We start from the raw sequence: 57,671 nt of genomic DNA, 5'->3' as shown, positions 1-57,671 counted from the left end.
CGGAGTATGGACTGGTTTGGGGTAACATTGATTGCCTGTGTCACGGCACTGGGGGGCGGTTCGGTTCGTGATGTGCTACTTGGGCACTATCCACTGACGTGGGTTAAGCATCCTGAATATCTAATGCTGACCTGCTTTGCTGCATTTGTCACCATCCTGATTGCAAAGTGGATGCGTCATCTTCGTAATATCTTCTTGGTTCTCGATGCCCTTGGTCTCATTGGTTTTACCATTATTGGCTGTCAAATCGCTTTAGAAATGGGACATGGTTTTGTCGTTTCTGCGGTAGCAGGGGTGTTAACTGGGGTCTCTGGCGGTATTTTACGAGACATTCTATGTAACGATGTCCCGCTGGTGTTCCGTCGTGAACTTTATGCCAGTATTTCTTTTGTGTCCGTGATTTGTTATTGGCTCTGTATTGAGATTGGCTTATCGCTAGAATTAACCGTCATTGCGACGCTCATTTTCGGTTTCACCTTACGTCTGATCGCCATTTACTTTGGCTTAGAAATGCCTAAATTTATTTATAAAGATGATGATGATCAGTCAGTATCTTCAAAAGATTTGTCGTAGCCGCGTTGCTATAACATCACATTAAAATGCTAAAAAGACGGATCAATGGTCGGTCTTTTGCATGGATCTATACTAAAAAACGCAAAATCATACATCCTGTTGGGAAAGCAGTGTTCATCCTTCCACCAGTTCAGAGATCTTGTTATGGACTTAGTCTCACGTATACAACGCTTACCCATCGGTAAGTTTCACTACACTTTACTTTGGGTTATTGGCCTTGGCTGGATGTTTGATGCCATGGATACGGGGCTCATTTCCTTTATCTTAGCGAAAATGGCTGAAGATTGGGCTATGACGCCAAATGATAAAAGTTGGGTGGTCTCGATTGGTTTTGTTGGGATGGCGATTGGCGCGGTGTTTTCTGGAGGACTGGCAGATCGCTTCGGCCGAAAAACAGTGTTTGCATGGACATTGGTGATTTATAGCTTAGCCACCGCTGCATGTGCGTTTGCACCTAATCTAACTTGGTTATTGGTATTTCGTTTTATTGTCGGCTTAGGTTTAGGGGGGCAACTCCCTGTCGCGGTGACTTTGGTCAGTGAATATATTCCGGCGCAAGTGCGTGGCCGTTTTATTGTCTTACTAGAAAGTTTTTGGGGACTAGGCTGGTTGGTTGCTGCATTGGTCTCACGCTTTATTATTCCTGATTTTGGTTGGCATGCAGCGTTTCTAATTGGCGGTATTCCTGCATTATATGCAATCGTGATTTGGAAAATGGTGCCCGAATCGGTGCCTTATTTAATCAACCGTGGACGTTTTGATGAAGCACACGCATTGGTGAAAAAGATTGAAGCCAAATGTGGTGTGCAAGTTGTTGAAATTTTTGAGGTCAAACCGGTTGCAGAAAAGCACAACATCAGTTTTTCACAGCTTTGGTCAGGCATTTTTGCACGTCGTACTTTAATGCTTTGGCTCATTTGGTTCGGTATCGTTTTTTCTTACTACGGTATTTTTACGTGGTTACCAAGTTTATTGGTCAAAGAAGGCTACACCATTGTTCAATCCTTTGAATATGTCTTGGTCATGATTTTGGCACAATTGCCAGGTTATATTGCAGCGGCATGGTTGGTCGAAAAATTGGGTCGTAAAGCTACTTTGGCTGGCTTCATTGGGATGTGTGCCATTTCGGCATATTTCTTCGGTCAGTCTGGCAGTGTGACAGAGATTGTGATTTGGGGCTGTTTAATGTCTTTCTTTAATCTCGGTGCTTGGGGCGTACTTTATACCTATACACCAGAACAATATCCGGCCAATATTCGTGCCTTTGGTTCGGGCTGGGCGGGTGCCATTGGTCGGATCGGGGGCATTGCAGCACCTTTTGCCGTGACACATATGATGGATATGGATCATGGTTTTAGCTATGTCTTTATGATGTTTACTGCAGTCTTAATTGCAGTTGCCGTGGTGATTTTGGTTTTAGGTGAAGAAACCAAGGGCAAAACTTTAGAATCCATCGGTCTATAAAGACTGTTGAATTTTTAGTTGATCATGGTGAATAAAATGGATATTTTTACGCCATAAGACACAATTTGTCGCAGAGTGTTAGATCATCCCCTTGTATAGGGGACACCTGCGACATAGCATAAGAACCCAATAAAGAACGAACAATTTAGGATTACAGGTTGTTATGACAAGCCTTGCGCATCATGCGACAGAAAACCGTTCCGTAGCAGAATTTACCGAACAAGCATATCTCAACTACGCCATGTACGTGATTATGGATCGTGCATTGCCACATATCAGTGATGGTTTAAAACCCGTTCAGCGTCGTATTGTCTATGCGATGAGCGAACTCGGGCTAAAGCCAACGGGTAAGCCAAAAAAATCTGCACGTACGGTTGGTGATGTACTGGGTAAATACCATCCTCACGGTGACTTTGCTTGTTATGAAGCCATGGTGCTTATGGCGCAGCCGTTTAGTTATCGCTATCCATTTATTGAAGGTCAGGGAAACTGGGGTTCACCAGATGATCCGAAATCCTTCGCTGCTATGCGTTATACCGAAGCGAAACTGTCTGCGTATAGTGATTTATTGCTGTCAGAATTAGGACAAGGGACTTGTGATTGGCAGGATAACTTTGATGGTTCGATGAAAGAGCCCGTGAATTTACCTGCACGTGTTCCGAATATTTTACTCAACGGCACAACGGGTATTGCTGTGGGTATGGCAACCGATATTCCACCGCATAATTTACGTGAAGTGGTGAAGGGTACCATCGCCTTAATTCGCAATCCAAACTTAACCGATGAGAAAGTCGCAGAATATATTCCTGCACCTGATTTGCCGACACGTGCGGAAATTATTACCTCTCCAGAAGAATTACTCAAAATACAAACCACGGGTCGCGGTAGTTATCGAACTCGTGCGGTGTACAGCATTGAGAAAAATGAAATCGTGATTACGGAGCTGCCGTATCAGGTTTCAGGTTCAAAAGTGATCACGCAGATTGCAGATCAAATGCAGGCGAAGAAGTTGCCATTGGTCACGGATTTACGTGATGAGTCAGATCATAAAAACCCAACACGTTTAGTGATTGTCCTGCGCTCGAATCGTATTGATGCTGAATCGGTGATGAGTCATCTATTTGCAACCACTGACTTAGAGTCGAGCTATCGTGTCAATATGAACATGATTGGCGCTGACGGTCGTCCGCAAGTGAAATCGATCCGCCGTATTTTGTTGGAATGGATCGAAATCCGTAAGAATACCGTGACACGTCGTTTGACTTATCATCTGAATAAAATTGAAAAACGGTTACATATACTTGCAGGCTTGATCATTGCCTATCTGAATATTGATGAAGTAATTCGTATTATTCGTGAAGAAGATCAGCCTAAACCGGTGTTAATGACGCATTTTAATATCGATGAAATTCAAGCCGAAGCGATTTTAGAACTCAAGTTACGTCATTTGGCAAAACTTGAAGAAATGGAAATGCGCCGTGAACAAGAAGAATTGGAAGCCAAAGCTGCCATTATTCGTGAACAATTGGCGAATCCTGAATCATTAAAAGCCTTGATCATTAATGAACTTAAAGAAGATGCGAAGAAATTTGGTGATGACCGCCGTTCTCCAATTGTGAAACGTGCAGAAGCCCATGCGATTAATGAACAAGATATGCTTCCTGCAGATCCTGTGACTGTGGTGTTGTCTGAAGCGGGTTGGATTCGCTCGGCGAAAGGTCATGAAGTCGATGCTGAGAACTTAAATTTCCGTGCAGGTGACCAATATCTCAGCCATGCGCAAGGTAAATCGAATCAACGTGTTTATGTATTAGATGATGCCGGTCGTAGCTATGCTTTGGGCATCAATACCTTGCCATCTGCGCGTGGTTTAGGTGAGCCTCTGAGTTCTAAGCTTGCACCTGCAAGTGGTGTTGGCTTTAAACAAGTGTTTATTGCTGAAGATGAAACAGAAGTCTTGGCAATGAGCAGTAAAGGCTATGGCTTTAAAATCCAAGCGAAAAATCTCGATACCAATGCCAAAGCGGGTAAAGCCTTCCTTAGCTTGTCTGAAGGGGCGGCGGTTATGAATTTAACGGCAATTGAGAATGCAACACATCTTGCACTCCTCAGTTCTGCGGGGCGTTTGCTGTTGGTTGAGCTTGATGAATTACCAGTCCTGAATAAGGGTAAAGGTAATAAATTGATACAACTTGAGGCAAAAGATCAAATTGTATCCATGACAACTTTGAATTTAGATGAAATAATTCAAGTGCTTGCAGGTAATCAACAATTAAAGCTTAAAGGCGACGATCTGCAAAAATATGTGGGCAAACGCGCATCGAAAGGCGTGTTGTTACCACGTGGATATCAAAAAGCAAATAAACTGTTCATTCAAAGATAATACTAGCATCCATGGAACGAAATACGTTATATATGCTGTTATTCGTGAAATGGATGCAATATTAAGCACAAACAAGTTAAATAATGACCGCTTAATATTGAAAAAAAACAGTTGGATTATTAAGGATTACGACAGGAGAATTGGGCGTTATGGAAAAGATTTGGTTCGCTGAATACCAAAAGACAGGGATTCCAGAAACTGTAGAATTACCCGCAGAAAATACCTCATTGGTCGATATTTTTGAGCGTAATTTCCAGAAGTTTGGCTCAAGAGATGCCTTTATCTTTATGGATAAAGTCTTAACTTTTAAAGAACTTGATGAAGCTAGCCGTAAATTTGCAACTTATTTGCAAAGCTTAGGTTTGGCTAAAGGTTCACGCGTTGCAGTCATGATGCCGAACGTTCTTCAATATCCTGTTGTCGCATTGGGTGTATTCCGTGCTGGCTTGGTATTGGTCAACGTGAATCCACTGTATACCTCTCGTGAACTTGAGCATCAATTGAATGACTCTGGAACAGAAGCTCTTGTCATCATTGAAAACTTTGCATCTGTTTACCAAGCGATTATTGGTAAAACCCCAGTAAAACACGTGATCGTGGCATCTGTGGGTGACATGCTTGGTACGCTGAAAGGTACATTGGTTAACTTTGTATTACGTTCAGTACGTAAACAAATTCCAGCTTGGAACATTCCAGGTCATATTCGCTTTAATGCAGCAATGTCTAAAGTGAGTGCCAACAATTACAAACGTCCAAACTTAACTTTAAGTGATACTGCAGTACTTCAGTATACCGGTGGTACAACTGGCGTATCTAAAGGCGCAGAGTTGACCCATCGTAACCTTGTGTCAAACATGTTGCAGTGTGATGGTATTTTCCAAAGTAAATTTGGTCAGCAAGATGGTCAGCCAGATGATCGTATCTTCTGTGCGTTACCGCTGTATCACATCTTTGCATTTATGGTGTGTGCACTTTACGGTATGTACAAAGGTCAGGCGAACGTATTGATTCCTAACCCGCGTGATCTACCTGCGGTAATGAAAGAATTACGTAAATACCAACCTTCATTCTTCCCAGCAGTGAACACATTGTTCAATGCTTTGGTGAACAATGAAGAGTTCAAGCAACTTGACCACAGCAAGCTAAAAATGGCGATGGGTGGTGGTATGGCAGTACTTCCTTCGACTGCAGAAGCGTGGAAGAAAGTTACAGGTACCAATATTATCGAAGGTTATGGTTTATCAGAAACTTCACCTGTTGCAACCGCAAACCCTCCAGCATCAATGGAATTCAGCGGTACGATTGGTATTCCATTGCCACTGACTGAAGTTGCTATTTTAGATGATGATGGCAATGAAGTTGCTCAAGGTGAGCAAGGTGAAATTTCGATTCGTGGTCCTCAAGTCATGAAAGGCTATTGGAACCGTCCAGATGAAACTGCCAAAGTAATGACGGCGGACGGCTTCTTCCGTACAGGTGACATTGGTGTCATGGATCCACGCGGTTATGTGAAGATTGTAGACCGTAAAAAAGACATGATTTTGGTGTCTGGCTTCAACGTTTATCCTTCTGAAATTGAAGAAGTTGTTGCAAAACATCCAAAAGTACTAGAAGTTGCTGCGATTGGTGTTCCTGATGAAAAATCAGGTGAAGTACCTAAATTATTCGTTGTGAAAAAAGATCCATCTTTAACGACTGAAGAAGTTTTGGCATTCGCAAAAGAAAACTTAACTGGCTATAAACGCCCACGTTATGTTGAATTTATGGATGAATTACCAAAATCGAATGTTGGTAAGATTCTACGTAAAGATTTGCGTAAAACTGCATAATACGATGCATAAAAAAAGCGCCTTCGGGCGCTTTTTATTATCGCTTTAAATTTAGATCATTAAAGCTTACCTTTATTCATCGACCAGCGATCAAAGTAGCGACGTCCTACACCAAAGACACCTAAGAAAATAAACATCGCGCCGAACTGACGACTAAAGCCGGATTGGTTATAGTTGCCATAGGTCAGGATATTGTCGACTAAACAATATAGGGCAATGACAATGACCCAATGCCAAAGGGGAAGTTGCTTGATGGAAACTGCATAGAATGCAATCCACATGATGACAAAGCTGAAAACAGTCGACCAGACATTTAAGTTGGCGCAGATCACAGCAAGTAAAAATGCAGTCACAGGAATGACGATTTTTAAGGCACGATCGACGCGAAGCTGATGGCGTTTTTGCTCTTCAAGAACTTCAAATAATTGATCTTGATCAGAAGTACTCATAGAGGATCCTTTCATCTGCCGATTATAAAAACACTATATTTAACAAAAATTATTCACGAAATGCCATGGTATTATAGCAGCCATAAAATTTTCCTGAGAAAAAACACATGCACAGCATCAGTGGGATCATCTATCTCATTTTGGCCGCTTGTTTACTGCCATATGTATTTACATTTATTGCGAAGCGAGCTGCAGGTTTTAAGTCGAGTGATAATCAAAATCCACGTGAAGTTTTAGCGCGCTCTACAGGATTGGCGAGCCGCGCACATGCAGTGCAGCAAAATAGTTTTGAAAGTTTACCTTTATTTATTGCGGCTATTCTAATGGCTGAATACATGGTGATTCATCAACAATACATCATGACCTTTGGGATTGCCTATCTTGTTTTACGCGTCATTTATGGGCTATGTTATTTAGCCAATTGGGCAACTTTACGTTCAATCATTTGGACCTTGTCGATGTTATGCCCGATTTGCCTGATGTTATTGGTCATTAAATTAAGCTAAATGTTCTGCTTGATGATTAAATTATCAGCATGATCGCTAAAATCACAAAAAAAGCGATAAAACCGTTATAATTGTGCCGGATTAAAAGATTTAACTTGTTTAAAGAGTGATGCTATGAGCTACAGCAATATCCCAGCGGGTAAAGATGCACCAAACGACATCTATGTCATTATTGAAATTCCTGCAAATGCAGCACCAATCAAATACGAAATCGATAAAGATTCTGATGCGTTATTTGTAGACCGTTTCATGGGTACTGCAATGTTCTACCCAGCAAACTATGGTTATGTTCCAAATACATTATCTTTGGATGGTGACCCACTAGACGTACTTGTGGTAACTCCACATCCAGTAGAGCCAGGTTCTGTAATTCGTTGCCGTCCTGTTGGTAAATTGAACATGGAAGATGACGGTGGTGTTGACGCAAAACTCATTGCTGTTCCACACGACAAATTGACTCCGCTTTATAAAGATGTTCAAGAATATACCGATCTTCCTGCATTATTGATCAATCAAATTGAACATTTCTTCCAACACTACAAAGACTTAGAACCTGGTAAATGGGTTAAGTTAAGTGGTTGGGAAGGTGCTGATGTTGCGAAACAAGAAGTACTTAGCTCAATTGAAGCTTACAAAGCTGCGAACAAATAATATTTATTGTTTTAAGCTGAGCATCGTTTTTATATGAAATCGATGCTCATAAAAAAAACCTGCACAGTGTGCAGGTTTTTTTTCGCTATCTTAGAGTAGCTGCGAAATTAAAATAATTTCACAGGGATGTCTAACCAAATACGCCATTCATTGGTATCACCAATATAGTTGTTTTGGTAGTTATTACTAGCGCGGTAGTAAGAATGACGAAGGCGTAAGCTTGCATCTTTGGCAAAACCAGATTGAACGGTATATTTCACTTGGTTAAAGAATTCGCGTTCTTCTTCATTGTCGCTAATCATTGTGCCAGCATTATTAGTGGCTTTAATATCCCAACCGTAAACAAATGCTGAAGTCCAAGATAGGCCTGGAACATTTAATGCGCCAAAGTCATAGGTATATTGAAGTTGTACAGACTTTTCATCATTACCAATAAAGTCAGATAGATACGAGTTTGGCATGTAAATAGATTGTTTACCATCACCAACGTTTGTACCTAAGCCATAGTCGTAACCGGTATTACCAAAGTTTTGTTGGTAAGCAACCATGACATTGTGTGGACCACGATTATATGTTGTAGAAAGGGCAGCGATTGAGTTATCGAATGAGTCGTTGCTTTCACCAATTTGAGAATATAAGTATTGATTAGCATCTTTATCCCATTTTGTGTGATAAGCGCTTAAATCATAAGTCAATGAGCTTTTATCAACTAAACCTTGAGTAAAATTGGCATTGATATAATGACGATCTAAACGATCTTTAATATCTGTACCATAGTAAGCAAGATTTAATTGATCATTTGCTTTATATTTTGCACCCCAAACAATTGCGCGGTCTAACTTAGCACCATCAGAATTAATTTGATTTGATAATTGATTTTCAGTGAATTTACCAGCGATCAGGTTAAGATTATTAATCTCATTACTTTCAACCAAAACACCTGTGTAGTATTCAGGTACTAGTCGTGCAGTATTACTTGCTAAAACAGGGATGTCGAGAAGTTGTGTACCGTAAGTTGCAGTCGTATTTGAAATACGTGCTTTTACATATGCACCGCCACGCGCCCAGTGATCATAAGCATCAACTTTACCATTCGCATCTTTGCTACCATGCGTTGGAATCATATCGTTATCGGTATGAGCATTTTCACCAAGTTTGATTGATGCATCGCCTATGATACCCGCTGCAAAACCAACAGTGCCTTTGGTAAAACCTGAATCAAGATTTACGATAGCAGTTTGCGCAAAAGAGCTAGTATCATCTACGCCATTTTTTTTATCACGATGTAAATAACCTGTACGGAACAATACAGAGCCTTCGGCATCTTCCACAAAGCCTTTAGATTCGCTTTGTTCGCTAGCAAAAGCAGTAGAAATAAGAGCAGCGTTTACTAATACTGCAAGTGTTAGTTGTTGAGCTTTAAGCATTGGGAGAGAGCCTCATACAAATTTGGTTAATATGTAGTGCGATTGTATATTTTTTCTTAAAAAAATCACTATTTTTAATGCGCTTATTACACTAAAGTTAGAAAACATTCAGATCATCGGTCAATCTGTAATAAGCAAATGTTTCGTATGTTATTGTTGTTTAACAAATAGTTTATTTAAATTGAATATATATTAAGCTAAAGAGAAGTTTCTTCATTGCTTATCATAAAAAAATATAAAAAACGGTAAAAACTTTCATTTAACTTGCTGATTTATCATTACTCTTCGCGACAATTTGTGCTGAATTTAAATTGGTATTTTGATCAAAAAGTATAAAAACTGCTGAGGTGCATGGCATCAATGTTCAGGCTAAGTAAGCACTGTTGGCGTGTTTTTTTGTAAATAGAGAATGACTTTTAGCGAAGTCGTCAGAAATGTTTTCCTTAAAATCTAGCTCAATAAAAGATGATAATAATCGTGATAAATACATATAAATTAAAACATTAAATCATTGTTAAAGACTAGAACAAGATAAAAGATATTTTATGAATCAAAAGCTTAGTTTTTACTGTTTTATATAATCTTACCTTTGTTTTTAAATGATTTAATTGATCAAAATAAGAAAAAAGGGGCTATACAGTGCCGTAAAATCGATTAAAATCGGCGCTAAATTTTACTCAACCCAATCCACGATCGATCCGATGTGGGGACTAAACATGATTCAATTTTATAAAAAAGCAATTTTAAGTATTTTAGTGACCCTAGGTACAGTCCCTGCATTTGCAGAACAAACTGAACAAGCCACAACTGCACAAGGGAATTGGTCTGGAAGTTTGGGCGTGGTAAACAAATATGTGTACCGTGCGAGTGAAGAAAATGATCAAGCGGCATTACAAGCCGGACTTGAATATGCACACAACAGTGGGCTGTTCGCGGGCTATTGGGGTTCTACACTCAACTATGACCCTACGGACGACAGTCAGTCACATGGTTTTGAACATGATTTCTATGTTGGATATGGACGTGAACTGAATGAAGATTGGAGCTATAAGTCACAAGTGATGGCCTATGTCTATCAAGGTGGCGGTTCAGTTTATAACGACGACCGATCTGAAAAGCGTCGCACAACGGGCGTCGAATTTATTCAGGACATAAGTTATAAAGATTTAACTGCAAGCATGGCTGTATTGTTGTCTGATGTTAATTATGGCAACGCAGGTGATGTATATCTGAATGCTACTTATAGCTATGCATTACCTTATGATGTTTCATTAAATTCATCGCTTGGTGTTTCTGTTTTTAATGACAGTCGTGATGACAGCCTATTAACAACTACAGAAGATGTGGTGTTCACTGAAGCACGTTTAGGCTTGAGTAAACCGATTGTAGATACTGGGTTTGAAATTGCTGCTGATTATGTATGGGGCGGTAAAGATCGAGAAGGTGAGCAATTAGACGATAACGTTGTGGTTGGATTGACCTATTCTTTCTAACATTAACGAGTTGATCGTATTCGGTCATATTCTTGAAAGTGCATAATGGTGATTGTGCACTTTTTTTATGCATTTTGAGATCGGTGTTGAAAAAATATACTCAAAAAAGCGCATTTTTAAAATCCTGTTACATCTATCAACCCGAAGATTTAAATAATCTAAATAGATGAAAATCTGCATTCTAAAATAAATTAAAGAGAAAAAAGGTCAAATAGGATAATTAAAAAATAATAAATAAAAACAGTAATATATTGGTTTTTGATAAACCAAAATGGTGACTTTTATAAAAAAAATATGCGCTTATTTTTAAACATGGCACAGCGCTTGCTAATACCTCATTGAGTTCAACGAAATAACCAAAAAATACGTCGTCGCACGATGTGGGGGAACAAACCATGAAATTTGCACTTAAAGCTTTATCAATCGCTGTACTTGGAGCAGCATCGACGTTTACATTTGCTGAAGCACCTGCTTCAGAGCATTCTGTATCTGGAAATATCGGCGTACTGTCTAGCTATAATTTACGTGGTATTACCAATGTGCCTGAAAATAAAGATGCGACAATCCAAGGTGGTTTGGATTATAGCCATGCATCAGGCTTCTATGCAGGTTGGTGGGGTTCAACATTAAACTATGGTGATGACCTACCGAATGGTTTTGAAAATGATTTTTATGCGGGCTATAACGGTTCAATTAATGATGATCTTGGTTACACAGCAGGTCTAACTTACTACTATTACTATGATATTGATACAAGTGATGCAAACGGTTTAGAAACAATGCTTGGGCTAAGCTATAAAGATTTTGGCTTAACAGCGCAAACTTTGCTTGAAGATGTTTCATGGGGTAATGCAGGTGATACTTATATCAAAGCATCATATAGCTATGCACTTCCTAAAGACTTCAGTCTAGATACCGCGCTTGGTTTATATGCATATCAAGATTCAGGTGATTTTGAAGAAAATTTAGGAACAACAGAAAGCTTTGGTTTCCGTCACTTTGATATTGGTCTAAGCAAGCCTTTAGCAGATACAGGTGTTACCGCAAGCATGAATTACACAGTTGGTGGTTATGACCGTGCGGATGTAAAACAAAAGAATAAAGTGGTATTTGGCTTGAAATACGAATTCTAATTTTAAAAAGAATTAAAAATGGCGACCTTAGGTCGCCATTTTTTTAAGCATTGAGTTGGCTTCGATAGGACAGTGCTTCAGAAACGTGTTGAGCTTGAATGTGTTCACTTTGAGCCAAGTCGGCAATGGTTCTGGCAACACGTAACACCCGATGATAGGCACGCGCAGATAAATTCATTCTCTGCTGGGCTAACTGTAAAATATTCTGTGCAGTAGCATCCAAAACTGCTTGTTGTTCCAATTGCGTCGGCGTCAGTGCCATATTGGATTTTTGCTGGCGATCTATTTGTAACTCATAAGCTTGAATGACACGATGCCTAACTGTACTTGAGCTTTCAACCTCTTGCAAACTTTGTAATTCATGTGCTGCTAGTGGCGGGACATCTATATGTAAATCAATACGATCTAATAATGGACCTGAAATACGGTTTTGATAGCGTTTAATACTTTCAGCACTACATTGACAGCGGCTGTCTTGGTTGAAGGCATAGCCACATGGGCAAGGATTCATTGCTGCGATCAATTGAAAATTTGCAGGGAAAGTGATTTGACGAGAAGCCCGTGAAATCACAATTTCTTTGGATTCGAGTGGTTGCCGTAATACCTCCAACACCTTTCGATCAAATTCAGGCAGCTCATCTAAAAATAAAACTCCTAAATGTGCCAAGGTGATTTCACCCGGTTTAGGATTTGATTCTCCACCGACGAGGGCGATTGCAGACGCAGTATGGTGCGGCGCACGAAATGGACGCTGCCCAAAATGATGATTTGCACCTGCAATGGAATAAATACTGGCGACTTGCAAATTTTCTTGCATATCTAAGGGGGGCAGAATGCTGGCTAAACGCGAGGCGAGTAGAGTTTTGCCTGTGCCCGGAGGGCCACGAAATAGTAGGGAGTGACCGCCTGCAGCCGCAATTTCTAAAGCACGACGTGGTCTGAGTTGACCTTTCACATCAGATAAATCAAAGGGATAACTGTGTTGATTGGCTGACGATGTCGAGGGATGGCTACTGATTAAGGCTGAACGACTTAAATGTTCACACACATCCTTAAGATGCTGTGCAGGAAAGACTTGGAACTCCGGCAGTTGTGCCGCTTCATCGGCATTGAGTGCCGGTAGAATCAGATGATGCCCGATATGCTGACAGGCAATGGCTATGCTTAAGATGCCACTGACAGGTCGTAAATAACCATCAAGTGCCAATTCTCCAATAAATTCAAAACCATCTGCTGCATTTTCAGGAAGTTGTCCCGACGCGATCAGAATCCCTAAAGCAATGGCGAGATCTAAACGTGAACCATCTTTGGGTAAATCTGCGGGTGCAAGATTAATGGTCAGACGTTTGGTCGGAAATTGAAAGCCGCTATTAATAATCGCAGAGCGGACACGGTCTTTACTTTCACGGACGGCGGCCTCAGGTAGGCCCACAATGGTCAATGAAGGTAGGCCTTGCTGACATGAACTTCAACTTCAATTTGGGGTGCATTTAAGCCGAGCAAACCACGAGTATAGATTTTGGCAAAAGACATATTATTGTTCCGTTATGGTGCATTATTTTTAATCGTTATGCGTCTTTTGTTGCACTAAAAAGATGCTTATTTTTTGTTCTGAATTTTTTGTTCGAGTTCTTCGACGTGTTTTAGTAATTCATTTAAACGTAAATTGGCATTATTCAGTGCAGTACGTTGGCGTTCGATTTCTTCTTTCGACACGAGATCCATTTTGCTCACAGCTTCATTGAGTAAGCTACGCAGGTTATGTTCGACGTCTTTTTTCGGCTGATCGATTTGTTCTAATATCGCTTGTAATAAGGTTTCAATCATTGTTGTGACCATCCTCAGTGAATTGGTGGCAGCAGTTTAACATCGCCACATTCATGTCCATAGTGCTTTCATTTAAATATGCGTTTAATCGATCAGTAAAATCGTAATTCTTCTAGTAAAAACGTCTATTTTTATAAGCATACGCAAGATTATCCGTATAAAATAGGTTATAAAGAAATCTCATGCTGGGCTGACTATTTTCCCCCGACTGTAGTCATATTGGCATGAAAATTGAACATAAAACCTTACAGGTGAAATAAGCCGAAGGAAAACAAAACATGAAGCTCGTAACTGCAATTGTAAAACCTTTTAAATTAGATGACGTGCGTGAAGCACTCTCTGAAAATGGTGTTCAAGGGATCACTGTCACTGAAGTTAAAGGCTTCGGTCGCCAGAAAGGTCACACTGAACTTTATCGTGGTGCTGAATATGTGGTTGATTTCTTACCAAAAGTAAAAATCGAAATCGCAATCAGTGATGAAATGGTCGATACCGTAATTGAATCAATTACTCGTGTTGCAAGCACAGGAAAAATTGGCGACGGTAAAATTTTTGTAAGCAATCTGGAACAAGTCATCCGTATCCGTACTGGTGAAACAGGTGAAGATGCCGTTTAAAAAATTGGCATGAAGTTTGCTGAGTAGCTAATAACTCAGAAAATTCAGAAAATCAGGTCGGGGGATACGAATGAAAAAGATGCTAATTGCACTCGGCTTGTCCAGTGCACTTTTAGGTGGTTCTGTTGCGTGGGCTGAAGAAAGCGCAACAGCACCTACAGAAGAAGTCACAGTAGTTGATACTGTAAATACAACAACGCTAAATACAACAGAAGCTGCAGTTCCAGTTGAAGCAGCGCCAGCACCTGCAGAAGAAGAGCCTAAGCTCGATACAGGTGATACAGCATGGATTTTAGTGTCCACTGCACTTGTTTTACTCATGACAATTCCCGGTTTAGCATTATTTTACGGCGGTATGGTCCGTAAGAAAAATGTACTCAGCACCATGGCACACAGTTTCGTTGCGGCAGGTGTCGTGAGCTTAACGTGGGTGATTGTGGGTTATACCTTAGCATTTGGTGAAGGTAATGCCTTTATCGGTAGCTTAGACAAATTTATGTTGTCGGGTATCACCACAGAAGCGTTGACGGGTACGATTCCAGAGATTCTTTTTGTTATTTTCCAAATGACATTTGCCATCATTACCGTTGCCATTATTAGCGGTTCGATTGCAGAACGTATGAAATTCGGTGCTTTCGTTGCGTTCATCGCAATTTGGAGTGTCGTGGTTTATGCACCAATTACCCACTGGGTATGGGGCGGTGGTTGGTTAGGTAACGACGGTGCGCTTGATTTTGCGGGTGGTACGGTTGTTCACATCAACTCAGGTGTTGCGGGTCTCGTTGCAGCGTACATGCTTGGTAAACGTATGGGGCTTGGCCGTGAATCTATGGCACCACATAATCTAACGCTAACTGTCATCGGTGCAAGCCTTGTATGGGTAGGTTGGTTCGGTTTCAACGGTGGTTCTGCACTAGGTGCAAATGGTTCCGCTGGTTATGCATTGGTGGTAACACAAGTTGCAGCAGCAGCAGCAGCAGTGGCATGGTTAATTACTGAAAAAGTGGTTCGTGGTAAAGCGTCTGTCTTGGGCGGTGCTTCTGGTGCAGTAGCAGGTCTTGTGGTGATTACACCTGCGGCAGGTTTCGTAACAGTTGGCGGCGCTTTAGCGATGGGTCTGATTGGTGGTGTGGTTTGCTTCTGGGGTATTACTGCGCTGAAACGTGCCTTGAAAGCGGATGACTCTTTGGATGCGTTTGGTCTACATGGTGTCGGTGGTATCGTGGGTGCGATCCTTACAGCATTCTTTGCCAGCGAATTCATCATGGGTGACAATGCACCGAGTAACTTAATGCATCAATTATGGGTTCAAGTCGAAGGTGTACTAGCGACTATTGCTTACTCAGCAGTGATGACATTCATTATCTTGAAAGTGATTGATCTGGTGATTGGCATCCGTGTTGAAGCTGATGACGAACGTATGGGTCTAGACTTAAGTCAACATGGCGAACGTGTAGAATAATAAGATCACAGTAAATCAATATATTGTGTAAAACAGCCCGAAAGGGCTGTTTTTTTTCCATATCTAGCGTAAAGCTCTACAAATTTCAAAATTTTTGCTACACTCTAAATCCATTCGGATTTGTTCAATTTAACCGCTATGCATTGTCCATTTTGCAACGCTGAAGACAGTAAAGTGATTGACTCACGTCTTGCTGCTGAAGGCTGTCAGATACGCCGCCGCCGTGAATGTATTAGTTGCGGTGAACGTTTTACAACTTTTGAAAGCTATGAAGTGGTGATGCCGCGTGTCATCAAGTCTGACTCAAAGAGCGAACCTTTTGATGAAGCCAAGCTCCGCCGCTCGCTCATGCATGCCTTGCAAAAGCGTCCAGTAACGCAAGAGCAAATTGAAACGGTACTCAGTGATATTCAATTGCAAATTCGCCGTTTGGGTGAACGTGATGTGAAATCACGCACCATTGGTGAAATTGTCATGCAGTCATTGTTCGCTTTAGATCATGTGGCTTATGTACGTTTTGCTTCTGTGTATCAAGACTTCCAAGATGTAGAAGCTTTTCGTCGTCAAATTGAACAAATGCAGCAGCGTGAGCACTAATGCACATCTGCTTCCATTTTTATCATGAGTGATTACATGTCTGAGTTAGATCAAGTGACTTTGCAGCAGCATCAACAGTGGATGCGGCGTGCAATTGCATTGGCACAGCAGGGGCAATACAGCACTCGTCCCAATCCCAATGTGGGCTGTGTGATTGTCAAAGATGGTCAATTGGTTGGTGAAGGCTTTCATCCCAAAGCGGGTCAGCCGCATGCAGAAGTCTTTGCAATGCGTGATGCAGGTGAGTCCGCACGTGGCGCAACCGCTTATGTGACTTTGGAGCCTTGCGCACACTATGGACGTACGCCACCTTGTGCCAAAGGCTTGGTGGAAGCAGGTGTTGCTCAAGTCGTTGTGGCCTGTCCCGATCCGAATCCATTGGTTGCGGGTAAAGGTGTACAAATCCTACGTGATGCTGGCATTGAAGTGATTACGGGTATTTGTGAAGCAGAAGCGCATCAATTGAACTTGGGCTTTTTAAAAGCCATGGCGACGGGCATGCCTTATGTCCGCCTCAAAGTCGCATCGAGCCTTGATGGACGCACAGCGATGGCCTCGGGTGAGTCTAAATGGATTACCGGTGCAATGGCGCGACAAGATGTACAACATTGGCGTGCGATATCAGGTGCTGTGATTACTGGGATTGAAACAGTATTAGCCGATGATTGCTTACTCAACGTACGTCAGCTCGATGACGATGTTGACATGCATAACGTGGTTCAGCCGAAACGCATCGTGCTAGATCGCCAAGGCCGCTTGCCATTAACTGCAAAAATATTGCAGCAACCTGAAACCGTGATGGTCATGGGGCCATATCGTCAGGAACTTGCTGACTTGGGCGTGGTACAATTTGAAATTCAGCCTTTGGTCGATCTGTTAGCAGCATGCGTTCAACAGTTTCAAATTTATGATGTCCTTGTGGAAGCCGGTGCCACACTTTCGACCGCTTTCTTACAAGAACATTTGATCGATGAAATGATCAGTTATGTTGCACCGACCTTGTTGGGTCAGTCAGCACGTGCAATGTTTAATGCGGAATTTGACCGCATGGCAGAGCAGCTTCGATTTAAGCTGAAAGATGTCACTCAATTGGGTGATGACATTCGCTTAAGGTTAATCCCTTCTCAAGAGACGCTATGAATTCAGAGTCTACGGTTTATCACAAACGTCGTCATGCGGCTCGTACCACAGACGAATATCTTTTCCATCAGTTGGTTCCTTATTTAGGAAACAAACGCCGTCTATTACATCTGATTTTAGAAGCACTTGAGCAAACGGGAACCTTAAAACGCGAAGATGGTCGTGCGCCGATATTTGCTGACTTTTTTGCAGGTTCGGGTGTGGTGTCACGGTTGGCACGTCAAAACGGCTATCGTGTTATTGCCAATGACTGGGAACCCTACAGCCATGCCTTGAACAGCGCGATTCTCTCTTGCGTTGAAGCACCTGCGTTTAAAGAGTTGGGTGGCTATCAGAAAGCGATTGATTATCTGAACCGTTTGCCAGAAGTTAAAGGTTGGGTGACCCATAACTTGTGTCCACGTAATGATGAAATCTACGATCCTGCACGTGACCGTTTATTCTTTAAACGTCGTAACGGCATGCGCATCGATGCGATTCGTCAGCAAATTGCAACTTGGCAAGCTCAAGGCGCAATTGATGATGTGGAAATGAGTGCTTTATTAGCGCCGTTATTGTATTCAGCAAGTTTTGTCAGCAATACCAGCGGTGTATTTAAAAGTTTCCATCATGGTTGGGGCGGTAAAACCCAAGCAGCCTTGGATCGTATCGGTTCTTTGTTATGGCTCACCCCAAGTCGTTTTTGTGAAATTGGTGATCCGAAAAAACCCGCCGCTGAAATGTGGTGTGTCGACGCACAGCATTTGGCCAATCAAATGAGTGGCTTTGAAGTGGATGTGGCTTATCTCGATCCACCGTATAACCAGCACGCTTACAGCAGTAACTACCATGTGTTGAATGCCTTAACGTTATGGGATCAGGTGGATTTACCAACACCAGACACCAAAGGTTTTAAGAGCGGAATCGACCGTGCATGGCGTAAAGAACGTCCAAGTCCATATAATTCTTCGAAGCATGCGAAAGAAGCTTATGAAAAATTATTAGAAACCATTAACGCACGTTACATCCTGACGAGCTATTCAACCGATGGTAATATCAGCGCCACAGATTTGTTACAAGCCAATTTAAAACGTGGCCGAGTAAGCTTATTGACGCAAGATGTACCACGTTACCGCGTGAGTAAGCAGCGTCAGTCTGAACGTGCACGCGTACTAGAGTTTATTGTCATCACGGATACGCATGCCAAATCAGGTCCACCGATCCGTCAGTTGTTGAGTCAATTGCACCATTTTGCAGAGTTAGGTGGTGTCGATACCTCTGGCGTGAGCACGCAACTTGATTTGTGGTAAAAATCATCGGCCCATATTTTTCAGGGATTGAACATGTTTACAGGCATTATTGAAAGTCTAGGTAAAGTTGAAAGCATTCAAAACGTGGGTGGCGATGTCCGCTTGCGTATCCAGACAGATTTAGACATGTCGGATGTGCATTTGGGGGATTCTATTGCCACCAATGGCATTTGCTTAACTGTGATCGACTTTGGCAGCAATTGGTATGCAGCCGATGTTTCACGTGAAAGTTTAAATCGGACCACTTTGGAACACTGGAAAGCAGGGCAGGCGGTGAATGTGGAAAAAGCCATGTTGCCGACTACGCGTTTTGGTGGACATATTGTCAGTGGTCATGTCGACGCAGTGGGTGAAATCACTCAAGTTCGTTCAGATGCGCGTTCTATTTATTTTGAAGTGACTGCACCGAAAGAAATTGCACGTTATTTAGCGGAAAAAGGTTCTGTGACCGTAGACGGTATTAGCCTGACGATTAACCATTTACGTGGCAATGTGCTGAGCTTAAATTTAATTCCGCATACGGCTGAACGAACCAATATTGGCACGTGGAAAGCTGGGGCTAAGGTGAACTTAGAAGTGGATGTTTTAGCACGTTATATTGAGCGTTTATTGCTTGGTGATAAAGCCGCTGAGACTACAGCGCAATCTAAAATTAGCTTAGATTTTCTCGCTGAAAATGGCTTCTTGAAATAAGTTGATACCGAAGAAAACCAAACAGTCTGATTGAAAAATTAGACTGTTTTTTTATTTTTGGTGATAATGCGTCGCGGAATGACATATATGATGAATAATCAGACAGGTGATAATGATTGATTTCTTACTGAATCTGGAACAGTGGTTACCCATGTTATTGGAAAATTATGGTGTGTGGATTTATGCCATTTTATTTCTGGTGATATTTTCAGAAACGGGTTCAGTATTTATGTTCTTCCTGCCGGGAGACAGCCTGTTGCTTGCCATCGGCGCATTATGCTCAACGACGGAAGTGGTGCATTTACACACCATGGGACTGATGTTATTTGTCGCATCGGTCTTGGGTTACTGCATCAATTACTACACGGGAAGCGTGTTAGGCATTAAGTACTTTAATAAGCACACACGTTACTTTAAGCCCGAATATATGGTCAAAACCAATAAATATTTTATGAAGCATGGCGGTAAAACGATTTTAGTCGCTCGCTTTGTACCTTTTGTACGTTCTTTTGCGCCTTTTGCCGCTGGGTCTGCGCGCATGAGCCTCGGTACATTTATGTTTTATAACGTGCTAGGTGGTTTCATCTGGATTGGATTACTACTCGGTATCGGTTATTTCCTAGGACATACTGTTTCTGCAGTTGCAGATTTGGTCTAAGCTAAACTTAGACATAAAAAAAGCCCACAGTTGTGGGCTTTTTTTATGGAGTAGATGACCACTTAGTGTTTTGTAACGGTCACCACATCAAGGGTTTGAAAAATCGAGCTGTGGGGCGGTTGCTGAATGCTAAAACCACCTTTTTCTGATTCTCGGCTGAGATACACCGAAATACTGTGAAAGTCTGAATGACTCAGCCAAAGATCTTTGGCACGAATGTCCCATTGTTCTCCAGCAGATAGAGAGGATATTTTCTGGGTAATCTGGTGAATGATGTCCATATTGAATTCCCATCTGGATGCATGATTATATTTTTAGGATGGCTGAAGCATTGTGTTTTGAGGGACAATGCTTCAGCCATATGAACATCATGTTGCAAATACATGTCAGTTTAATGACAGTGACCAGATTTCGATGGACGGCTTAAGATGCTTGGGACGATGTAGATTCTGTCGAAAAATTGGAGTTTTCTAAGATATAGTCAATTTCTTCTTGTGCGGCAGCTTTCAATTTTGCACGGAAATCACTGACTGCCATTTCGATTTGCGTTTCTGCCTCAAGTTCCAAACGCACGCGTACACTTTCAAGTTCTGACAACATTTGTCCTTCGCTGACCGATAAGCTTTGGCTTAATCCTGCTAAACCCGTTTCAGGGTTTTTATGATAGCGAGCGGCATAGTGTTGTACTTCACGATCAAGATTATGCTGCATCATGGTGAGTGCTTGCGTTTGTGCGGCAAAGCGTAACTCTTCATCACGTTTCAGTTGTTCTGCATAGGCTTGTTCAGCTTCACGTTTTTCTTCTAAGGCTTTTTCTAAAGCCAATTGTTTGCGAATACGAGCATCTTCAATCAGCTGTGCTTTCAAATCTGCATAGGCAGACTCAATTTTGTCAAAAGACACTTGCTGTTGCTGTTGGTCATTGACTAGCCATTGTTGAATGTCTGTACTGGGATTGAGTACATCGCAAACGCGACCAAGGTCATCAATAAAGGTCTGACGAATAGCTTCAGGTACTTTTAACCAGCGCTGTTTAAAGTCTGGACCGACATTCAATGCCATGGTGCATCTCCTTGCAAATAGGGTAAAACCAATATCACGTTAAAGTTTGTGGGTCTGTGGTTGAACGCCCAAACGTCGATATTGTTTATATTTTTCACGCCCGATAATTTTAGCGGGTTCGTTATTTTCAATAATTTCGATAATGTGACTAAAACTTGCGAACTGTTCAAGTGCTTGATCGTTAAAATTAAACACAATCCAGTCGGCTTGCTCAGGCAATTGGGCAGAAATACAGACCGTTGCCTCGGCTTGATCGATACCATGGGGAATGAAACCTGTGTGATCGAAACTCCACAGGCGTTCATCAAGTTGTTGCTGTAAGTCTGGGTCAGCACAATGTAGCCAAATACGTACAGGCTGACGCAGAATCTTACGGCATAAACGACAAGTGCTTTCGACTTGTCGTTCAGGACTTTTTTCAAATAAATAAAAGCTAACTTTAGCCATTCGATTGAGCACGATTCGCTAAGAATTGCATTAATAATGGTACAGGACGACCTGTTGCGCCTTTATTTGCACCTGAGTTCCATGCAGTCCCAGCAATGTCTAAATGCGCCCAACGGTATTCACGCGTAAAGCGTTGAAGGAAACATGCAGCGGTCACAGAACCTGCTTTTGGACCACCAATGTTGGCAATATCTGCAAATGGAGAATCAAGTTGTTCTTGATAATCTTCAATCACTGGCATACGCCATACGCGGTCAAAGCTGTGTTGACCCGCAGCAGTCAATTCAGCCGCAAGTTCATCATCAGGAGTGAACATACCGGTAAGTACTGAACCCAGTGCTACGACACATGCACCAGTGAGAGTTGCAATATCAATCACCAGTGCAGGGTTAAAGCGTTTTACATAGGTCAATGTATCGCACAGCACCAAACGACCTTCGGCATCGGTATTTAGAATTTCAACGGTTTGACCGCTCATGGTTGTCACGATGTCACCCGGGCGAGTGGCATGACCAGACGGCATGTTTTCTGCAGCAGCAATTGCGCCCACAACATGAATTGGTAATTTCGCTTCACACAGCGCACGGATGATACCCAAAACTGATGCAGAACCGCACATGTCGAATTTCATTTCGTCCATGCCTGCACCCGGTTTAAGTGAGATACCACCCGTATCAAAAGTCACACCTTTACCTACAAGCACCACAGGGGCTTCTTCACGGTTTGAAAGGTATTCGATGGTAATAATACGGCCTGGACGGTCAGAACCTTTGCTCACAGCAAGGAAAGCCCCCATACCGAGATCAGCCATTTGCTGTTCATCTAGTACAGTCACTTTGAGTTGATCAGGGAATTCAGCTGCAAGCGCTTGAGCTTGTTCGGCCAAATATTCAGGGAAACAGATATTGCCCGGACGGTTACCTAGGTCACGAGTAAAACTTTGACCTGATTGCACTGCAGAAATTAATTCAAGCTGTGCAGTGGTTAATGGACTTTCAGCAGCGATTAAATGGATCTGCTCCAAAACAAATTCATTTTTCTTAGACTTGTATTCATCAAATGCATAAGCCGCTTGGGTCAGGCTAAGTGCAAATAAATAATGTTGTTCTTGTGGTAGGGCAGAGATATCGACACTGATCTGTTTGAATTTTTTTTGTGACGCTTTAATAATGGTTTGTGCAATTTTTGCAAATTTATTGACCTGTAATTCAGCAACTTTGCCGAGGCCTAAAAGAGCGCTATTGCGACAAGCGGCAATGTTCGCCACCAAAGGCAGGCTTTCATTAAGTGCTGCTTTAAATTGAGTTGCTTCAATTAAATTATCTAAATCATTGATTTGATATGAAGTAGCTGCATTTGTAACGTGCTCAGAATCTACTAATATCAATAAATATTGGCTGGACGCATTCGCTTGGAATGACGTATTAATAGAAAGTTTCATGTGCGGTATTTATGCCTTTTTAAATTTATAAACCATTAAACCATTGAAACATTTATATGAATAGAGTTTCAATGAGCAACAAGGGTATAGGTTTTATATTTTCTACATTCGGGTAAACTAACGCTAGTTTTTATTGGCCCTATTTTTGGAAGAATTAATTTGATTATTCGGCGTTATCTGATCAAGCAAGTGGTGTCGACATCACTGGTTGTGATTGCCTTATTGACCTTGATCATGATGGGCGGTCGTTTGATCAAGTACTTTGGTGTGGCTGCGCAGGGTCGTTTAGATGCAAGTATTTTATTTAGCATCATTGGCTACCGTTTGCCTGAGTTTTTAACCTTAATTCTTCCGCTCGGTTTCTTTATTGGTCTGATGTTGGTCTTTGGTCGTCTGTATGTCGATCATGAAATGGCTGTACTCAATGGTAGTGGTGTCAGTCGCAATCAATTGTCACGTTTATTGGTGCCAATGACCGTGGTCTTTATGGCTGTTCAAGCATTTTTGATGCTGTGGGCGTCGCCTTGGGGCATCCGTCAGTTTGAAGCATTAACGACTTCACAAGCAGTACGAACAGGCTTTGACTTGGTTCGCCCGAAAGAGTTTATTTCCTCTGGGCCCTATACCATTTATGCAGGGGACTTGTCAGAAGACCGTAAAAACTTAAAAGATATTTTCTTCTATCAGCGCGCAGAAAAAGACGGTAAACCCGATGTCATTATTTTGGCAAAAGAAGCGACCCGCGTCGAAGTGCCAGATGACAATGCCAATGTCGTTGATTTAGTTGAAGGTCGCCGTTACGAAATCTATCCGGGACAACCGCGCTATTCTCAAGCTGAATTCCAAAACTATCGTTTACGTTTAGAAAATGATAAAGAAGCAAAATTTGAAAGTACCGAAGTAGAAGCTTTGCCAACCTCGAAGTTATGGGATAACCGTCATGATCCTGTGGTTGCCAGTGAACTCGGTTGGCGAATTTTTGTGCCGTTCGCTATTTTGGTGGCGTTATTGCTTGCCACCGCTTTGTCTGAGGTCAGTCCTCGTCAAGGGCGTTACCTAAAACTGTTCCCAGCCTTACTTATTTTTGCCAGTTTAATCGTGGCTTTAATGGCGATCAAAACGCGGATCAGTAAAGAAGAAATGGGCATCTGGGCTTATCCACTTGTTTTGGTAATTTACGGCATTGCAGCGGCATTGTTCTCGCGTAAACAAAAATTAGCGCCCAAAATTAAGAAACAAATTCAGCGAGTGAGGTCTTAAAATGTTGGCACGTCGTATAGTTGCAAAACATGTGACCAAAACTACTGCTTTAGCCATGCTTGGTGCGACCGCGGTATTGGCTGGCTTACAAGTGCTTTTTACTTATTTAGGTGAATTGGGCTCGCTGAAAGAAGGCTATAACGCATGGAATGCTTTGCAGTATGTGTTATGGAGTTCACCGAATTATTTATATGAAATTTTGCCGATTTCAGCCTTGATTGGTGCAGTACTGGGTTTAGGGACTCTAGCTTCAAACAGTGAATTGATTGTGATGCGTTCGGTCGGCATCAGCCTATGGCGGATTGTGGGCTGGGTGATTCGTTCGGCACTCATTTTGGTGGTTTTATCCTTTGCATTAAGCGAATGGGTCATTCCCTATACCAATGAACAAGCCAAAAGCGTCAAAAGTCACCGCACTGCGGCTGAACTGGGCGAAGTCAAAGGCTATTGGTCACGTGAAGGCCAGCGCTTTATTTATATTGACTATGCTAATTCGCAAGGTCAAATTAAAGATGTTCAGGTTGTTGATTTTGATGAAAAATATCGTTTGCGAGGCACTTTGGATGCGGAGCAAGGGAATTTTGTCAAAAATGGCTCTTGGACACTGCAAAATTCAACCCAAGTCGACCTATTAGCGACGGGTGATGCTGTAGCTAAGCAAAATGCTGAACAGCCGCTTTCATTGGCATTGCAACCTAAATATGTGCATATGGTTACCATTGACCCTGAAGATTTATCACCAAGTCAATTGGTGAGCTTTATGAGCTATATGCATGAATATAGCCAAGTCCCGAAGACCTACCAATTGGCATTTTGGCAAAAGTTTGGTTCGCCCTTTGCTTTAATTGCCTTGGTGGTGATTGCGTGTTCATTTATTTTTGGACCTTTACGTCAACAGTCGATGGGTTTTCGCTTGGTGATTGCCTTATTTGCTGGACTGGGCTTTTACTACTTACAAGATTTTTTGGGTTATGCAAGTTTGGTGTACGCACCTTCGCCTGCATGGTTCGTCTTTATACCGATTATTTTGATGTTTGTAGCGGGTGGCTATCTGCTGCACCGCGCACGTTAAGTGCATGCAAGATTGAGTAAAACAATGTTGATGACCTAGATAAACCATGGTTGTCACATAGAGTCTTCACCGAAAATTCGGTAAGATAGTATGATTAATTTATAAACGAAAGAGTGTTCATTATGACGGATGCAACTGCTGGCAAAATCCCACACGTATTAGTAATTATGGATGGTGTGGGTCATCGCGAAGCGGTCGAGGACAATGCCTTTTTAGCAGCAAAACGACCTAACTTGACTGCAATGCAGGAAAAGCATCCGCATGGATTGATTTCAGGCTCTGGCGAAGACGTTGGTTTACCTGATGGTCAAATGGGTAACTCTGAAGTGGGCCACATGAACCTTGGTGCAGGACGTGTGCTGTATCAAGACTTTACTCGTATTACCAAAGATATTCGTACCGGTGCGTTCTTTGAACATGACGTTTTAGTCGATGCGGTTGAAAAAGCCAAAGCTGCAAATCGTGCTGTACATATCATGGGCTTGTTGTCTGAAGGTGGTGTGCATTCACATGAAGATCACATTGTGGCGATGGCTGAATTGGCATTAAAACGCGGTGCAAAAGTGTATCTTCATGCATTCCTTGATGGTCGTGATACGCCACCAAAAAGCGCACAACCTTCGCTTGAAAAATTAGATGCGCTGTTTGCTCAGTATCCGGGTCAAGGTCGTATTGCCACCATGATTGGTCGCTACTTTGCAATGGATCGTGACAACCGTTGGGATCGTGTTGAGCAAGCTTATCGTCTTTTAACTGAAGGTGAAGCTGTGCGTACAGCAGCGACTGCTGTTGAAGGTCTAGAGCAGGCTTACGCTGCTGAAGAATCAGATGAATTTGTAAAAGCGACGCGTATTGGTGATTTAGCACCGATTCAAGATGGTGATAGCGTTGTCTTCATGAACTTCCGTGCTGACCGTGCGCGTGAAATTACCAAAGCTTTTGTGGAAAAAGATTTTGCAAGTTTTGAACGTAAAGTGGTTCCCGCTTTATCAAAATTTGTCATGTTGACACGTTACCAAGCAACAATTGATGCACCTGTGGCTTATATGCCAGAAGCATTGCATAACTCGATTGGTGAATACCTGTCTAATTTGGGTAAAACACAACTTCGTATTGCTGAAACTGAAAAATATGCACACGTGACCTTCTTCTTCAGTGGTGGTCGTGAAGATGAATATCCGGGTGAAAAACGTATTTTGATTCCATCACCAAACGTCGCGACTTATGACTTAAAACCAGAAATGAGTGCTTATGAAGTCACTGATGAATTGGTTGCCGCAATTAATTCAGGTGAGTACGACTTACTGGTTGTGAACTATGCCAATGGTGATATGGTTGGTCATACTGGTGTATTTGATGCAGCAGTCAAAGCGGTTGAAGCCGTAGACACGTGCCTAGGTCGTGTGTATGAAGCTGTGATGGCAAATAAAGGTCACATGCTAGTGACAGCCGATCATGGTAACGTAGAGCAAATGCAGGATTATCAAAGTGGTCAGGTGCATACTCAACATACCACTGAACTTGTGCCGTTTATCTATGTTGGTCCGACCAATGCAACAATTGCAGAAGGTGGTGTTTTGGCTGACGTAGCGCCGACACTTTTAACGCTTATGCACATTCCTGTACCAACAGAAATGCAAGGTCGTAACTTGATTACTCTTGAAGCTTAAAATGTAAGGAAGCATGAATGACTAAAGCACACTGGATGTCAGTTGTAAGCCTTACAGCCTTGCTGCTGTGTTCTAGTCATTCGACATGGGGAGCCGACAAAGCAAAGTCGGCTTTCGATGAATTTGATGGCAGCTATGAACAAAGTTATGCCGAAGTACCTGTCGAATCAATCCAACAATTTGTTCAGATCTATGGCATTGTCAAAGAAAATTATGTCGTTGAAAAAAATGACGATGCATTATTCCAACAAGCCATCAAAGGCATGGTCAGTGGTTTAGACCGCTATTCACGATATCTTTCACCTGAAGACTATAAGCAGCTTTTGCAATACACTGAAGGGGATATTGCGAGTGTCGATTTCAATTTGCGCTTTGATGTAGGTTTACAGCAATGGGTCATCACCAATTTAAAGCCTGATGCCGATTCAGCAAAGCTAGGTCTGAAAAATGGCGCGGCGGTGTTTAAAATTGATGATCAAGAACTCAAAAAACTTAATCAAGATCAAGTGCGACACCTGCTCACAGGCAGTATCGGATCGACGCTGAATCTACAGTTGATAACTGCAAGTCAACCGGTTAATTTGGTCAGAAACACTAAAGTTGAAACAGATATAGAATCTAAATTATTAAATAATCAGGTTTTAGTTTTACACGTAAAAGTTTTTCAACAAGATACAGCCAATGAAATTAAGCGTTTAATTGAAAGTCACGGTTCACGTGTCAAAGCTGTATTGTTTGATTTAAGAAATAACCCCGGTGGGTTATTGTCCGCAGCAGTGGAGTCTGCCGATTTATTTTTGAATCAGGGCATTATTGTGTCGACTCGAAGTCGATCTGAGGGTGACCAACAGTTTCAGGCTTTACCGAGTTTTGAATTTCAAAATATGAAAGTTGGTATTTTAATCAACAATCGTTCTGCTTCTGCCGCAGAGGTCTTTACCGCAGCATTAAAAGAGCATAAACGTGCATGGGTAGCGGGTGAGAAAAGTTATGGTAAAGGTGTGGTTCAAAAACTATTTCCATTGAGTAATGGTGCGGCTTTACAAATGACTGTGTCGCAATATCTGACACCGAATGGCAAAATGATTGAAGGAATTGGAGTGCAGCCAGACTATAACTATCCGCTGCAACATGATGCACGTGAAGATCACTATGTCGATCATGTTGCAGAGTTATTGCTGAATCAAAAATAAACAGCAATACGCTGGAAAACTTTTACTCTTCGTCTTCGGTATCTAAACCGAATTTTTTCAAACGATAGCGCAATGAACGGAATGACATGCCTAATTTTTTTGCAGCAAGGGTTCGGTTCCAGTGGGTGATGTTCAACGCATTCATGAGCACTTCTTTTTCGATATTTTCTAAAAAGAGCTCTAAGCCTTCTTCAGGTAGTTTGCGAGGGACCACACTCTGTTCGTTGCTGTTTGCACCTAGCTGAGCGGATTCATTCGTTGTTGGAGCGGAATTGAACTGAGCACTTGGTTGTCTTAATGGCGCACTTTGCAGATGTTGAAGATCAATCTGATCATCATCGCAGAGGGTCATAGCGCGTTCGATAATATTGCGGAGTTCACGCACATTACCTGGATAATATTGGCTGAGCAGGAAACTCTTCGCACGTTCAGTTAGAGGCTTAGTAGCAATTTCCCATTCATGGCTAATTTTTTGAATAAAATGTTGAGCCAATAAGAGGATATCGTCGCCACGTTCACGTAAGGCAGGCAACACTAAATCCATCACATGGATGCGGAAGAATAAATCTTGGCGGAAGCGACCTTGTTGGACGAGTGCTTCTAAGTCCTGATGGCTGGCGCTGATCACACGGAAATCAACGTCAATTTCACAGTCTGAACCTACAGGACGAATACGTTTTTCCTGTACTGCGCGTAGCAATTTAACTTGCATGGCTAAAGGTAGTTCGGCAATTTCATCCAGAAATAAGCTACCGCCATGTGCAGATTGAATCAGACCTTGTTTGTCTTGGGTGGCACCACTAAAGCTGCCTTTTTTATGGCCAAAAAGTTCACTTTCCATTAACTCTGTGGGAATTGCCCCACAGTTAATGGCAATAAAGGGCCCTTCATTACGGTTGCTTAAACGGTGAACCAGATTGGCTACGACCTCTTTACCCGTACCAGATTCACCCGTAATAAAAACAGGTGCTTGTGAACGTGCAATTTTCTTTAAGGTTCGACGCAATTGCTGGATTGGAAGCGATTCACCAATCAACATTTTATGTTCTAAAGCATCTTGCGAAGTAATGTCTTCAGCCAATGGCTTATTCAGGGCTTTTTGTAGCAGTTGTTCAAGATGTTTGGGATTGATCGGTTTGCTGACAAAATCGAATGCTCCCGCCTTTAATGCGGCAATGGCAATGTCCATGTTGCCATAGGCTGTTAGCACAGCAACAGGAAGTGTAGGACAGTGTTCATTCATCCAATCTAAGAGCTGTAGACCATTACCATCGGGTAAGTTGAGATCGGTTAGGCAGGCATCGTAGCTATAGGTAGACAAGGCTTTTTTAGCTTCGTCGAGGCGATGTGCAACATGCGTTTTAACCCCCATCCTTGATAAAGACATCTGCATCAGCATACATAAGTCTTCTTCGTCATCAACTAACAATACCAGTGGTTGTGAATCCACAGTTTTCCCCTAAAAACAATTAAATAACAGCTTGTAAGCACTCAATCCTAAAGCAAGCTCCCTGTTTTTTTTCTACATAGGAAAGCTGTGCTTGATTCGCTTCACAGAAGCTATGAGCAAGATATAATCCTAAACCAGTTCCAGTAATTTCGGTACTAAAAAATGGTTGAAATAACTGTGCGCGGTTTTGTAAAGCAACCCCATGACCGAAATCTCGGACATCGATCTGGACTTTTTTCTGATCCGTACGCGCCACCACTTCGATATACGACATGTCCGGATTGTTATGGCGAATCGCATTACGAATTAGGTTGATTAAAATTTGTCTGAACTGTGCCTCATCAAAATCGATTAAAGTCTTGGCTTGTACATTGAGCCGAATGTTCTGTTGAATGTCTGCCAGATCTTCTTGCAGGAACAACGGTAAAAATTTTTCTAGATTCAGACGAGTCGGATGGGTTTCCTTATTGCGCACCATATTTAGGGTGTCTTGAATAATTCGGTCAATCCGCACCGCTTGACGTGAAATCATATGATTCAACATGTGCTGTTGTTCGGTATCACTTTGCGGATATAAATCATTGGCATGCACAATCGCCGCTAAAGGATTACGAATTTCATGTGCAATACTGGCGGAGAGTTGCCCTAAAGCGGCTAATTTTAGTTGTTGCACTTGCTGATTGAGTTTTTGTGCATCTTGTAAAATCAGCAAGGTCAGCATTTGATGCGGCACAACGAGTTTTTGTACGAGTACCTGAATATGGTATTGGCTTTGTTGCGATTCAAATTGAAATTTTTCCCCGCTTTTTAAATCTTCAAATTTGAGTAATTCAAATAAATCGGGCTGCGTGGTATACAGTGGATATTGATCATGATGATAAAAATTTGGCATGCCGAGTAAATGGCAAGCAGCAGGATTACTCAGCACCACATGACAGTTTTCACCCAACACCAAATAGCCCGTATCAATCTGCTCCAAGATATAGCGGTTAATGTTTTGTAGTCGATGGAGCTCTAAGGATTGCGAAAAATTCAGATTTTCTAGTAATTGGAAACGTTTCACGGCAATTTGCGCACTGCCATACACCACACAAAATAAAAAAGCCAAAATCGCACTGTTGGTTAAATTTTTGAGTGAGGTAAATTCAAGAATTGAACCTAAAAACAGTTGATACACCACGCAAATCACAGCGATGAGGGTGATGACCAAAGCTTTTTGGGCATCTAATAACAGGGATGCTGCAAAAATCGTAATCACAAACAGCAAACTCAAATGTAAATTGGGTCCATCGATGGCTAAGGTCAGTAAGCTCAGCGAAATGACATCTACAATGAATAACAGTAGTAACTGGTTTGGGATCCGGACTTTGAAACGTCCAAGTGACATGAATTGAATGCTGGTAAACAGCAAATAAATCGTCAATACATATAGGTATAAACGTGGGTATTCATAATCTGAACTGAATTGAGTGTAGGTCAGTAAAAAGACCAGTAACAGACAGGCACTGATGATAAAGCGATAAGCACTGTACCAAAGGCCCAAATGATACTGGTTCAATTCACTATGAATTGAACGCTGTGTCATAAGTAACAGGATGTACGTTGTGTTAAGGTTTGATTAACCCGTAGCGAATCGCCAAGTGAGTTAGTTTGACATCACTATCAATATTCAGTTTTTCAAAAATGCGGTAACGGTAGGTATTCACCGTTTTAACGCTAACAAATAATTTATCGGAAATTTCTTGTGCGCTAATACAATTGACCACCATCATGGCAACTTGCATTTCACGCTCAGACAGGGCGTCAAAAGGTGATTGTTGTGTATCAGACAAATATGAGCTAGCCAGTTGTTCCGCAATGTCTGCACTGAAATATTTGCCACCTTGCATCACTTTATTAATCGCACGGACCATTTCAGTAACTGGTGCACCTTTGGTGATATAGCCTTTGGCACCTGCTTTTAACAATAAAGACGGGTAGGGTTCTTCAGCAAGTCCACTGACTGCGAGGACTTTTGTATCTGGCGCTGTTTGAAGTAGGCGACGTGTGGTTTCTACACCTCCGATCCCCGGCATATTGACATCTAATAGAACGACATTTGGATGGTGTTGGCGAACAAGTGTAATCGCATCTTCACCCGATTCGGCTTGTCCAATGACTTGGACATCTGCATGGTCTTCGAGCATACGGCAAATACCAGTACGGACTAATTCATGGTCATCTACCACCAAAACTGTGATCACCTACACTCTCCCTCAAATCAAAATCTGTTTTTTTTGTTACATAAAGCAAAATAAGCTTGCAATGAAACGACAAAATTAGCAATCCTATTCTTATATGAAATGAAAAACTTCATACACAATGTGTGAGCAAAAAATGTTCGTAGTTGTGACCAATGTACGGCATATTGCTGGTCTTGCGCAAATGTTTAGTATCCTGAGTTGAGTGAGCAATGGTGAAAAAATTAAATAAATCCTTCATGCACGTTTTGGGCATGTCAATTTTATTCAGTATGAGCAGTTTCAGTTCTGCTGAAATTGTGATGAATAGTGCTGCAAATCAGCAGTCAAATATTAGCTGGTCATCTGAAGATGCAAACCAGTTACTCAACGGTGACGTGTCTTATAGCGCTGAAGAGCCATCTCCTCAAGGGTCAACTAAAGTGACTACTTCTGTACGTAGTACAGGCGGTGTGGTACAGACAGCACCATCGAAAACGGTCCGTATTATTGATACCAATCAATACGCAGGTCAGCCTTCTGTAAATGCGCGTGCAGCACTGGTTATGGATGGTCAAACTGGTGAAGTGCTATATAGCAAAAATAGCAATACCGCTTTACCGATTGCATCAATTACCAAACTCATGACAGCAGTAGTGATTTCAGATGCCCGATTAAACATGTCTGAAAAGATTACCTTACAACAGTCTGATTTCTCATGTTCAGGTTGTAAAAGCTCAAGTTCAACACTTCGTGCTGGCGACAGTATGAACCGCGCAGAAGCTTTGCTGTTTGCTTTAATGAAGTCTGAAAATCCAGCGGCTTCGGCATTAGCACGTACTTATCCAGGTGGTCGTTCTGCATTTATTTCAGCGATGAATGCGAAAGCACGCTCATTGGGGATGAACTCGACTCATTATATGGAATCGACAGGCTTGCACCCTGGTAATGTCGCTTCGGCACGTGACTTGGGGATTTTGGTGAATACCGCTTCGCAGTATGGTTTGATTCGCCAATTTTCAACCACACCAAGTTATGACTTTAATTTGGGCTACCGCGTGTTGAAATCAAACAATACCAATGCCTTAGTACGTAATGGCGGTTGGAATATTAATATTTCAAAAACTGGATTTATTAATGAAGCAGGGCGCTGTGTTGTGATGCATACCACACTGAATAACCGTCCAGCGGTGGTGGTGTTATTGGGTGCAGATTCTTCAGTTGCACGAACCAATGATGCGACACGTCTAATGAATTGGGCGAGCCAGTTACCAAAACGTATTTAATAAGATTTCAGATTTTTCATTCTTTCAGTATTTGGATTTACTCAACGTTTAAATGCTGAAGTGAATGTAAGATATAAAAAGCCCTGCAAGAGCAGGGCTTTTTTTAAGTTATTATTTTTTTAAAATCTCTATAGATGTTCTTTCCTGCTCGACCATCACTTGGAGTTTTAGCAAAAGTTTGTGGATATCTAGTGTCTAACTTAAAGTTAGCTTTTACATGTTTACCTTCTTCACTTAATTCAATATTGAAGTTAATTAATATTTTACGTAACCTAGGGGTGACTCCTTTAAAATCTGATAAACAAGTTTTAAGCTGTTCAAGATGTTCCAAATAGCCTTTATAGGCTTCATGATTTTTTATATTTTCTCTCAAATTTTCAATAATTTCCTTATTTCTTTCGTTTAGTCCAAGTTGTTCTAAATTGAGATCTAGAATCAAATTATAGACTTTGTACTCAATTTCATTTTTGAAATATTCAGCTGTATTAAAAGGTATTTGTATGAAAGTTTTGTCTTCATCAGGATTGTTGGCAATACGAAATTCTTGATAGTCATATTGAACAGAAGCATTTTCTAATTCTGTAATTTTTCTATTTTTAGCATCTATCTCTTCTTCATATAATTTAATTAACTCTTCATAATCTTTAGGGTCTTTAAGCTCTTTTTGTTTTAAAAAATCAATTTGTGCACGAAATTTTTTCTCAAGAATAAAGTGTCGAGTCAAATTTTTAGGGAATTTTTGCATTAGCAAGGAACTTCGTACTAACTTTTTTAATTCCTCGATTAATTCTTCGTTATTTTGATTAGGCTTCAAGAAAAGTTTTCTACTAATTCCTTGTTTCCAGTAAATACCTATAGAGCTCTGATATGCATTTTTGCTTAAAGAAGCTTGACGTAATTGATTAGAAAAAAATTCATAGTTTTCTTTGGGCTCAATAAAGATATGGGCCAGACCAAATAATTCTTTTTGTAAGTCTACAATTTGTTCTTCATTAAAACTAAGAGGCTGGCTAAGATATACGCACGGAAGGTGTCCATTGAATTCACCAAGCATAAATTTAGCAACAGTTTCAATCCAATATGATGAGTGGTCTAACCAATTAATTTGATCGATTAGAAATTCACCATCAAATGCGGCACCTAGATCATCAATTAATCTACTGATAATTAGCGGTTTTTTTATTGTCTTATTGTTGGGCTTTGGATTTGTGCTAATGGTTTTTAGCTTTATTCCTATTTTAAAATTAGTACCTGTTTTTTCAACAGAAATAATAGTTATCCAATGATCAGCTTTTTGTAAATCTTTTTGATATTCAAAGTAAAAACTTTCTGTATTGTCATAAGCTACATAATTAGTAATGATTTTCTCAGATTGATTGTTAGATAACAAATTAAAGTCATCATACGCAGAAAATTGTAGATCATGGATTTTTATTTTAGAATTTTTACTTTGATGAATCCAGTCGCAGCATATATTTTTTAAGTCATCTAAAGTTTTGCTTTGCGAATCAACATTAAAAATTGTTTGGTATAAAAGCATAATTTCCCCCTAATATTTATATAAAAATTTCTTAAATTTAAAAAAAGCCCTGCAAGAGCAGGGCTTTTTTATTTAGTCAGCATATGAATTACATATTTGACAGAATTGAATCGCGAACTTGATCCATAGTTGCATCAATCGACAACATTACGGCATCTTGGCATTGCTTGATGGCAGTGTCAGGATCTTTTAAACCGTTACCTGTCACAGTACATACGATCACAGAACCTTCAGCAATTTTACCTGCTTTGATGTCACGAATCGCGCCACCGATAGACGCTGCAGAAGCAGGTTCTACGAATACACCTTCGTACATAGACAGTAGACGCTGTGCTTCTAAGATTTCAGCATCTTGAAGTTCGTCAAACCAACCTTCTGAATCGCGGACTACTGCTTTAGCATGGTTCCAGCTTTGTGGGTTACCGATACGGATTGCAGTTGCTACTGTTTCAGGGTTTTCTACAGGTGCGCCGCGTAGGAATGGTGCCGCGCCAGCAGCTTGGTAACCCACCATTGTTGGTAGACCCGCAGGTTTTGGACCTGTGAATTGATCAGTTTCAGGATCATAAACTACTTGTACAAATTCTTCTTTAGGCTGATTCGCCACAGCTTCGGTATAACCCATCCAATGTGCTGTGATGTTACCCGCATTACCTACAGGTAGGCAGTGGTAGTCTGGTGCACGACCTAATTCGTCAACGATTTCGTAAGCAATGGTTTTTTGACCTTGCAGACGGTATGGGTTGATTGAGTTTACAATCGTAACTGGTGCTTGATCCGCAACTTCTTTTACAAGACGCATACCGTCATCGAAGTTACCGTGGATTTGCATCGTTACCGCGCCATACATCATCGCTTGTGCCATTTTACCCATGGCAATTTTGCCTTCTGGGATTAACACGAATGCTTTAATACCTGCACGTGCAGCATAAGCCGCTGCGGCAGCAGATGTGTTACCTGTAGAGGCACAGATAATCGCTTTTGAGCCTGCTTCCACTGCTTTTGTTACGGCCATGGTCATACCACGGTCTTTAAATGAACCAGTCGGGTTTAAGCCCTCGTACTTCACATAAATTTCAACATTTTTGCCAATAATGCGTGGAATATTCTCAAGCTTAATCAGTGGCGTATTACCTTCGCCCAAAGAAATTGCGCGAGTAGTTGCAGATACGGGTAAACGGTCGCGATAGCGGTCAACTAAACCAGTATAACGATTGGCATTAGACATGATGATGTTCCAATTGTGTGTAGAGCTTGGCGAGAGGAACTGAAAATATTCCCCTCGACCCGATTAATTATCAAGCGATTCTAAACGAATTCGTACAATTTCGCCATGAATGACAGGCAATGCTTGAATTTGTTGAAGGGCTTCATCCATTTTAGATTCTTTAACTGGATCAGTCAGAATCACGATAGGAATAAGGTCTTTTAAGCGCGGCTGTTGCATGATCGCATCGATGCTGATTCCTGCACGGCTTAAAATCGTAGTGACATCAGCAAGAACGCCAGTTTGATCTTCGGCATTAATACGGATGTAGTATCCTGTGGTCATTTCTTCACGTGGAAGAATTGGTAAATCGGTCAGTGCTTCAAAAGCAAGCTGTGGAATTGTACCAGCGCCATCTTCGGTATATGAGATGTCACGGACAATATCAACAACGTCAGCAACCACGGCTGATGCTGTCGGGTCTGCACCTGCGCCTGCGCCATAGTAAAGCGTTGGACCAACGGCATTGGCTTGAACCAATACAGCATTTTTAACGCCATTTACATTGGCAATCAGTTGGTCTTCAGGGATCAGCGTTGGATGAACACGAAGCTCAATACCCGTTGCAGCACGACGTGCAATACCTAAATGTTTAATACGGAAACCAAGGTCTTCTGCATATTTGACATCTTGCGCAGTGACTTTGCTGATGCCTTCAGTGAAGACTTTGTCAAACTGGAGTGGGATACCAAAAGCAATAGAAGCCAGCAATGTTAACTTGTGCGCTGCATCGATTCCTTCGACGTCGAAAGTTGGATCTGCTTCGGCATAACCGAGTTCTTGCGCTTCTTTGAGAACGTCTGCAAAGGCACGACCTTTTTCACGCATTTCAGTCAGGATAAAGTTACCTGTACCGTTAATAATACCTGCAAGCCAGTCAATTTTATTGGCTGCCAAACCTTCACGGAGGACTTTAATAATTGGGATACCGCCTGCGACAGCTGCTTCATAAGCAATCTGAACGTGATGATCATCGGCCAATTTAAATAATTCATTGCCGTGTTCAGCTAATAAAGCTTTGTTGGCTGTAACCACTTGTTTGCCATGAACGATTGCTTCACGAATTACTTCATACGCAGGGTGAATGCCGCCCATAACTTCAACCACAACGTCTACATCGGGTTGACGGACGATATCTAATAAATCAGCACTTTGCTTCACTGAAGCAGGTAGTTCTAAATCAGGACGAGGGCGACGCGTACCCACATGGGTAATTTCAATTTCACGACCGGTGCGACGTTTAATCTCAGCAGCATTTTCTTTTAGTAGTTTAAGGGCACCACCACCCACAGTACCAAGACCGAGGATTGCCAGACGAACTGGTTTCACGTCACACTCCATTTATTTCATCATTGCTTTAAGTGAGTTTAGATCATAGCTAAAAAAACGTTCGGACTCTAGGGTAGAAATCACTTTATTCCCACCCATAAAAAACATTCATTTAGCCTATAAAAATTAGTTATTTAAGCGCACTTTCAAGTTCGGAAGCCGACATGTAAGCACCGATGTGTTTGCCTTCTGCGTTATAGATCGCTGGCGTACCATTCACACCAATATTTAGACCCATTTCATACATGCTGCGCACTGGGTTTTTACATGATGCTGGCTCGATTTGCTCACCGGCAATGGCTTTATCAAATGCGGCACGACGGTCTTTGCTACACCAGATAGTTTCCATCATTGGCATGTGTTGTTCACCACGTGGCCAAGCGATGTAACGGACTTCAATGCCACGGGCATTAATATCATCCATTTGTTCATGTAACTTATGGCAATAAGGACAGCTGACATCGGTAAACACATAAACCACGTGTTTGGTTTTACCTTTGGCTTTATAGATTAGTAAGTCTTCGGTTTTTAATTGATCAAATAGTTTTTTGTTGGCGTCTGCTTGTAGCGTATCGCCTACATTAAAGAGTTGTTTTTCACCCAAACGAACCACGTCGCCTTGGAAAATGTATTTACCATCAGCTGTAGCATACACTGCATGCATGCCTTCAAAACTCACCCAAAACAAATTAGGAACTTCAGTCGCTTTCACCCCAGTGACTTTGGCATTGATATTGGCTTTTTGCAAATTGGATTGCAAAGTATCAATTAAACGCTGCTGAGCATTACGTTCAGATAAATTCGAAGCTTCACCAGTTGCAGGTGTACTTGCCGTTAATGTCGCGTCTTTCTTTTCGTCATTATTTGAATTAGAACAAGCCACTAACGCCATACTGGCAACAAGTGTCGATGCGAGAAAAATTTTTGAACGGGTAAATAACATAAACAACCCTTTTCTTTTAGCTTTATCAAACAGGTGAGTAAGCATAGCAAAAAATATCGGGCACGATAGAACTTCTTGGTCTGATATTTCCTGCCGTTAAGCTCTTGGATGATAGTCTGCATGTAATTTTTGCATACGAACTTGCGCGACATGGGTATAAATTTGCGTGGTAGACAAGTCACTGTGGCCGAGCAGCATCTGCACGACACGTAAGTCGGCACCGTGGTTGAGTAAATGCGTGGCAAAGGCATGACGCAAGGTATGTGGTGATAATTCGGCTTGAATACCTGCAATGAGCGCATAGCGTTTAATCGCGTACCAAAAGTTTTGGCGACTCATCATTCCACCGAGTTGAGTGAGAAATAAAGCATCGGTTGCGCTTTTGTATAAGACGGGACGTGCTTCAGCTAAATATTTCTCGATCCATTCCACCGCCATTTGTCCTAATGGGACTAAGCGCTCTTTATTGCCTTTACCGGTAATCCGTAAATAGCCTTGTTTCAGATTGATCAGTTCTAATCTTAAATTTAATAACTCAGAGACCCGTAAACCACAGGCATACAGCACTTCGAGCATGGCACGATCACGTAGACCCAAAGCGGTGCTAAGGTCTGGGGCATTAATCAGTGCTTCGACATCTGCTTCAGATAAATCCTTTGGTAGGGCACGACCCAATTTGGGTGTTTTATGAATTGCAACAGGATTGTCGCTGCGTATTTTTTGTTCGCGCAAGAACTTGAAAAATGAACGCAGTGCAGAAAGTGAGCGGGCGATCGAGCGAGGGCTTTTTCCTTGTTTAGTCAGGCTGAGCAAGACATCTGAAATGTCGTCACTACTCCAATCTGTCATGATATGCGTATGACACTCACTGCATTGAATTAAATCAGATAAATATGCATTTCGAGTGTGTGGACTGACGGTTTGAGCAATTAAATCATCACGATATCCGTGTAAAAAACTGAGTGTTTCTGGAATTTGGACTGGGGTCGGGATTCGTGGTTTTTTATTTAACATGTGCCGCTCATTTTTGAAATTAAACCAAGAAATCACAATGGTTTAATGCAATGTAATTTAAAAAAATAGTCGTGTCGATGCTAGATTGCTAAATGAGAATTGAAATCGAATCCGATTTGTTAATTATTCTCATTTGTTTGTATAATGTTCAAAATTTTTTAGGGTTAGTTGCGTGCGATTATCTGATTTGAAAGTGAAACAAAGCGCAGTCATTCATAAGGTACATCGTAACCAGAATGGCAACAATGCTCCGGCTGATTTAGTCGCTAGCCGTTTAGAGACTTTGGGTTTTGTTCCCGGAACAAAAGTACAGGTGATTACCAAAGGTATTTTTGGTGGTGACCCGATTTTAATTCAAGTTGGGTTTACTCGTTTCGCACTGCGAAAAGTAGAAGCTGAAAAAGTGGAAATAGCAATGGAAGGGGCATCAGCATGAGTGATGCGTTATGTATTGCCCTCGTTGGTAATCCAAACTGTGGTAAAACTTCATTATTCAATCATTTAACGGGCACACGTCAGAAAGTTGCGAACTATGCTGGGGTAACGGTTGAGCGTAAAGTTGGTCAATTTACTTTGCCATCGGGTAAATCTGTTCGAGTTTTGGATTTGCCGGGGACATATAGCTTAGAAGCGACGAGTCCTGATGAAGCTATTACGCGTGATGTCGTGCAAGGTAAAATTGCAGAAGAAGGCCATCAAGATGTCTTTTTATGTGTAGTTGATGCGACAAACTTGAAATTGCACCTCGGTTTGGTCATGGAAATGATCGATTTGGGTCGTCCAATTTTACTTGTCCTCAACATGATGGATGAAGCACGCCGTCGTGGCATGCAAATCAATACCCAAAAGCTGTCTCAGCGTTTGGGTGTGCCTGTTGTAGAAACCGTTGCTGTACGTAATGCGGGTATTGAAAACTTAATGGGTGCTTTGGATGCTGAAGGTTTCAGAAAACCAGATGCGTCATTAAGTGATACCAATCTTTCTGGGACTAACCACGAAAAAATTGAACAAATTTTAAAAGACGTGGTGGTGTTTGTTGATCATGAAGATAAACGCTCAGACTTTCTCGATAAAATTTTTCTACATCCAGTCTTTGGTTTAATTACCTTAGCGGTGATGATGTTTATTATTTTCCAAGCGGTGTTTGCGTGGGCTGCGCCGTTTATGGATGGTATTGAAACCTTCTTCGGTTGGTTCGGTGAATTGGTCGGTGAACATATTTCACATCCACTACTGAACAGCTTGGTGGTTGATGGGATCATTGCGGGTGCAGGCGGCGTGGTGGTGTTCTTGCCGCAGATTTTAATTTTATTCTTCTTTATTTTGGTTTTAGAAGAATCAGGTTATTTACCACGTGCAGCGTTCTTACTTGATAAGCTGATGTTTAAAGCGGGTCTGAGTGGTCGCGCTTTTATTCCTTTGCTATCGAGCTTTGCCTGTGCTGTACCAGGCATTATGGCAACTCGGAGTATTCAAGATCCTCGAGATCGTCTGGTAACGATTTTAGTTGCACCGTTGATGACGTGTTCGGCACGTTTACCGGTTTATGCTTTACTGATCTCGGCATTTATTCCAGAGCAAATGGTCTGGGGCGTCTTTAACTTACAAGGCTTGGTGTTATTTGCATTATATGCAGCCGGGATTGTGAGTGCCTTAATTGTGGCAACAGTACTGAAATTCTTCCAAAAAGATAAATCGCAGCATGCCTTATTGATGGAACTTCCAAGCTACCGTTTCCCAGATATTAAGAGTGTTTGGATTGGTTTACTGGACCGTGCCAAGATCTTCTTGAAACGTGTTGGTGGCATCATCTTCGCTTTATCGATTTTGTTATGGTTCTTGTGTACCTTCCCGCAACCGCCAGAAGGCGCAACCTTGCCGGATATTGATTATTCATTGGCAGGTATGCTTGGGCATGTCCTACAACCGATTTTTGCACCATTAGGTTTTAACTGGCAGATCTGTATTGCCTTAATTCCAGCGATGGCGGCACGTGAAGTCGTTGTGGCAGCATTGGGTACGGTGTATGCCTTGTCTGCAACAGATGACGATGCCATGTCTCAAGGTCTGGCAAATTTAATTAGTAGTGATGGGTCATTGGGTTGGTCATTGGCAACCGGTTTATCATTATTGGTGTGGTTTATTTATGCGCCACATTGCTTGGCGACATTGGCGACAGTTAAACGTGAAACTGGCTCCTTGAAAACGGTGAGTTTCATGACCATCTATTTATTTGGTTTGGCTTATTTAATGGCATTCATCACTTATCAAATTGCAACGCGCTATTTTGGATCGTGAATTGTGAATGGCAAAAGCTGAACAAAGGAGAGAGACATGCTTGAATCAATAATTATTGCAGTATTGGTGATTTGGAGTGCTGTCGTGGTGTTTAAGAAGGTATTTCCAAAAACATCGAACTCAGTCTTCACAACTTTATCTGCGCATTGTGAAAACCGTGGTTGGAACAGTCTAGCCAAATGGTTAAAACCAAAAATGGCAGCAGGCTGTGCAGGTGGTTGTGGATGTTCAGCTTCGGATAATCCATCTGCAAAAAAAGCTGAAGTACAAGCGGTGAAATGGAAATAAGCTCGCCGTCAGTTGCTTGAAGAAACCGCCTGAAATGGGCGGTTTTTTTACGAGCGGACACAAAAAAACTGCGAGAAAGTGAAAACATAAAAAGCATTCAAAACAGCAAAGTGCTAACATTTTGTCAGATTTAAAAACCGACCAAAAAATGGGGCGAAAATGTTAATACAGCGTGGTGGATTGAAGGTTGTTGCCGGATTAGGGATTTCTGGTGTTTCCGCAGTGAATTTCTTACATAGCCATGGCTACCGCGTTGCAGTCACCGATTCACGAGCAGTCCCACCGGGTCATGATCAAATTCCAAGTGATGTACAAACCAGTTTTGGTCAGTTGGATCAAGATTTATTACTCCAAGCAGAAGAAATTATTATCAGCCCGGGGCTAGATCCAAAATTATCGCAAATTCAGGCGGCCATTGCAGCCAACATTCCAGTGGTTTCAGAAATTCAAATTTTACGTCGTGCGACGGATAAGCCAATTGTCGCGATTACAGGTTCGAATGCGAAAAGTACTGTAACGACTTTATTTGGTCTTATGGCAGCAGATGCAGGCAAAAAAGTGGCAGTGGGTGGCAACTTAGGTCGTCCAGCTTTGGATCTCACCAAAGATGATCCTGAGCTTTATGTTTTAGAGCTTTCAAGTTTTCAATTAGAAACCACGTCGAACTTGGCAGCAGAAGTGGCAGTGGTGTTGAACATGAGTGAAGACCATTTGGACCGTCATGGCGATATGATGGGCTATCACACGGCGAAGCATCGTATTTTCCAAGCGGTGAAAAAAGTGGTGTATAACCGTGATGACTCATTAACACGTCCATTGGTTCCAGATGTCACCCCAATACAAAGCTTTGGCCTAAATGCACCAGATATGAATCAGTTCGGTATTTTACGCGATACTGATGGCACAATTTGGTTGGCACGTGGTCGTGAGCGTTTACTGAAAAGTGCAGACATGTATATTCAAGGCACCCATAATGTGGCAAATGCCTTGGCATGTTTGGCTTTGGGTGAAGCGATTGGTTTGCCACTCGAAGGCATGTTGAAAACCTTGAAAACCTTTAAAGGCTTAGAGCACCGCTGTGAATTTGTCAAAGAAGTGCATGGTGTTCGTTATTATAACGATTCTAAAGGTACCAATATTGGTGCGACTTTAGCTGCGATTGATGGTCTAGGTGCCGCGATTGAAGCCAAAGGCGGTAAAGTGGCGATTATTTTAGGTGGTCAAGGCAAAGGGCAGGACTTTACTGCGCTGCGTGATTCACTTTCAAAATATGCCAAAGTTGCGGTGTTGATTGGTGAAGATCGTCCAATTATTGAAAAAGCGATTGAAGGGACAACCACGCTGATTCATGCTGAAAGTTTGAAACAAGCGGTTGAGCTGTGCCAACAAAATGCGGTAGCCAATGATGTGGTGTTATTGTCTCCAGCGTGCGCAAGTTTTGATATGTTTAAAGGCTACAGTGAGCGTGGACACCAATTTGTTGATTGTGTGAATGCACTCGTTTAAAAGAACGATAAGGAAAGTTGTATGGCTGGGTTAGCTCAGACGACCATAAATAGAATAAATGAAGTTGTAGAGCGTTGGATTCCTCGGTTACCTGCTGAGGTCAACGTACGCAATGTTTTAATGTTCTGTGTTTTGGCATTGTTGTGTATTGGTTCGATCATGGTGGCATCTGCGTCGATGCCTTATGCAGAGCGTATGCATGAAAATGCCTTCCATTACATTTCACGACACGGGATTTCGATTGCCGCTGCCGCCATGGCTGCGTATATCGCCTATAAAGTGCCGTTAAATGTCTGGTTTAACAACACCTTCTTTTTATGGATTGTGACCATTGTCCTGTTAGCTGCCGTATTGGCGGTGGGTACTGAAGTCAATGGTTCTAAGCGTTGGATTCGGATCGCAGGTTTCACCTTACAGGCTTCGGAAGTCGCCAAAGTCATGATGGCGATATTTACCGCAGACTATGTGGTACGGCGTGCCGAAGAAGTCCGTAATAACATCAAAGGCTTGGTGCGATTGGCAGTGATTATGGCTGCAACTGTCGGTTTGGTCATGGCTGAGCCCGATTTAGGGGCGACGGTGGTGATTGCCTTAACCATGCTAGGGGTATTCTTCCTCGCAGGAGCACCGTTGATTCAGTTCGCAATTGCCTTTGGTGCGATCATCATGGCTTTTGTGTTCTTGATTTTATTTGAACCCTACCGTTTAGAACGTTTGATGTCGTTCTCAAATCCATGGAATGATCCATTAGGCGCAGGCTACCAATTGTCGAATGCATTAATGGCTTTTGGTCGCGGTGAATGGTTTGGTGTCGGCTTAGGTCATAGTATTCAAAAAATGTCTTATCTACCTGAGGCACATACCGACTTCATGTTGGCGGTATTGGGTGAAGAATTTGGCTTCTTTGGGATTTTGACCGTATTGACGCTTTCATTTGTGATGTTGGTCTGCTGTATTCGCATTGGTCATCGTGCTTTACGTCATCAATACTTACGTGCAGGCTACTTGGCTTATGGCATCAGTATTATCTTCTTATTGCAAATTTTGGTGAATGCCGGCATGAACATGGGCATGCTTCCAACCAAGGGTTTGACCTTACCGTTTATTAGTTATGGGGGATCTTCTCTGATTATCTGTGCGGTTATGGTGAGTCTGATCTTAAAGATCGATGCGACGACCAAAGAAGTGAACCCAAGTAAAGAAGAATCAAGCTTCTAAATTCGTATCTCGTTGCGGATCGGGAGATGCATGGTGGAGTACACTGGCCGGCATCTCCGTTCCACAATGGAGACATTTGACAAAGCTCGCCTTGGCTTTAGATAGTGGAATCAATGGAATAAAAAATAAAGAAAAATAATTACGTTGCTGTTTCAACTCAAACTGAGTTCTGCTGCGGCAGACAGGGCAAGTAAATTGGCTCTTTTCAATGACTTTGGTTTTCGGACCAACTCCAAAAATAAAAAACATTAGGCTCTCCAACGGTCGATTGATCACTTTATTAAAGCATAATTCAATTGAATATCGAGTGATTGACTCAGATCAACATTTGGGTTTATTGATAGATTTGAGGCAATGCTGTGCCATGGGGAATATATTGAATATTCCACTGCGCAATCGCCTGTTGCAGCATAATACGTGGCGTGTCTAAGTCGACTGCCGGTTGGTGTAGGGCGTGCAATGCTTGTTGTAATAACGGTGCCGCTTGGCTTAAATCAAGAGTTTGAGCCATATTCTGTTTTGACAGTTTTTGTCCTTGATTATTCATTGCTAATGGCAAGTGCATGTATTCAAGGCGTGGATAACCCAAAACCTGTCCGAGCCAAATTTGACGTTCAGTATTGTCCAAAAGATCAGCCCCACGTACAACATGGGTCATCCCTTGTAGGTAGTCATCCACCACGACAGCAAGTTGATAATTGATAATGCCATCACGGCGTTTTAAGACAAAGTCACCTAAATCTTGCTGCAGATTGGAGCAATGCGTTCCTTGTAAGCGGTCGGTAAAACAAATGTTCTGTGCATCGACTTTGATTCGAATGGCCTGATCCTGAAGGGGAAGGCCCAGATTGCGACATGTACCTTGATAGATATGATTTGAACCGAGCATTTTTCGGGTGCATTGACAAGCATAGACCAAGTCTTGGGCATGCAAATGTGCAATGACTTGCTCATAGATTTCGAGGCGGTCTTTTTGGAAAATGATCTCGGCATCTGGTTCGAATTGAAATGCATCAATACAACGTAAGATGTGTTCTTCGCTGCCGGGAAATATACGTGGAATGTCGGTATCTTCGATACGAACCACCCATTGCCCCTGATGGGCATGGGCATCGCAGTAGCTTGCAACTGCTGTAATTAAAGAGCCAAAATGCAAAGGGCCGGTTGGCGATGGCGCAAACCGACCCACGTAATGCTCTGCAGCTTTCCCTCCCTTATCTAAAGGGAGGGCTAGAGAGGAATTACTCAACACAGAATTAACCGTTATTTTGCTTCTCTTTGATCTCTGCAAGTGTTTTGCAGTCGATACATAAAGTCGCTGTTGGGCGCGCTTCTAGGCGACGTAAACCAATTTCGATACCACACGTTTCACAGAAACCGTAGTCATCATTTTTGATCGCTTCAATTGATTGTTCAATTTTACGGATCAGTTTACGTTCACGGTCACGTGTACGAAGTTCGATCGCAAATTCTTCTTCTTGCGTTGCACGGTCGTTCACATCTGGAAGCGCAGTATTTTCGTCCTGCATGGTATTCAAAGTACGGTCTACTTCTGACATTAACTCAGCTTTCCACGCCAATAAGATGTGGCGGAAATGCTCAAGTTGCCCTTCAGACATGTATTCTTCATTCTTTTTAGGCTGATAAGGTTCAATACCAAATAAGCTTGCAGTAGAACCACCTTCAGTCGCCTTTGGCTTTGATTTGCGCACGCGTTTGGTAGACTTTTCGTCTACTACATCAGTTTGTTCGTCTAAGACTTGATTTTGGTTGTCATTCGCCATATAGGGCATTCCTCATCATATGCATATATCTATACGCAAAAAATATGGTGATATGCAAGTTTTTTATCCACCCAACACAGAGTTTCCTTCTGTGGGGGTCGTCATCATATAGACTTTTTCTGCTTATTGATAGTCTTTGATGTTTGGATTCTAACTATCACTTTTCCTTTAGAAGGCATAAAGTAAAGCAAAAAAATCAAATTGAAAAGTTAATAACCTGAAATTTCAACATTAATTTGAGGTTGTTTCAATTTGACCCGAACAACTTCCGTTTTAAATTCACCATTATCATTCAGATAGAGTGCACGATACCCTGGTAAAGCTTCATCTAAGGCAAAATTTTCACTATGTGGTTTGAACTGAACACTGGTCGAAGGTGTCGATAAAAACTGAATATTGCGCCATTGATTAGACGAGTCTTGATGTACGTGTCCGCACAGTACAATTTTGACATTGTCATGGCGTGAAAGCACATCCATCAGATGTTCAGCATTTTTTAATTTGTGCTGATCTATCCAATGCGATTGCATGGCAAAAGGGTGGTGGTGGCATGCCACAATGATGTGTTGCTGTGGGTGTGCTGTGAGCAACTGATCTAATTGTTCTAGCTGCTGTTGTGATACCCAACCATCGACTTTTCCTTTGACCGCACTGTTCAGTAAAATCAGACACCAATTGCCTAATGCGATGCAGTGAGCCCGATCTTCCTGTTGATGAAATGGGAAGCAAGACGCTTCGTCATGGTTCCCCGGAATCTGATAAAACGGAAACGGCTGCTGTTGCATATATTCGCGATAACGCGCATAGGTGCGCTCTACCGGCACTTGTGCAAGATCGCCAGTATGGACAAGCGTATCGATGTGATGATGGTTCAACTGAATTTGTTGAATCACATCGTGAAAACTCTGCTCTGGATTCATGCGGACAAACTCAAGATCTTCCTGATCCATTAAATGTGTGTCCGAGATCTGGATCAGTGTCCAGTCGTATTGTGGTGTGTCCCTTAAAGTCATGTCCTTCCCCTTAGACATTCCTTGTAGTATGTATTTGTTGTTGTAACCATTGCAAGGCCATAATGACAGGTGCGTTTTTTAGCCGACCATTGGTTAATAATTCAGGAATATCAGCATAGTTTAAGATATGCAATTGAATATTTTCTCCCTCATCAGGCATGCCAAAGACTCCTCCATGTTCGGGCAGTTCAGCTTCAGCACTATAAAGGTGGAATAATTCAGCACAGGCACCCGCAGAGGGATAAAAACTAAATAAATGCTGTAGTGCATCTAATTCACAGCCTGATTCTTCCAAACTTTCACGACGGATACAGCTTTCAGCAGATTCATCACCATCGAGCACGCCGGCAATGATCTCTAGTTGCCATGGCGAAGTTTCATCATCAATCGCCCCAATGCGGAATTGTTCAATTAAGGCAAATTTTTGTTGTTGATGGCTATAAATCAGTACACCTGCTGCTTCAGGACGATGAATCAATTCACGCTGAATGGTTGGAATCATGCTGTCTTGATGGAATAAGCGGTGTCGAAGCAGAACTTTTTCAACTTGAATAAAGCCTTTATAAAGATGTTCACGCCCTTCAATGCTGTAATCTTTTTTGTTATATGTGGCCTGTTTAATAATATTCATAAGCGCTAATTAGGATGAAATCTTCCATTTCATCCTAACCGAGATTTTGTTGAATACAAAAGATTTTTTTTAAGCTTTACACTTTATGGTACAACTTTTGACCATGTTCATGATAGGCCGCTTTCATGCTTTGTAAACCTGTCTCAATTTCAGGATTAGATTCTGAAGAAAGCTGCATATCTTGCTGATTTTTTGCATAATCTCTCACATTTTGTGTGATTTTCATCGAGCAAAATTTAGGTCCACACATTGAACAAAAATGGGCCGATTTATGTGCTTCTTTCGGCATAGTTTCATCATGCATGCTGCGTGCTGTATCAGGGTCTAAGCTCAGATTAAATTGGTCTTCCCAGCGGAATTCAAAGCGTGCTTTCGACAATGCATTATCACGGGCCTGCGCACCGGGATGACCTTTGGCAAGGTCTGCGGCATGGGCTGCAATTTTGTAGGTGATAATGCCGTCTTTGACGTCTTTTTTATCTGGTAGACCAAGATGCTCTTTCGGGGTCACATAACACAGCATGGCGGTGCCATACCAACCAATCATTGCCGCACCAATCGCAGAGGTAATGTGGTCATAGCCCGGGGCAATATCGGTGGTGAGTGGTCCAAGCGTATAGAAGGGCGCTTCTTTGCAAACCTCGAGTTGTAGATCCATATTTTCTTTGATCATGTGCATTGGTACATGGCCTGGGCCTTCAATCATGACTTGTACATCATGCTCCCATGCCCGGTGAGTCAATTCACCTAAGGTGCGTAATTCACTAAATTGAGCTTCATCGTTAGCATCTTGAATACACCCTGGACGTAAACCATCACCTAAACTGAATGACACATCATAGGCTTTCATGATTTCGCAGATTTCATCAAAATGCGTATACAGGAAGTTTTCTTCATGATGCGCTAAGCACCACTGCGCCATGATGGATCCGCCACGTGACACAATCCCTGTTAAACGGTTGGCGGTGAGTGGAACATAACGAAGCAGCACGCCTGCGTGAATCGTAAAGTAATCGACACCTTGCTCTGCTTGTTCAATCAGTGTGTCTTTGAAAATTTCCCAGGTTAAGTCTTCTGCGACACCGTCAACTTTTTCTAAAGCTTGGTAAATCGGTACGGTACCAATGGGTACAGGTGAGTTGCGAATAATCCATTCTCGGGTTTCATGGATATTTTTACCTGTCGATAAATCCATAATGGTGTCAGCGCCCCAACGAGTTGCCCACGTCATTTTTGCCACTTCTTCATCGATGCTTGAGCCGAGCGCTGAGTTACCAATGTTGGCATTGATTTTCACCAAGAAGTTACGACCAATAATCATCGGTTCACATTCAGGATGGTTAATGTTGGCAGGGATAATGGCACGACCTTCAGCCACTTCTTGACGTACAAATTCAGGCGTGATTTCAGTTAAATTACGGGCGCCAAAATTTTGACCGGCATGTTGGCGCATATCAACACCTTCACGCTGGCGCTGATTTTCACGAATCGCAATGTATTCCATTTCAGGAGTGATGATGCCTTGTTTGGCATAGTGCATTTGAGAGACATTGTGTCCACGACGAGCGCGACGGGGTTTTGAAATATGCGCAAAACGAATCTCTGCAGTACGAATATCTCGAAGACGCTCTTGTCCAAATTTTGAAGTTAAGGTATCGAGTATTTCCGTATCATTTCGAGACTCGATCCAAGATTCACGGACATTAGGTAGACCTTGATTCAGGTCAATTTGAATATTGGGGTCTGTATAAGCACCAGAGGTGTCATAAACCATGATCGGCAGATTTTTTTCTCCACCCAGACCTGTAGGCGTATCTGTAAGACTGATCTCACGCATTGGTACGCGAATATCTGGACGTGAGCCTTGGATATAGACTTTCTTTGATGCAGGGAGAATACGAGTGAGATCTTTAGCATCTTGTTCATGTTGAGCAGCGCGATCTGAAGCGGTGAGATTCGTTAATTGGTTCATTGCAATGATCCTTATGAATGACATCAACGAATCAAGCACGACCAAAAACGTGGCGGTTTATCTGATGGATTCACCTGAAAATAAAGGCGTAAAACCAAGAGATAAGAAGGGCTTAAGTTTTTAGATGGCTTGATTCCTACGCAGGTATTAACCTGATCAGGTTCAACGGTACTCATCCTTAAATTTAGCGAACTAAATTTAGATGATCTCAGCAGGAAATTACCTGCGCTCCGTCAAGCTTTGTGCGGATATTAGCATGAAGGCTGTTTTAAAACAGTGTTATTTTTCATCGATTTTGCAGTGCAGAATTTTGGCTAGGCACATGTGCAATTGAACTTGCATTGGCTAAGTAGAGGACTGATTTACACAGATGGCGTCACTAAAACAGTCTTTCTTATAATGCGGATCAGGATTGCGGACACCAATTAAATTCAACAGCTGCGCTTCTGATCGCTGATTAGATGCAGCAGTATTTTGATCTAATAATTTTAAAAATAAACGCGCCTGATCTGCCAATTTGGAGTTTTTTAATTGAGCCAAGCGTTCAATTTCTTCTAAAGAACTGGCTTGAATACTGAGGCGGTCTGAAAAATCATTGGAAACTGGACTATGTGCCGAACCAATAAATAACAACTGGCTATATTGATATAGTAATTGTTGTGCATCTTTTTTGTAGGGGCTATCTGGATATTGTTTGAGATAGTCTTCCCAAAAAATTGCACGTGTCGCAATCTCTTGCGGCTCAATGGCTAAACTTTGTTGCAGCAAGGCAGGTTGTGCATTTTGTTCAGCCAGTTTTTCAATAAAGACTTGCTCAGATTCTTCCATATAAGGCGCAAAAATTTTGGCTAAATATTCAGGACTGCGGCGATAGCGTAATTGTCCTTCACCTGCATCGAACAACTCCACATAAGCTTGGCCTTTATGTTTCAGTAAATACTGATCTCGGGCAGTGAGCTGCTCATAATGATTTTGTTGAATGGTGGGATGCTGAGCCATATCAAAGGCAAATTGTTCGAACGCCATTTGCTGTTGAGCTGTACGTTCAACATGTAAAAAGTTGCGATACATTTGATTGGACAAACGCAGTAATTTTTTTTGTTCGTCCGCTTTTAATAGCGGTAAGCAGACTTTGAGATCTTGGTTGATTTGTTCTAAAGCGAAAGTTGTTCGTTGATCGTCTATTTCCAGCATGTTTTTTTCAAGTTTTTTGCACAGCAAAGACAAATCGACTGCTTCTTTTTGAACAGTCTTATTGTTGGGAAACTCTGGTGCAGGTTGAGGTTCAGGCTGTTGTTGGCATCCATTCAACATACTGAAACATAAAAACATTGCACTAAACTTTGCAGGCAGCTGAAAAAATTTTGACACAGGAACTCGATGCGCTATAGAAGTGGTATTGTCCGATGGAATGTCGACTATTCTATAGATGAAACACGTGCAATATGTGTACTATTGTACAGTTCTTTGTTATAGCGTTGTGAGTAATGTCCGAAAACGACTGAAATTATCTGATTTTGTCGCATTTGATATAAAAAATTAATAAAAATCATACGGAAATTTGTAAGGATATGATTAGTATCTGCTTAGTTTTAGGCTTGAATATTCAATCTCGGGTATTTGAATATTAGGAATTTACAAAAAAAATGAACAAAAAAGTTGTGGTGGGTCTTTGTTTGCTTTTCACGAGTCAATGGGCGTGTGCGCTAGACCTTGTGCAAGCTTATGAACGTGCAAAACAGGAAGACCCCAATTGGCAAGCCAATAAACTACAATATGAAGCAGATAAGTTGAATTTGGGGATTGCCAATGGGAACTTACTCCCGACGGTAACAATCTCCGGAAATGTGACCCGAAAAAATCAAAATTCCAACCAAAGTGGCGCTCAAGCAGGGCTGATCATGCCAGACAGCACCACAACAAGACAAATTGCGCTCACTGCCCGTCAGCCCATTTTTCGTTGGGATGCATGGGAAGGGCTGAAGCAAGTCAAGACCTCGATTAATTTAAGTGAAATTAATCTGCGGATTCAAAAACAAGATCATATTTTAAATGTTTCTGAAGCTTATTTTAATGTCCTACGCCAACAGGCATTAACGGTTGCCAACCTACAAGAAGAACAGGCGCTTTCTGAACAGCTGCGCATGATGAATGGCAAATTAAAAGAAGGCTTGGTGGCAAAAAGTGATGTCAGCGAAGCCAATGCACAATATCAAAATGCACGGGCAAACCGCATGGCAACCAATGTTCAATTGGTTTTGGCGCAGGAACAATTACAGCAATTGATTGGGCCATATCGAGAAAATTTGGCGGTGTTACGTGAAGATTTTCAGTTTGAAAAACCGATTCCAAACAATGTACAAGCGTGGGAAGAACTGGCTCAGGGGCAGAATCTAGGTATTTTACAAGCGCGTATGCAACAACGATATGCGGAAGATGGTAAACGTGTCGAAAAAGCCGCCTTATATCCTCAGATTGAAGCGGTAGGTACCTATGGGTATAACAAGCAAAGTCCACAATCCATCATGTCGCAAGATGGTCAATTTGATCAGGTGGGGATTGAAATGAACTGGAATGTGTTTAATGGTGGACGGATACAGAAATCCATTAAGCAAGCGGCGATCAATGTTGAAAAAAGCCAAGCACAGGTGGATGCAGCGATTCGAAAAGCACAAACCGATGTAAAAAAATCTTATATGCAAGTCGAAACGGATCAAAGTAAATTACAGGCACGTAAAGCTGCGATGGATTCTTCCGCGCAAGTGTCTTTGGCGTCACAAGCCCAGTACCAAGAAGGTCTGAAAACTATGGTTGATGTGCTACTGGCACAGCGTAATGCTTTTTCAGCCCGTCAAGATTATTTAAATTCCAAGTACGATTATTTAATACATGTACTGCAACTCAAAGCCTCCGTTGGGAAATTAACGGAAGCTGATTTAGTGGAAATGAATGCGTGGTTGGTCGATCAGAAAAATCAGCCATCGATCCTACTAAAGAAATAATCCATGGTCATAAAAGTTTCACAATCAATATGCTTTAATATGGCACTAAAATCTGCCGATTCAAGTTGTAGTGGAGACTCGCTTTGCCTAATAATCCTGTTTTAAACCATCACATTTCTTCGCAATTCAATGAAGAATTGCAGGATGTGCATACCAAATTTATGACCATGGGTGGTTTGGTGGAGCAACAGGTTGCAAATGCCATTCATGCCTTATTGGATACGGATGCAACGATAGCGATCGATGTTCAATTTCAAGACAATACGGTGAACCGTATGGAAACTGAAATTGATGAAGCGCTTACCCTAATTTTGGCACGTCGTCATCCTGCTGCGATTGATCTACGCATGGTGATTGCGATGTCGAAAGCCAACACTGATTTAGAACGGATTGGTGATGAAGCGGCAAAAATTGCCCGTATTGCACAAAGCTTGTGTGAAGAGGGTGGTTCACCGCGGGGTTATATGGAAACACGGCATATTGGCAACCAAGTCCGCGTGATGATTCATGATGCGCTTGATGCCTTTGCACGTTTGGATGTAGATCAGGCTTTACGTGTCCTTTTGGCCGATGCTGATATTGACCGCGAGTACCAATCGGCAACCCGTACCCTCATGACGTATATGATAGAAGATCCACGCCACATTACTCGGGTCATGAATGTACTTTGGGTGCTGCGTTCACTTGAACGTATTGGTGACCATGCTCGAAATATCTCTGAACAAGTGATTTATATGGTGAAAGGTCTAGATGTCCGTCACACCAGTGTTGAAGAAATTGAGCAAAAAGTTCAGCGTTAATGGATTAGCATCAAGATGAACGAAGCCCATCAAACGATGGGCTTTTTACGGTCTAAATTAACTATGTGTTTCTTCGTCTTCCTCAAAAGTTCGGGCAATTTTGTCAATATTTAAACTTTTCGCCATCGCATCGAAGATTTGCTTATAGGCACCTTCTTGATGGTACAAATCATGATGCTCCCCGTGTTCTACGATTTGTCCGTCTTTCATCACATAGGTGTAATCAGCATCGATAATTTGCGACAAACTATGCGAAATCATGATAACGGTACGCCCTTGCTTAATTTGATCCAGACTATTTTTAATTTGTTCAGCCGCGATCGCATCTAAACTAGCAGTCGGTTCATCCAAGAAAATAATCGGCGGATTTTTTAGGAACATACGTGCCAAGGCAATGCGCTGTTGCTGTCCACCTGAGAGCAGTAAAGCATCGGCTTCATAGGCATGTGGCAGTTTTAAGATCTGATCATGGATCGAGGCTTTCCGTGCGGCATCAAAGACTTCTTGCTCTGTAGCTGTACTTTTGCCATAGCGAATATTTTCAAAAATTGAACCTGGGAAAATATGATTTTTTTGTAAAACCAAACCAATATTTTCACGTAAATACTGCGTATCAATCTGTTCTAAATCGATGCCATCGAGTTTGATATTGCCCGCTTGAGGATGATAAAACTTATCCAGTAAGCTAATTAATGTCGATTTACCAGCGCCAGATAAACCAACCAAGGCGGTAATTTTATTTGGTTGGATGGTCATATTGATACGGTGTAATGCCTGAAAACCATTGGGATAACTAAAGTCGACATTGCTCAATTCAAATTGACCTTGAATCGGAGGTTGGGCAGTACCACTGGTTTCAATTTCATGATCCGCTTCTAAGATGTTAAAGAAGCTTTCTGAATAAATCATCGCAGAGTTAATTTCATCATAGATACGATGCAGCGAGCGAATCGGGGCAGAGACATTATTAAATAACAACACGTGATACATAATCATCCCGATACTCATTTGCCCATCCAAAACAAAATAGGCCGTCAGAATGATGATCAGCACTACACCGACCTGTTCAATAAAGGTTTTGAGTCCGTCAAAGATATAACTGGTTTGCCGTGTCTGCATCTGGTTTTCAGTCAGTGACTTTTGCAGATTTAATTGCTTTTTCGATTCGACGGCTTCTTTGTTAAAAGATTTAATGACCGTTATCGAATTGATAATACTCAGAATACCCTGATTTTTCTTTTCAAAATTATCGCGTAGGGCACGGCGTTTGCCTGCCAGTTTTTGTGATTGTTTAAAGGTCAGCCAAAAATAAATCGGCACGATAATTGTGGCCACCACGCCAACCCAAACATTGGCATAATACATTAAGCCCAGTGCAATAATCGCACTGGTAAAAAGCGGTAAAATATCAATAAAAAAGATTTGAACTAGTCGTGTGAGCGAGCTGACACCCCGATCAATTCGAGTTTGGAGCTTACCTGCTTGGTTGTCTTGTTGATCGAAGAATGCCAATCGATAGGTGATAAATTTTTCAATAATGCCTTGGGACAAATCCTGAGAAATTAAAATACGTAACTTTTCACCAAACGATTTTTGTCCAAATTGCACGATGGCATTGATGACTTCTTTTCCCAGTAAGACTACGGTGATGGTGATTAATATATGCCAACCATTGGCTAGACCGAGGCCTTGTTGTAAAAGCTGATTGATGCTGTCTACGGCATATTTGAGTGTCAGGGCATTCACCTGTGCCGTGAGTGAGCCAATTAAGGTCAAGATCAGCGTCACGACCACCAGCCAGCGGTATGGCTGTACGAATGGACGTAATTTTTGGAAAAGCTGCCACAAGTTCATAAGCAATTATTTTTATTGTGAATATGAGCTTTAGTCTAAGACTGAAAATTCTATGCGACAAGTAATGACAATGTTTTGATTTGTGACGAGCGTTTTTCGGCTAAGATATTTTTTAAATGTGCTCACGACATCAGCATCACGCTGCTGTGCCAAACAGTGTTGAGTTGAACCGATGAATTTTGAATGTCTTGTCCTGAAATAGATTGACAGTATTCCACTTCAAACCGAGTTGTTAGCGGCAGTGTAAAAATGACCCCCTAATGGCATTTAAAAACTGACCCCCTTGGTTAATATAGCGGTCATTTTGGACTGCTCAACATGTTAACTTTGGAGCAAGCAGTGACAATCCAAATACTTCATCAACAAGGTAAATCTATTAAAGCCATTAGTCGTCAACTGGGGGTGTCCAGAAATACCGTACGTAAATATTTACGGCAAAACACCACACCTCAGTATCAGCGTATACAGCCTAGAATAAGTATCCTTGACCCATATAAACCCTATTTACTCCAACGTGTAAATGCAGCTCATCCTGAATGGATTCCTGCTGTCGTGCTCTACCAGGAAATTTTAAGGTTGGGATATCCAGGAAAGATCAGGATATTGAGGGAATATCTTGCAACATTAAAACCAGTTGCCAAACCGGAACCGATCATTCGTTTTGAAACCCAACCTGGCCAACAAATGCAGGTGGATTTCACCACGATTCGACGCAACAACACGACTTTAAAAGCCTTTGTCGCAACATTAGGGTATTCCAGAGCGACTTTCGTGAAATTTTATGATCATGAACGTACCGATGCATGGATCGATGGTCTAGAAAATGCATTTCAGTTCTTTGCAGGAGTACCTCAAGAAATCCTGTTTGATAACGCTAAAACGATCATGATTGAACGGGATGCCTATCAGGAGGGGCAGCATAAATGGAATCCCAAACTGCTCGACTGCGCCAAGAAATACAGCTTTCGTCCTCGCGTATGTAAGCCCTACCGTGCACAGACCAAAGGCAAAGTTGAACGCTTTAATGGATACCTCAAATCAAGCTTTATTGTGCCATTGAAAGCAAGCCTGAAGACTTCGGGTTTACTGTTAGATGTTGATGTCGCCAATGCCCACATTGGCCGGTGGCTGCATGAAACCGCCAATCAGCGGATTCATGCCACCACGCAAGAAAAACCGGCTGTTCGACTGCAACAGGAGCAGCAAAAATTTACGCCATTACCGCAATCAGATACAGGTTCCTGCACTGTACCTGTTGCAGCAGCAGAGCATGTCATGCCCTACGAGAGTTTGCAGCATCCCTTATCGGTATATGACCAGTTGCTGGGAGTTTCATGATGAATCTGCAATACGACCGTATAGAGCAACTTTGCCAAAAGCTCAATCTGCCTGCCATCGCATCACAATGGTCACATCATGCACAACAAACATTAGGTCAAGATGGAAGTTATGCCGACTTTGTTGAAGCGATCTTGACGCATGAATATGCTGCCAGGCAACAGCGCAGTCAGCAGGTACTGATGAAACTCTCAGGCCTGCCTCAAGTCAAAACCCTGGAAGACTATGATTTTAATTATGCCCTAGGGGCCCCTAAATCACAGGTGATTGAACTGTTCAATCTGAGCTTTATTACTAGAGCAGAAAATGTGGTGTTTCTCGGGGCTAGCGGAGTAGGAAAAACGCACTTATCTATGGCATTAGGCTATAAGGCCATCATGAACAACATTAAGATCAAGTTCATTACCGCCGCCGATCTCATGCTGCAACTAAGTACAGCCTACCAGCAAGGTAAACTGAAAACCTATATGCAACGTGCGGTACTGGGACCAAAGTTACTGATTATCGATGAAATTGGTTATTTACCGTTTGGACGTGAAGAAGCGAATCTGTTCTTTAACGTGATTGCCAAGCGTTATGAAAA

52 protein-coding genes, 1 pseudogene and 1 riboswitch (1 of these 54 running past the window's edge) are annotated in these 57,671 nt (G+C 41.9%); of the genes and pseudogenes, 29 read left to right on the top strand and 24 right to left on the bottom strand.

Annotation, left to right across the window (positions count from 1 at the left end; translation table 11 throughout):
- The 4 genes from FTU37_RS07835 to FTU37_RS07820 form a co-directional block, all read left to right on the top strand.
- A protein-coding gene (locus FTU37_RS07835; RefSeq protein ID WP_078189475.1) for a trimeric intracellular cation channel family protein crosses the window boundary here: on the top strand, positions 1–573 show its 3' portion. The gene continues 72 nt to the left of window position 1, outside the view; the window shows 573 of its 645 coding nt (coding positions 73–645); its start codon lies off the left edge, out of view; it ends in the stop codon at positions 571–573.
- A 144-nt stretch (positions 574–717) separates the two neighbouring features.
- Positions 718–2,037, top strand: a complete 1,320-nt coding sequence (locus FTU37_RS07830; RefSeq protein WP_180005205.1) for an MFS transporter — start codon at positions 718–720, stop codon at positions 2,035–2,037.
- A 163-nt stretch (positions 2,038–2,200) separates the two neighbouring features.
- The gene (gene parC, locus FTU37_RS07825) at positions 2,201–4,420 is read left to right on the top strand and encodes a DNA topoisomerase IV subunit A (RefSeq protein WP_180124120.1); all 2,220 of its coding nucleotides are present in this window, start codon (positions 2,201–2,203) and stop codon (positions 4,418–4,420) included.
- A gap of 149 nt (positions 4,421–4,569) precedes the next feature.
- Positions 4,570–6,249 (top strand): long-chain-fatty-acid--CoA ligase, encoded by a 1,680-nt coding sequence (locus FTU37_RS07820; protein ID WP_180008091.1) that lies wholly within the window; start codon positions 4,570–4,572, stop codon positions 6,247–6,249.
- 59 nt (positions 6,250–6,308) lie between these two features.
- On the opposite strand, the gene FTU37_RS07815 is transcribed toward FTU37_RS07820, so the two are convergent.
- On the bottom strand, positions 6,309–6,698 hold the full coding sequence (locus FTU37_RS07815) for a hypothetical protein (protein ID WP_180117108.1): 390 nt from the start codon (positions 6,696–6,698) through the stop codon (positions 6,309–6,311).
- A gap of 107 nt (positions 6,699–6,805) precedes the next feature.
- Between FTU37_RS07815 and FTU37_RS07810 the strand changes: the two genes are divergently transcribed.
- Positions 6,806–7,204 carry an MAPEG family protein gene (locus FTU37_RS07810; protein WP_078189470.1) on the top strand — a complete coding sequence of 133 codons (399 nt, stop codon included), beginning with the start codon at positions 6,806–6,808 and terminating at the stop codon, positions 7,202–7,204.
- A 114-nt stretch (positions 7,205–7,318) separates the two neighbouring features.
- Complete coding sequence (gene ppa, locus FTU37_RS07805; RefSeq protein ID WP_180035943.1) at positions 7,319–7,855, top strand: inorganic diphosphatase; 537 nt, start codon at positions 7,319–7,321, stop codon at positions 7,853–7,855.
- 107 nt (positions 7,856–7,962) lie between these two features.
- Here ppa and FTU37_RS07800 read toward each other — a convergent pair whose 3' ends face one another.
- Positions 7,963–9,282 carry an OprD family outer membrane porin gene (locus tag FTU37_RS07800; RefSeq protein ID WP_180124119.1) on the bottom strand — a complete coding sequence of 440 codons (1,320 nt, stop codon included), beginning with the start codon at positions 9,280–9,282 and terminating at the stop codon, positions 7,963–7,965.
- 716 nt (positions 9,283–9,998) lie between these two features.
- Between FTU37_RS07800 and FTU37_RS07795 the strand changes: the two genes are divergently transcribed.
- Both FTU37_RS07795 and FTU37_RS07790 read left to right on the top strand, forming a co-directional pair.
- A complete protein-coding gene (locus tag FTU37_RS07795) occupies positions 9,999–10,775 on the top strand; it encodes a TorF family putative porin (RefSeq protein WP_180039913.1) in 777 nt (258 codons plus the stop codon).
- A 395-nt stretch (positions 10,776–11,170) separates the two neighbouring features.
- The gene (locus FTU37_RS07790) at positions 11,171–11,908 is read left to right on the top strand and encodes a TorF family putative porin (RefSeq protein WP_180124118.1); all 738 of its coding nucleotides are present in this window, start codon (positions 11,171–11,173) and stop codon (positions 11,906–11,908) included.
- A gap of 43 nt (positions 11,909–11,951) precedes the next feature.
- On the opposite strand, the pseudogene FTU37_RS07785 reads toward FTU37_RS07790, so the two are convergent.
- Positions 11,952–13,441: pseudogene (locus FTU37_RS07785) on the bottom strand (YifB family Mg chelatase-like AAA ATPase).
- A gap of 66 nt (positions 13,442–13,507) precedes the next feature.
- Positions 13,508–13,735, bottom strand: a complete 228-nt coding sequence (locus FTU37_RS07780) for an accessory factor UbiK family protein (protein WP_078189551.1) — start codon at positions 13,733–13,735, stop codon at positions 13,508–13,510.
- A gap of 278 nt (positions 13,736–14,013) precedes the next feature.
- Here FTU37_RS07780 and glnK point away from each other — a divergent pair, with 278 nt between their 5' ends.
- The 7 genes from glnK (at position 14,014) to FTU37_RS07745 (ending at position 20,191) form a co-directional block, all read left to right on the top strand.
- The gene (gene glnK, locus FTU37_RS07775) at positions 14,014–14,352 is read left to right on the top strand and encodes a P-II family nitrogen regulator (protein ID WP_180124117.1); all 339 of its coding nucleotides are present in this window, start codon (positions 14,014–14,016) and stop codon (positions 14,350–14,352) included.
- Between the two features lie 70 nt (positions 14,353–14,422).
- Positions 14,423–15,814: an ammonium transporter gene (locus FTU37_RS07770; protein ID WP_180124116.1), complete on the top strand. Its 1,392-nt coding sequence runs from the start codon at positions 14,423–14,425 to the stop codon at positions 15,812–15,814.
- 138 nt (positions 15,815–15,952) lie between these two features.
- Positions 15,953–16,411 (top strand): transcriptional regulator NrdR, encoded by a 459-nt coding sequence (nrdR, locus tag FTU37_RS07765; protein ID WP_067763170.1) that lies wholly within the window; start codon positions 15,953–15,955, stop codon positions 16,409–16,411.
- A 36-nt stretch (positions 16,412–16,447) separates the two neighbouring features.
- Complete coding sequence (gene ribD, locus FTU37_RS07760; protein WP_180124115.1) at positions 16,448–17,551, top strand: bifunctional diaminohydroxyphosphoribosylaminopyrimidine deaminase/5-amino-6-(5-phosphoribosylamino)uracil reductase RibD; 1,104 nt, start codon at positions 16,448–16,450, stop codon at positions 17,549–17,551.
- Positions 17,548–18,840 carry a DNA adenine methylase gene (locus tag FTU37_RS07755; RefSeq protein ID WP_078189462.1) on the top strand — a complete coding sequence of 431 codons (1,293 nt, stop codon included), beginning with the start codon at positions 17,548–17,550 and terminating at the stop codon, positions 18,838–18,840. Before ribD ends, FTU37_RS07755 begins: the two co-directional genes overlap by 4 nt.
- A gap of 33 nt (positions 18,841–18,873) precedes the next feature.
- Positions 18,874–19,533, top strand: a complete 660-nt coding sequence (locus FTU37_RS07750) for a riboflavin synthase (protein WP_078192598.1) — start codon at positions 18,874–18,876, stop codon at positions 19,531–19,533.
- 112 nt (positions 19,534–19,645) lie between these two features.
- Positions 19,646–20,191: a VTT domain-containing protein gene (locus FTU37_RS07745; RefSeq protein WP_180124114.1), complete on the top strand. Its 546-nt coding sequence runs from the start codon at positions 19,646–19,648 to the stop codon at positions 20,189–20,191.
- Between the two features lie 62 nt (positions 20,192–20,253).
- Here FTU37_RS07745 and FTU37_RS07740 read toward each other — a convergent pair whose 3' ends face one another.
- The 4 genes from FTU37_RS07740 to FTU37_RS07725 form a co-directional block, all read right to left on the bottom strand.
- Positions 20,254–20,472 (bottom strand): hypothetical protein, encoded by a 219-nt coding sequence (locus FTU37_RS07740; RefSeq protein WP_078192596.1) that lies wholly within the window; start codon positions 20,470–20,472, stop codon positions 20,254–20,256.
- 142 nt (positions 20,473–20,614) lie between these two features.
- Entirely contained in the window at positions 20,615–21,253 is a 639-nt protein-coding gene (locus FTU37_RS07735; RefSeq protein ID WP_078189458.1) for a hypothetical protein, read from the bottom strand.
- A 39-nt stretch (positions 21,254–21,292) separates the two neighbouring features.
- Entirely contained in the window at positions 21,293–21,700 is a 408-nt protein-coding gene (locus FTU37_RS07730) for a DNA polymerase III subunit chi (RefSeq protein ID WP_078189457.1), read from the bottom strand.
- A complete protein-coding gene (locus FTU37_RS07725; RefSeq protein WP_168378231.1) occupies positions 21,693–23,141 on the bottom strand; it encodes a leucyl aminopeptidase in 1,449 nt (482 codons plus the stop codon). Before FTU37_RS07725 ends, FTU37_RS07730 begins: the two co-directional genes overlap by 8 nt.
- A 159-nt stretch (positions 23,142–23,300) precedes the next feature.
- Here FTU37_RS07725 and lptF point away from each other — a divergent pair, with 159 nt between their 5' ends.
- The 4 genes from lptF to FTU37_RS07705 all read left to right on the top strand — a co-directional run bounded on the left by lptF (position 23,301) and on the right by FTU37_RS07705 (position 28,336).
- On the top strand, positions 23,301–24,401 hold the full coding sequence (gene lptF / locus FTU37_RS07720) for an LPS export ABC transporter permease LptF (RefSeq protein WP_168378230.1): 1,101 nt from the start codon (positions 23,301–23,303) through the stop codon (positions 24,399–24,401).
- A gap of 1 nt (position 24,402) precedes the next feature.
- Positions 24,403–25,473, top strand: coding sequence for an LPS export ABC transporter permease LptG (lptG, locus tag FTU37_RS07715; protein ID WP_168378229.1), 1,071 nt, complete (start codon positions 24,403–24,405; stop codon positions 25,471–25,473).
- Between the two features lie 122 nt (positions 25,474–25,595).
- The gene (gpmI, locus tag FTU37_RS07710) at positions 25,596–27,143 is read left to right on the top strand and encodes a 2,3-bisphosphoglycerate-independent phosphoglycerate mutase (protein WP_168378228.1); all 1,548 of its coding nucleotides are present in this window, start codon (positions 25,596–25,598) and stop codon (positions 27,141–27,143) included.
- Positions 27,144–27,160: 17 nt separating this feature from the next.
- On the top strand, positions 27,161–28,336 hold the full coding sequence (locus tag FTU37_RS07705) for a S41 family peptidase (protein WP_168378227.1): 1,176 nt from the start codon (positions 27,161–27,163) through the stop codon (positions 28,334–28,336).
- 22 nt (positions 28,337–28,358) lie between these two features.
- Here FTU37_RS07705 and FTU37_RS07700 read toward each other — a convergent pair whose 3' ends face one another.
- Genes FTU37_RS07700 through FTU37_RS07690 form a run of 3 tightly spaced genes read right to left on the bottom strand, consistent with a single transcriptional unit; the run spans position 28,359 to position 32,029 of the window.
- The gene (locus tag FTU37_RS07700; protein ID WP_180059121.1) at positions 28,359–29,786 is read right to left on the bottom strand and encodes a sigma-54 dependent transcriptional regulator; all 1,428 of its coding nucleotides are present in this window, start codon (positions 29,784–29,786) and stop codon (positions 28,359–28,361) included.
- 19 nt (positions 29,787–29,805) lie between these two features.
- Positions 29,806–31,371, bottom strand: a complete 1,566-nt coding sequence (locus tag FTU37_RS07695; protein WP_180124113.1) for a PAS domain-containing sensor histidine kinase — start codon at positions 31,369–31,371, stop codon at positions 29,806–29,808.
- A gap of 22 nt (positions 31,372–31,393) precedes the next feature.
- The gene (locus FTU37_RS07690) at positions 31,394–32,029 is read right to left on the bottom strand and encodes a response regulator (RefSeq protein ID WP_078189449.1); all 636 of its coding nucleotides are present in this window, start codon (positions 32,027–32,029) and stop codon (positions 31,394–31,396) included.
- 212 nt (positions 32,030–32,241) lie between these two features.
- On the opposite strand from FTU37_RS07690, the gene FTU37_RS07685 reads away from it, so the two are divergent.
- Positions 32,242–33,291, top strand: a complete 1,050-nt coding sequence (locus tag FTU37_RS07685) for a serine hydrolase (protein ID WP_180004717.1) — start codon at positions 32,242–32,244, stop codon at positions 33,289–33,291.
- Positions 33,292–33,394: 103 nt separating this feature from the next.
- On the opposite strand, the gene FTU37_RS07680 is transcribed toward FTU37_RS07685, so the two are convergent.
- From FTU37_RS07680 to xerD, 5 genes are all read right to left on the bottom strand, one after another.
- Complete coding sequence (locus FTU37_RS07680; protein WP_180022067.1) at positions 33,395–34,831, bottom strand: hypothetical protein; 1,437 nt, start codon at positions 34,829–34,831, stop codon at positions 33,395–33,397.
- 88 nt (positions 34,832–34,919) lie between these two features.
- On the bottom strand, positions 34,920–36,059 hold the full coding sequence (gene thrC, locus FTU37_RS07675) for a threonine synthase (protein WP_078189447.1): 1,140 nt from the start codon (positions 36,057–36,059) through the stop codon (positions 34,920–34,922).
- 63 nt (positions 36,060–36,122) lie between these two features.
- Positions 36,123–37,427 carry a homoserine dehydrogenase gene (locus FTU37_RS07670; protein ID WP_180124112.1) on the bottom strand — a complete coding sequence of 435 codons (1,305 nt, stop codon included), beginning with the start codon at positions 37,425–37,427 and terminating at the stop codon, positions 36,123–36,125.
- Positions 37,428–37,557: 130 nt separating this feature from the next.
- Positions 37,558–38,370 (bottom strand): DsbC family protein, encoded by an 813-nt coding sequence (locus FTU37_RS07665; RefSeq protein WP_180124111.1) that lies wholly within the window; start codon positions 38,368–38,370, stop codon positions 37,558–37,560.
- A gap of 96 nt (positions 38,371–38,466) precedes the next feature.
- Entirely contained in the window at positions 38,467–39,384 is a 918-nt protein-coding gene (gene xerD / locus FTU37_RS07660; protein WP_180124110.1) for a site-specific tyrosine recombinase XerD, read from the bottom strand.
- A 172-nt stretch (positions 39,385–39,556) separates the two neighbouring features.
- On the opposite strand from xerD, the gene FTU37_RS07655 reads away from it, so the two are divergent.
- The 5 genes from FTU37_RS07655 to ftsW all read left to right on the top strand — a co-directional run bounded on the left by FTU37_RS07655 (position 39,557) and on the right by ftsW (position 44,694).
- A complete protein-coding gene (locus FTU37_RS07655; RefSeq protein WP_078189444.1) occupies positions 39,557–39,820 on the top strand; it encodes a FeoA family protein in 264 nt (87 codons plus the stop codon).
- Positions 39,817–41,682 (top strand): ferrous iron transport protein B, encoded by a 1,866-nt coding sequence (gene feoB, locus FTU37_RS07650; RefSeq protein ID WP_180124109.1) that lies wholly within the window; start codon positions 39,817–39,819, stop codon positions 41,680–41,682. Before FTU37_RS07655 ends, feoB begins: the two co-directional genes overlap by 4 nt.
- A gap of 36 nt (positions 41,683–41,718) precedes the next feature.
- Positions 41,719–41,970 carry a DUF6587 family protein gene (locus tag FTU37_RS07645; protein ID WP_180124108.1) on the top strand — a complete coding sequence of 84 codons (252 nt, stop codon included), beginning with the start codon at positions 41,719–41,721 and terminating at the stop codon, positions 41,968–41,970.
- A 159-nt stretch (positions 41,971–42,129) separates the two neighbouring features.
- Positions 42,130–43,476: a UDP-N-acetylmuramoyl-L-alanine--D-glutamate ligase gene (gene murD / locus FTU37_RS07640; protein WP_180124107.1), complete on the top strand. Its 1,347-nt coding sequence runs from the start codon at positions 42,130–42,132 to the stop codon at positions 43,474–43,476.
- 21 nt (positions 43,477–43,497) lie between these two features.
- Positions 43,498–44,694 (top strand): putative lipid II flippase FtsW, encoded by a 1,197-nt coding sequence (gene ftsW, locus FTU37_RS07635; RefSeq protein ID WP_078189440.1) that lies wholly within the window; start codon positions 43,498–43,500, stop codon positions 44,692–44,694.
- On the opposite strand, the gene FTU37_RS07630 is transcribed toward ftsW, so the two are convergent.
- From FTU37_RS07630 to FTU37_RS07600, 7 genes are all read right to left on the bottom strand, one after another.
- Positions 44,683–44,943: a zinc-ribbon domain-containing protein gene (locus FTU37_RS07630; RefSeq protein ID WP_180124106.1), complete on the bottom strand. Its 261-nt coding sequence runs from the start codon at positions 44,941–44,943 to the stop codon at positions 44,683–44,685. The genes ftsW and FTU37_RS07630 overlap by 12 nt on opposite strands.
- A gap of 85 nt (positions 44,944–45,028) precedes the next feature.
- The gene (gene gluQRS, locus FTU37_RS07625) at positions 45,029–45,946 is read right to left on the bottom strand and encodes a tRNA glutamyl-Q(34) synthetase GluQRS (RefSeq protein ID WP_373686297.1); all 918 of its coding nucleotides are present in this window, start codon (positions 45,944–45,946) and stop codon (positions 45,029–45,031) included.
- A gap of 4 nt (positions 45,947–45,950) precedes the next feature.
- The gene (gene dksA, locus FTU37_RS07620) at positions 45,951–46,478 is read right to left on the bottom strand and encodes an RNA polymerase-binding protein DksA (protein ID WP_078189438.1); all 528 of its coding nucleotides are present in this window, start codon (positions 46,476–46,478) and stop codon (positions 45,951–45,953) included.
- A 209-nt stretch (positions 46,479–46,687) separates the two neighbouring features.
- The gene (gene cpdA, locus FTU37_RS07615; protein ID WP_180105641.1) at positions 46,688–47,491 is read right to left on the bottom strand and encodes a 3',5'-cyclic-AMP phosphodiesterase; all 804 of its coding nucleotides are present in this window, start codon (positions 47,489–47,491) and stop codon (positions 46,688–46,690) included.
- Positions 47,492–47,501: 10 nt separating this feature from the next.
- Complete coding sequence (locus FTU37_RS07610; protein ID WP_180039952.1) at positions 47,502–48,122, bottom strand: NUDIX domain-containing protein; 621 nt, start codon at positions 48,120–48,122, stop codon at positions 47,502–47,504.
- A 76-nt stretch (positions 48,123–48,198) separates the two neighbouring features.
- Complete coding sequence (thiC, locus tag FTU37_RS07605; protein WP_078189435.1) at positions 48,199–50,094, bottom strand: phosphomethylpyrimidine synthase ThiC; 1,896 nt, start codon at positions 50,092–50,094, stop codon at positions 48,199–48,201.
- A gap of 116 nt (positions 50,095–50,210) precedes the next feature.
- Positions 50,211–50,337, bottom strand: a riboswitch (TPP riboswitch).
- A 102-nt stretch (positions 50,338–50,439) separates the two neighbouring features.
- Positions 50,440–51,408: a hypothetical protein gene (locus FTU37_RS07600; protein ID WP_233945409.1), complete on the bottom strand. Its 969-nt coding sequence runs from the start codon at positions 51,406–51,408 to the stop codon at positions 50,440–50,442.
- 332 nt (positions 51,409–51,740) lie between these two features.
- Here FTU37_RS07600 and FTU37_RS07595 point away from each other — a divergent pair, with 332 nt between their 5' ends.
- Both FTU37_RS07595 and phoU read left to right on the top strand, forming a co-directional pair.
- Positions 51,741–53,096 carry a TolC family outer membrane protein gene (locus FTU37_RS07595; protein WP_180124104.1) on the top strand — a complete coding sequence of 452 codons (1,356 nt, stop codon included), beginning with the start codon at positions 51,741–51,743 and terminating at the stop codon, positions 53,094–53,096.
- Between the two features lie 83 nt (positions 53,097–53,179).
- Positions 53,180–53,896, top strand: coding sequence for a phosphate signaling complex protein PhoU (gene phoU / locus FTU37_RS07590; RefSeq protein WP_180088863.1), 717 nt, complete (start codon positions 53,180–53,182; stop codon positions 53,894–53,896).
- 57 nt (positions 53,897–53,953) lie between these two features.
- Here the strand turns inward: phoU and FTU37_RS07585 are convergent, their stop codons facing one another.
- Positions 53,954–55,750, bottom strand: a complete 1,797-nt coding sequence (locus FTU37_RS07585; RefSeq protein ID WP_078189432.1) for an ABC transporter ATP-binding protein — start codon at positions 55,748–55,750, stop codon at positions 53,954–53,956.
- A gap of 318 nt (positions 55,751–56,068) precedes the next feature.
- Here FTU37_RS07585 and istA point away from each other — a divergent pair, with 318 nt between their 5' ends.
- Both istA and istB read left to right on the top strand, forming a co-directional pair.
- Positions 56,069–57,088, top strand: a complete 1,020-nt coding sequence (gene istA / locus FTU37_RS07580) for an IS21-like element ISAba8 family transposase (RefSeq protein WP_075315047.1) — start codon at positions 56,069–56,071, stop codon at positions 57,086–57,088.
- Positions 57,088–57,671, top strand: a 584-nt coding sequence (istB, locus tag FTU37_RS07575; protein WP_180124103.1) for an IS21-like element ISAba8 family helper ATPase IstB, incomplete at its 3' end; no start/stop codon positions are given. The genes istA and istB, both read left to right, overlap by 1 nt.

The sequence above is a fragment of the Acinetobacter sp. YH12097 genome, from assembly GCF_013419225.1.
Taxonomy (GTDB): Bacteria; Pseudomonadota; Gammaproteobacteria; order Pseudomonadales; family Moraxellaceae; genus Acinetobacter; species Acinetobacter amyesii.
The sequence above is the reverse complement of the archived record's forward strand: the minus strand, read 5'-3'. Positions and strand labels throughout refer to the sequence as shown.

Excerpts from the sequence above, each read along its gene's own strand:
- lptG (WP_168378229.1), top strand. The coding sequence starts at position 24,403 with ATGTTGGCACGTCGTATAGTTGCAAAACATGTGACCAAAACTACTGCT.
- thrC (WP_078189447.1), bottom strand. The coding sequence starts at position 36,059 with ATGTCTAATGCCAATCGTTATACTGGTTTAGTTGACCGCTATCGCGAC.
- FTU37_RS07725 (WP_168378231.1), bottom strand. The coding sequence starts at position 23,141 with ATGAAACTTTCTATTAATACGTCATTCCAAGCGAATGCGTCCAGCCAA.
- FTU37_RS07800 (WP_180124119.1), bottom strand. The coding sequence starts at position 9,282 with ATGCTTAAAGCTCAACAACTAACACTTGCAGTATTAGTAAACGCTGCT.
- parC (WP_180124120.1), top strand. The coding sequence starts at position 2,201 with ATGACAAGCCTTGCGCATCATGCGACAGAAAACCGTTCCGTAGCAGAA.
- FTU37_RS07600 (WP_233945409.1), bottom strand. The coding sequence starts at position 51,408 with ATGTTGAATGGATGCCAACAACAGCCTGAACCTCAACCTGCACCAGAG.
- FTU37_RS07730 (WP_078189457.1), bottom strand. The coding sequence starts at position 21,700 with ATGGCTAAAGTTAGCTTTTATTTATTTGAAAAAAGTCCTGAACGACAA.
- FTU37_RS07755 (WP_078189462.1), top strand. The coding sequence starts at position 17,548 with ATGAATTCAGAGTCTACGGTTTATCACAAACGTCGTCATGCGGCTCGT.
- FTU37_RS07595 (WP_180124104.1), top strand. The coding sequence starts at position 51,741 with ATGAACAAAAAAGTTGTGGTGGGTCTTTGTTTGCTTTTCACGAGTCAA.
- FTU37_RS07770 (WP_180124116.1), top strand. The coding sequence starts at position 14,423 with ATGAAAAAGATGCTAATTGCACTCGGCTTGTCCAGTGCACTTTTAGGT.
- ftsW (WP_078189440.1), top strand. The coding sequence starts at position 43,498 with ATGGCTGGGTTAGCTCAGACGACCATAAATAGAATAAATGAAGTTGTA.
- FTU37_RS07665 (WP_180124111.1), bottom strand. The coding sequence starts at position 38,370 with ATGTTATTTACCCGTTCAAAAATTTTTCTCGCATCGACACTTGTTGCC.
- FTU37_RS07830 (WP_180005205.1), top strand. The coding sequence starts at position 718 with ATGGACTTAGTCTCACGTATACAACGCTTACCCATCGGTAAGTTTCAC.
- FTU37_RS07610 (WP_180039952.1), bottom strand. The coding sequence starts at position 48,122 with ATGAATATTATTAAACAGGCCACATATAACAAAAAAGATTACAGCATT.
- FTU37_RS07745 (WP_180124114.1), top strand. The coding sequence starts at position 19,646 with ATGATTGATTTCTTACTGAATCTGGAACAGTGGTTACCCATGTTATTG.
- FTU37_RS07820 (WP_180008091.1), top strand. The coding sequence starts at position 4,570 with ATGGAAAAGATTTGGTTCGCTGAATACCAAAAGACAGGGATTCCAGAA.
- nrdR (WP_067763170.1), top strand. The coding sequence starts at position 15,953 with ATGCATTGTCCATTTTGCAACGCTGAAGACAGTAAAGTGATTGACTCA.
- FTU37_RS07815 (WP_180117108.1), bottom strand. The coding sequence starts at position 6,698 with ATGAGTACTTCTGATCAAGATCAATTATTTGAAGTTCTTGAAGAGCAA.
- glnK (WP_180124117.1), top strand. The coding sequence starts at position 14,014 with ATGAAGCTCGTAACTGCAATTGTAAAACCTTTTAAATTAGATGACGTG.
- FTU37_RS07695 (WP_180124113.1), bottom strand. The coding sequence starts at position 31,371 with ATGACACAGCGTTCAATTCATAGTGAATTGAACCAGTATCATTTGGGC.
- FTU37_RS07645 (WP_180124108.1), top strand. The coding sequence starts at position 41,719 with ATGCTTGAATCAATAATTATTGCAGTATTGGTGATTTGGAGTGCTGTC.
- gpmI (WP_168378228.1), top strand. The coding sequence starts at position 25,596 with ATGACGGATGCAACTGCTGGCAAAATCCCACACGTATTAGTAATTATG.
- thiC (WP_078189435.1), bottom strand. The coding sequence starts at position 50,094 with ATGAACCAATTAACGAATCTCACCGCTTCAGATCGCGCTGCTCAACAT.
- FTU37_RS07790 (WP_180124118.1), top strand. The coding sequence starts at position 11,171 with ATGAAATTTGCACTTAAAGCTTTATCAATCGCTGTACTTGGAGCAGCA.
- FTU37_RS07630 (WP_180124106.1), bottom strand. The coding sequence starts at position 44,943 with ATGTTTTTTATTTTTGGAGTTGGTCCGAAAACCAAAGTCATTGAAAAG.
- FTU37_RS07810 (WP_078189470.1), top strand. The coding sequence starts at position 6,806 with ATGCACAGCATCAGTGGGATCATCTATCTCATTTTGGCCGCTTGTTTA.
- FTU37_RS07740 (WP_078192596.1), bottom strand. The coding sequence starts at position 20,472 with ATGGACATCATTCACCAGATTACCCAGAAAATATCCTCTCTATCTGCT.
- FTU37_RS07705 (WP_168378227.1), top strand. The coding sequence starts at position 27,161 with ATGACTAAAGCACACTGGATGTCAGTTGTAAGCCTTACAGCCTTGCTG.
- feoB (WP_180124109.1), top strand. The coding sequence starts at position 39,817 with ATGAGTGATGCGTTATGTATTGCCCTCGTTGGTAATCCAAACTGTGGT.
- xerD (WP_180124110.1), bottom strand. The coding sequence starts at position 39,384 with ATGTTAAATAAAAAACCACGAATCCCGACCCCAGTCCAAATTCCAGAA.
- FTU37_RS07750 (WP_078192598.1), top strand. The coding sequence starts at position 18,874 with ATGTTTACAGGCATTATTGAAAGTCTAGGTAAAGTTGAAAGCATTCAA.
- ribD (WP_180124115.1), top strand. The coding sequence starts at position 16,448 with ATGTCTGAGTTAGATCAAGTGACTTTGCAGCAGCATCAACAGTGGATG.
- FTU37_RS07780 (WP_078189551.1), bottom strand. The coding sequence starts at position 13,735 with ATGATTGAAACCTTATTACAAGCGATATTAGAACAAATCGATCAGCCG.
- FTU37_RS07735 (WP_078189458.1), bottom strand. The coding sequence starts at position 21,253 with ATGGCATTGAATGTCGGTCCAGACTTTAAACAGCGCTGGTTAAAAGTA.
- FTU37_RS07795 (WP_180039913.1), top strand. The coding sequence starts at position 9,999 with ATGATTCAATTTTATAAAAAAGCAATTTTAAGTATTTTAGTGACCCTA.
- istA (WP_075315047.1), top strand. The coding sequence starts at position 56,069 with ATGTTAACTTTGGAGCAAGCAGTGACAATCCAAATACTTCATCAACAA.
- cpdA (WP_180105641.1), bottom strand. The coding sequence starts at position 47,491 with ATGACTTTAAGGGACACACCACAATACGACTGGACACTGATCCAGATC.
- FTU37_RS07680 (WP_180022067.1), bottom strand. The coding sequence starts at position 34,831 with ATGCTTTTATACCAAACAATTTTTAATGTTGATTCGCAAAGCAAAACT.
- FTU37_RS07585 (WP_078189432.1), bottom strand. The coding sequence starts at position 55,750 with ATGAACTTGTGGCAGCTTTTCCAAAAATTACGTCCATTCGTACAGCCA.
- murD (WP_180124107.1), top strand. The coding sequence starts at position 42,130 with ATGTTAATACAGCGTGGTGGATTGAAGGTTGTTGCCGGATTAGGGATT.
- dksA (WP_078189438.1), bottom strand. The coding sequence starts at position 46,478 with ATGGCGAATGACAACCAAAATCAAGTCTTAGACGAACAAACTGATGTA.
- ppa (WP_180035943.1), top strand. The coding sequence starts at position 7,319 with ATGAGCTACAGCAATATCCCAGCGGGTAAAGATGCACCAAACGACATC.